Annotated in this window: 45 protein-coding genes (1 of these 45 running past the window's edge); 29 read left to right on the top strand and 16 right to left on the bottom strand. The window is 54.5% G+C overall.

Annotation, left to right across the window (positions count from 1 at the left end; translation table 11 throughout):
* Nucleotides 1–142 carry the 3' end of an S-formylglutathione hydrolase gene (gene fghA / locus HX773_RS16150; RefSeq protein ID WP_176972359.1) on the top strand. The gene continues 701 nt to the left of window position 1, outside the view, so 142 of the gene's 843 nt are visible here — the last part of the coding sequence; its start codon lies beyond the left edge, outside the window; its stop codon occupies nt 140–142.
* 182 nt (nt 143–324) lie between these two features.
* On the opposite strand, the gene HX773_RS16145 is transcribed toward fghA, so the two are convergent.
* From HX773_RS16145 to yieE, 4 genes are all read right to left on the bottom strand, one after another.
* On the bottom strand, nt 325–1,110 hold the full coding sequence (locus HX773_RS16145; RefSeq protein ID WP_176972358.1) for an ABC transporter ATP-binding protein: 786 nt from the start codon (nt 1,108–1,110) through the stop codon (nt 325–327).
* Nucleotides 1,110–2,189, bottom strand: coding sequence for an iron ABC transporter permease (locus HX773_RS16140; RefSeq protein ID WP_176972357.1), 1,080 nt, complete (start codon nt 2,187–2,189; stop codon nt 1,110–1,112). Before HX773_RS16140 ends, HX773_RS16145 begins: the two co-directional genes overlap by 1 nt.
* Nucleotides 2,190–2,358: 169 nt before the next feature.
* Nucleotides 2,359–3,825 (bottom strand): amino acid permease, encoded by a 1,467-nt coding sequence (locus HX773_RS16135; protein ID WP_176972356.1) that lies wholly within the window; start codon nt 3,823–3,825, stop codon nt 2,359–2,361.
* A gap of 136 nt (nt 3,826–3,961) precedes the next feature.
* Nucleotides 3,962–4,828, bottom strand: coding sequence for a DNA-binding transcriptional regulator YeiE (gene yieE / locus HX773_RS16130; protein ID WP_101763706.1), 867 nt, complete (start codon nt 4,826–4,828; stop codon nt 3,962–3,964).
* 234 nt (nt 4,829–5,062) lie between these two features.
* Here yieE and HX773_RS16125 point away from each other — a divergent pair, with 234 nt between their 5' ends.
* Together HX773_RS16125 and nfo are read left to right on the top strand one after the other, a co-directional pair.
* Nucleotides 5,063–6,109, top strand: a complete 1,047-nt coding sequence (locus HX773_RS16125) for a YeiH family putative sulfate export transporter (protein WP_176972355.1) — start codon at nt 5,063–5,065, stop codon at nt 6,107–6,109.
* 57 nt (nt 6,110–6,166) lie between these two features.
* Nucleotides 6,167–7,012: a deoxyribonuclease IV gene (nfo, locus tag HX773_RS16120; protein WP_176972354.1), complete on the top strand. Its 846-nt coding sequence runs from the start codon at nt 6,167–6,169 to the stop codon at nt 7,010–7,012.
* 58 nt (nt 7,013–7,070) lie between these two features.
* On the opposite strand, the gene fruA is transcribed toward nfo, so the two are convergent.
* The 4 genes from fruA to HX773_RS16100 all read right to left on the bottom strand — a co-directional run bounded on the left by fruA (nt 7,071) and on the right by HX773_RS16100 (nt 11,384).
* Nucleotides 7,071–8,768 (bottom strand): PTS fructose transporter subunit IIBC, encoded by a 1,698-nt coding sequence (gene fruA, locus HX773_RS16115; protein ID WP_176972353.1) that lies wholly within the window; start codon nt 8,766–8,768, stop codon nt 7,071–7,073.
* 16 nt (nt 8,769–8,784) lie between these two features.
* Nucleotides 8,785–9,723, bottom strand: a complete 939-nt coding sequence (gene fruK, locus HX773_RS16110) for a 1-phosphofructokinase (RefSeq protein ID WP_176972352.1) — start codon at nt 9,721–9,723, stop codon at nt 8,785–8,787.
* Nucleotides 9,720–10,850: a fused PTS fructose transporter subunit IIA/HPr protein gene (fruB, locus tag HX773_RS16105; protein ID WP_176972351.1), complete on the bottom strand. Its 1,131-nt coding sequence runs from the start codon at nt 10,848–10,850 to the stop codon at nt 9,720–9,722. The genes fruK and fruB overlap by 4 nt, the downstream gene beginning before the upstream one ends.
* 279 nt (nt 10,851–11,129) lie before the next feature.
* Nucleotides 11,130–11,384 carry a YkgJ family cysteine cluster protein gene (locus HX773_RS16100; RefSeq protein WP_101763700.1) on the bottom strand — a complete coding sequence of 85 codons (255 nt, stop codon included), beginning with the start codon at nt 11,382–11,384 and terminating at the stop codon, nt 11,130–11,132.
* Nucleotides 11,385–11,536: 152 nt separating this feature from the next.
* Between HX773_RS16100 and yeiP the strand changes: the two genes are divergently transcribed.
* From yeiP to yejF, 9 genes are all read left to right on the top strand, one after another.
* Nucleotides 11,537–12,112, top strand: a complete 576-nt coding sequence (gene yeiP, locus HX773_RS16095; protein ID WP_176972350.1) for an elongation factor P-like protein YeiP — start codon at nt 11,537–11,539, stop codon at nt 12,110–12,112.
* Between the two features lie 106 nt (nt 12,113–12,218).
* Nucleotides 12,219–13,193, top strand: a complete 975-nt coding sequence (locus HX773_RS16090) for a GTP-binding protein (RefSeq protein ID WP_176972349.1) — start codon at nt 12,219–12,221, stop codon at nt 13,191–13,193.
* 44 nt (nt 13,194–13,237) lie between these two features.
* Nucleotides 13,238–13,945 carry a phosphatase PAP2 family protein gene (locus HX773_RS16085; protein ID WP_176972348.1) on the top strand — a complete coding sequence of 236 codons (708 nt, stop codon included), beginning with the start codon at nt 13,238–13,240 and terminating at the stop codon, nt 13,943–13,945.
* 514 nt (nt 13,946–14,459) lie between these two features.
* The gene (gene mepS / locus HX773_RS16080) at nt 14,460–15,035 is read left to right on the top strand and encodes a bifunctional murein DD-endopeptidase/murein LD-carboxypeptidase (protein WP_008105015.1); all 576 of its coding nucleotides are present in this window, start codon (nt 14,460–14,462) and stop codon (nt 15,033–15,035) included.
* A 281-nt stretch (nt 15,036–15,316) separates the two neighbouring features.
* Nucleotides 15,317–16,882: a cyclic di-GMP phosphodiesterase gene (locus HX773_RS16075; RefSeq protein WP_176972347.1), complete on the top strand. Its 1,566-nt coding sequence runs from the start codon at nt 15,317–15,319 to the stop codon at nt 16,880–16,882.
* Between the two features lie 65 nt (nt 16,883–16,947).
* Entirely contained in the window at nt 16,948–18,756 is a 1,809-nt protein-coding gene (locus HX773_RS16070) for an extracellular solute-binding protein (RefSeq protein WP_176972346.1), read from the top strand.
* A 10-nt stretch (nt 18,757–18,766) separates the two neighbouring features.
* On the top strand, nt 18,767–19,858 hold the full coding sequence (locus tag HX773_RS16065; protein WP_176972345.1) for a microcin C ABC transporter permease YejB: 1,092 nt from the start codon (nt 18,767–18,769) through the stop codon (nt 19,856–19,858).
* Nucleotides 19,858–20,880, top strand: coding sequence for an ABC transporter permease (locus HX773_RS16060; RefSeq protein WP_176972344.1), 1,023 nt, complete (start codon nt 19,858–19,860; stop codon nt 20,878–20,880). Before HX773_RS16065 ends, HX773_RS16060 begins: the two co-directional genes overlap by 1 nt.
* Nucleotides 20,881–22,470, top strand: coding sequence for a microcin C ABC transporter ATP-binding protein YejF (gene yejF, locus HX773_RS16055; RefSeq protein ID WP_176972343.1), 1,590 nt, complete (start codon nt 20,881–20,883; stop codon nt 22,468–22,470).
* Here yejF and HX773_RS16050 read toward each other — a convergent pair.
* Together HX773_RS16050 and HX773_RS16045 are read right to left on the bottom strand one after the other, a co-directional pair.
* Nucleotides 22,464–22,790 carry a hypothetical protein gene (locus tag HX773_RS16050; protein ID WP_176972342.1) on the bottom strand — a complete coding sequence of 109 codons (327 nt, stop codon included), beginning with the start codon at nt 22,788–22,790 and terminating at the stop codon, nt 22,464–22,466. The two genes, yejF and HX773_RS16050, sit on opposite strands and share 7 nt — an antisense overlap.
* Nucleotides 22,791–23,274: 484 nt before the next feature.
* On the bottom strand, nt 23,275–24,189 hold the full coding sequence (locus tag HX773_RS16045) for an alpha/beta fold hydrolase (protein WP_176972341.1): 915 nt from the start codon (nt 24,187–24,189) through the stop codon (nt 23,275–23,277).
* 168 nt (nt 24,190–24,357) lie between these two features.
* Between HX773_RS16045 and HX773_RS16040 the strand changes: the two genes are divergently transcribed.
* On the top strand, nt 24,358–25,275 hold the full coding sequence (locus tag HX773_RS16040; protein WP_176972340.1) for a DMT family transporter: 918 nt from the start codon (nt 24,358–24,360) through the stop codon (nt 25,273–25,275).
* A 151-nt stretch (nt 25,276–25,426) separates the two neighbouring features.
* Here the strand turns inward: HX773_RS16040 and HX773_RS16035 are convergent, their stop codons facing one another.
* A complete protein-coding gene (locus HX773_RS16035) occupies nt 25,427–26,314 on the bottom strand; it encodes a MurR/RpiR family transcriptional regulator (RefSeq protein WP_176972339.1) in 888 nt (295 codons plus the stop codon).
* A 197-nt stretch (nt 26,315–26,511) separates the two neighbouring features.
* Between HX773_RS16035 and HX773_RS16030 the strand changes: the two genes are divergently transcribed.
* From HX773_RS16030 to HX773_RS16015, 4 genes are all read left to right on the top strand, one after another.
* Entirely contained in the window at nt 26,512–28,641 is a 2,130-nt protein-coding gene (locus tag HX773_RS16030; RefSeq protein WP_176972338.1) for a TonB-dependent siderophore receptor, read from the top strand.
* Between the two features lie 49 nt (nt 28,642–28,690).
* Nucleotides 28,691–29,800 (top strand): ABC transporter substrate-binding protein, encoded by a 1,110-nt coding sequence (locus HX773_RS16025; protein ID WP_176972438.1) that lies wholly within the window; start codon nt 28,691–28,693, stop codon nt 29,798–29,800.
* Between the two features lie 117 nt (nt 29,801–29,917).
* The gene (locus HX773_RS16020; RefSeq protein ID WP_008110189.1) at nt 29,918–30,070 is read left to right on the top strand and encodes a KGG domain-containing protein; all 153 of its coding nucleotides are present in this window, start codon (nt 29,918–29,920) and stop codon (nt 30,068–30,070) included.
* 249 nt (nt 30,071–30,319) lie between these two features.
* The gene (locus HX773_RS16015) at nt 30,320–31,216 is read left to right on the top strand and encodes an SDR family oxidoreductase (RefSeq protein WP_176972337.1); all 897 of its coding nucleotides are present in this window, start codon (nt 30,320–30,322) and stop codon (nt 31,214–31,216) included.
* Nucleotides 31,217–31,277: 61 nt separating this feature from the next.
* On the opposite strand, the gene HX773_RS16010 is transcribed toward HX773_RS16015, so the two are convergent.
* Nucleotides 31,278–32,198: a LysR family transcriptional regulator gene (locus HX773_RS16010; protein ID WP_176972336.1), complete on the bottom strand. Its 921-nt coding sequence runs from the start codon at nt 32,196–32,198 to the stop codon at nt 31,278–31,280.
* Between the two features lie 147 nt (nt 32,199–32,345).
* Between HX773_RS16010 and HX773_RS16005 the strand changes: the two genes are divergently transcribed.
* The gene (locus tag HX773_RS16005) at nt 32,346–33,092 is read left to right on the top strand and encodes an SDR family NAD(P)-dependent oxidoreductase (protein ID WP_176972335.1); all 747 of its coding nucleotides are present in this window, start codon (nt 32,346–32,348) and stop codon (nt 33,090–33,092) included.
* 38 nt (nt 33,093–33,130) lie between these two features.
* Here the strand turns inward: HX773_RS16005 and HX773_RS16000 are convergent, their stop codons facing one another.
* Nucleotides 33,131–34,303 carry an ROK family protein gene (locus tag HX773_RS16000; protein WP_176972334.1) on the bottom strand — a complete coding sequence of 391 codons (1,173 nt, stop codon included), beginning with the start codon at nt 34,301–34,303 and terminating at the stop codon, nt 33,131–33,133.
* A gap of 152 nt (nt 34,304–34,455) precedes the next feature.
* Between HX773_RS16000 and HX773_RS15995 the strand changes: the two genes are divergently transcribed.
* Genes HX773_RS15995 through HX773_RS15980 form a run of 4 tightly spaced genes read left to right on the top strand, consistent with a single transcriptional unit; the run spans nt 34,456 to nt 39,290 of the window.
* Nucleotides 34,456–35,775, top strand: a complete 1,320-nt coding sequence (locus HX773_RS15995) for an MFS transporter (RefSeq protein WP_176972333.1) — start codon at nt 34,456–34,458, stop codon at nt 35,773–35,775.
* 10 nt (nt 35,776–35,785) lie between these two features.
* On the top strand, nt 35,786–37,429 hold the full coding sequence (locus HX773_RS15990; RefSeq protein ID WP_176972332.1) for a GMC family oxidoreductase: 1,644 nt from the start codon (nt 35,786–35,788) through the stop codon (nt 37,427–37,429).
* Nucleotides 37,422–38,501, top strand: coding sequence for a Xaa-Pro peptidase family protein (locus HX773_RS15985; protein WP_176972331.1), 1,080 nt, complete (start codon nt 37,422–37,424; stop codon nt 38,499–38,501). Before HX773_RS15990 ends, HX773_RS15985 begins: the two co-directional genes overlap by 8 nt.
* A gap of 9 nt (nt 38,502–38,510) precedes the next feature.
* A complete protein-coding gene (locus tag HX773_RS15980) occupies nt 38,511–39,290 on the top strand; it encodes an SDR family oxidoreductase (RefSeq protein ID WP_176972330.1) in 780 nt (259 codons plus the stop codon).
* A 193-nt stretch (nt 39,291–39,483) separates the two neighbouring features.
* Here the strand turns inward: HX773_RS15980 and HX773_RS15975 are convergent, their stop codons facing one another.
* Nucleotides 39,484–39,843, bottom strand: coding sequence for an NUDIX hydrolase (locus tag HX773_RS15975; protein ID WP_176972329.1), 360 nt, complete (start codon nt 39,841–39,843; stop codon nt 39,484–39,486).
* Between the two features lie 129 nt (nt 39,844–39,972).
* On the opposite strand from HX773_RS15975, the gene HX773_RS15970 reads away from it, so the two are divergent.
* The 7 genes from HX773_RS15970 (at nt 39,973) to HX773_RS15940 (ending at nt 51,911) form a co-directional block, all read left to right on the top strand.
* Entirely contained in the window at nt 39,973–40,722 is a 750-nt protein-coding gene (locus HX773_RS15970; protein WP_176972437.1) for a DeoR/GlpR family DNA-binding transcription regulator, read from the top strand.
* A gap of 142 nt (nt 40,723–40,864) precedes the next feature.
* Nucleotides 40,865–41,755: an oxidoreductase gene (locus tag HX773_RS15965; RefSeq protein WP_176972328.1), complete on the top strand. Its 891-nt coding sequence runs from the start codon at nt 40,865–40,867 to the stop codon at nt 41,753–41,755.
* A 204-nt stretch (nt 41,756–41,959) separates the two neighbouring features.
* Nucleotides 41,960–43,399, top strand: coding sequence for a glycine betaine/L-proline transporter ProP (gene proP / locus HX773_RS15960; protein WP_176972327.1), 1,440 nt, complete (start codon nt 41,960–41,962; stop codon nt 43,397–43,399).
* 251 nt (nt 43,400–43,650) lie between these two features.
* Entirely contained in the window at nt 43,651–45,435 is a 1,785-nt protein-coding gene (treZ, locus tag HX773_RS15955) for a malto-oligosyltrehalose trehalohydrolase (protein WP_176972326.1), read from the top strand.
* Complete coding sequence (gene treY / locus HX773_RS15950) at nt 45,432–47,918, top strand: malto-oligosyltrehalose synthase (protein ID WP_176972325.1); 2,487 nt, start codon at nt 45,432–45,434, stop codon at nt 47,916–47,918. Before treZ ends, treY begins: the two co-directional genes overlap by 4 nt.
* 35 nt (nt 47,919–47,953) lie before the next feature.
* Nucleotides 47,954–50,026, top strand: coding sequence for a glycogen debranching protein GlgX (gene glgX, locus HX773_RS15945; RefSeq protein ID WP_176972324.1), 2,073 nt, complete (start codon nt 47,954–47,956; stop codon nt 50,024–50,026).
* 241 nt (nt 50,027–50,267) lie between these two features.
* Nucleotides 50,268–51,911 carry a methyl-accepting chemotaxis protein gene (locus HX773_RS15940; RefSeq protein WP_176972323.1) on the top strand — a complete coding sequence of 548 codons (1,644 nt, stop codon included), beginning with the start codon at nt 50,268–50,270 and terminating at the stop codon, nt 51,909–51,911.
* 115 nt (nt 51,912–52,026) lie between these two features.
* Here the strand turns inward: HX773_RS15940 and HX773_RS15935 are convergent, their stop codons facing one another.
* Entirely contained in the window at nt 52,027–55,482 is a 3,456-nt protein-coding gene (locus HX773_RS15935; RefSeq protein WP_176972322.1) for an Ig-like domain-containing protein, read from the bottom strand.
* Between the two features lie 309 nt (nt 55,483–55,791).
* Nucleotides 55,792–57,671 (bottom strand): Ig-like domain-containing protein (locus HX773_RS15930; RefSeq protein WP_176972321.1); only part of this gene is annotated, 1,880 nt, incomplete at its 5' end.

Here is a 57,671-nt window from a genome sequence, read left to right as displayed (position 1 = left end):
AGAGCGACTGGAAGCGGTGGCGCGTGAGCAAGGTTTCCCGCTGGAGCTACGCATTCAGCCGGGCTATGACCATAGCTACTTCTTTATCGCCAGCTTTGTGGAAGATCATCTGCGTTTCCACGCGAAGCATTTGTTGGTGTGATTGTGCTGGCTGTCGTGCTCGCTGTCCCCCATCCCGGCCTTCCCCCGTAAACGGGGGAAGGAGACGCTGCCACATGCAGCTTCAATACTCACATATGGCAGCATCTTCCTCCCCCATTAATGGGGGAGGACCGAGGAGGGGGACAGCGTGCACCATATGGGGGACAGCGTGCACCTAACTCACTAAATCAACGTCTCCGCCAGCCCGTCGATCATCACTTGCGGCATGCCGCGTGAGCAGTGCTCGATACGGCCGCGCACGCCATACACCTGCGCCAGCGTCTCGGGCGTAATCACCTGCGACGGCTCGCCGTCCGCCAGCAGATTGCCATCCTTCAGCATCAGCGCGTGATCCGCATGACGCAGCGCGATGTTGATATCGTGCACCACCACCACCGTCACAATATTGCGCAGCCGGGTTTCACGACGCACCAGATCCATCACGTGAAACTGGTAGTTAAGGTCCAGCGCGCTGAGCGGTTCATCCAGCAGCAGCAGCTCTGGACGGCGAATCAGCGATTGCGCCAGACCCACCAACTGCTTCTGGCCGCCCGACAGCTGATCGAGATAGCGCATGGCTAAGTGCGCGATGCCGAGCTGCTCGAGCAAATGCATGATCTCCGCTTCGCTTGAGGCGCTATGCAAGCCACCCGACGCGCGCTGCGCCACAATAATCGACTCCAGCACGTGCAGATGCACGCCCGCCGGCAGACTTTGCGGCAGATAAACCACACGCTGCGCCCGACGCGCAAACGGCTGGCTCATCAGCTCCTCACCGTTCAGCCACAGCTCGCCCTGCCCTTTGCCCAAGCCGGCCAGCGCGCGCAACAGCGTCGATTTGCCGCAGCCGTTGGGGCCGAGCAACACGGTGATTTTGCCCTGCGGCAGTTCCGGCACGTTGAGATCGTCAATCACCTTGCGCTTCGGATAACCGGCGGAGAAATGCTTCAGACGTAATCCCTGCTCCATTACACCGTCCCCCGATGACGCAGAATAATACTGAGGAAGAACGGCACGCCGACCAGCGACGTCACAATTCCCACCGGGATGATCACGCCGGGAATCAGGTTTTTCGACGCCACCGAAGCCAGCGACAGCACCAGCGCACCGACCAGTGCGCTGGCTGGCAGGTAATAGCGGTGATCTTCACCAAACATCATGCGCGCAATGTGCGGCGCGACCAGACCGATAAAGCCGATCGGGCCGACAAACGCCACCGCCAGCGCGGAGAGAATACTGATGCGCAGCAGCGTCGCCAGGCGCAGACGACGCACGTCGATACCAAAGCTCACCGCACGATCTTCGCCGAGGCGCAGCGCGGTCAGCTTCCAGCTGCTGAGCATGGAGAACGGAATCAGAATGGCAAAGGCAGCGGTTAATACGCCGAGCTTTTCCCACGAGGCGCGCGCGAGGCTGCCCATGGTCCAGAACACCAAACCCTGCAAGGTATCTTCGCTGGCGATGAACTGCATCATGGAGACTAATGCGTTGAAGGTGAACACCAGCGCGATACCAAATAGCACCACGCCAGAGGTCGAAACTTTGGTCCAGCGCGTCACGCCATCCAGCATTAAGGCGGCAAACAGCGCAAACACAAACGCGTTGGCGGAGATAAACCACTGATCCGGCACGCCGGGAATGCCGATACCGAGGACAATTGCCAGCGCGGCGCCAAAGGCCGCCGCCGACGAGACGCCGAGCGTAAACGGGCTGGCAAGCGGGTTATTCAGGATGGTTTGCATCTCTGCACCGGCGAGGCCGAGCGAGAAGCCCACCACCACCGCCATCAATGCGTACGGTAAACGGATATCCCAGACAATCACGCGCGTGCCCGCATCGACCGCATCGGGATGCGTCAGCGTTTGCCATAAGGTGTCGAGGGAGAGCCCAGCCGGGCCGAGCGTGAAATCAAGAATCACTGACGCCAGTATCGCCAGCACCAGCACGCCAATTAACATCAGTCGCTGGCGCAGTACCTGACGATAACGCGTCATGGTATCGGTTTCGAGGCCGTTTTCCGCCAGCAGCGTGGCGTCCGTGGTACGCATTGTTCTACCCGTTTCTTGTCGAAATAATAACGGCAGCCACAATAGTGCAGGTGATAATAATTATCAATTCAATCTGAGTAACAAAATCCAAAACAACGCGCAATAAATTGCGCCGCTACTATACGTGCACCTTATTCGTAGCGGCGCGATTTATCGCGCAAGGGTATGACTACTCTTTAAACGTCGGGAATTCCATCTCGCTGTATTTCACGAAGCGCGAGCCGCGTGTCAGCTTGTAGCCCAACCAAATAATCAGGAACAGCGGCAGACCAATATAGGTTGCGGCCACGCCATACCAGTCAATGCGGTCAGCGAGGAACGCCTGATAGTTCTGCCCCAGCGTAATGATCAGACACAAAATGAAAGCGAAGATCGGTCCCAGCGGGAAGAAGCCCGAACGGTACGGCAAATCGGACAGGCTGTGACCCTGCGCGATATAGCCGCGACGGAAACGGTAATGGCTGATGGCGATACCCAACCAGGCGATAAAGCCGGTCATGCCTGAAGTGTTCAGCAGCCACAGGTAAACTTCCTGGTTACCAAATTTCGAGCTCAGGAAGCACAATCCCGCCACCACGGTAGTAGCAATCAGCGCGTTGCGCGGCACGCCACCTTTCGACAGCTTGCCGAAAATGCGTGGCGCTTTGCCTTCGCGTGCCAGGTTGAACAGCATACGCGTTGAGGCGTACATGCCCGAGTTACCCGCCGACAGCACCGCCGTCAGAATCACCGCGTTCATTACCGCTGCCGCCGAGAGCAGACCGGCATTCTGGAACACCAGCGTGAATGGGCTGATGGCGATATCGGTGACATCGTTATGCAGCAATTTCGGATCGGTGTACGGCAGAATCAGGCTGATGATCAGAATGGCGAAGATATAGAACAGCAGAATTCGCCAGAATACCTGACGCACCGCGCGCGGAATGTTCTTCGCCGGATCCTGGGATTCCCCGGCTGCGATACCGATCAGTTCGGTGCCCTGGAAGGAGAAGCCGACGATCATCGCCACGCCAATCATCGCGGCAAAACCACCGGCAAACGGCGCTTCGCCCACGGTCCAGTTGTGCCAGCCAGCGTTTTCCGCGCCACGCAGAATGCCGGTGATCATCAGTACGCCAACCACAATGAAGATGATGACGGTGGTCACTTTGATCAGCGAGAACCAGTATTCCGCTTCGCCGAAGCCTTTGACTGAGATGTAGTTGAGCAGGAACATCAGGCCGAGGAACAGTGCGCTCCAGATCCAGCCGGGCGTGTCCGGGAACCAGTAGTTCATGACGAGCTGCGAGGCGACGAGGTCAACGGCGATGGTCACCGCCCAGTTGTACCAATAGTTCCAGCCCAGCGCGAAGCCGAAGCCTTCTTCAACATATTTCGAACCGTAGGTTGAGAAGGAGCCAGAAACCGGCATAAATGCCGCGAGTTCGCCAAGGCTGGTCATCAGGAAGTAAACCATCAGGCCGATTAGCGCATAGGAGAGCAGCGCGCCGCCAGGTCCGGCCTGAGAAATGGTGGCACCCGAAGCGACAAACAGGCCGGTACCGATGGAACCACCAATGGCGATCATGGTGAGATGACGCGCTTTTAATTCACGGCGCAATCCAGGTTGTTGTGTTGTTTTTGAGTCATTATGCATGTGTAAACGCTATGCTGGATAAAAATGAGGCGAGATTGTAGCAGCTAGCCCCAAGCTGTATAGCATTCACGTCGGGTTATTAGTTACCTTCATGATCGGCCAGGAATTATTAGCCACAGCGTGTTCAGCGCTGTGATTATTCACGGCAATACGACAGGAAACGGCTCAAAGCTTTGGACACATGCTTCTGTCGATGATGGATGCGATACAGCGTACGCGTCAGGCGTGGCAATGGGATCGCTACTTCCACCAGCGTGCCGGCTTCCAGCAGATCTTCAATCACCCGCCGCGACAAACAGCTGATGCCCATGCCGTGACGCACCGCGTGTTTAATCGCCTCTGAATTGCCCAACTCCATGCCGAGTTGAAACTGCGGCAGATGCGACAGCAGCAGATAATCAACGATCTCGCGCGTGCCCGACCCGCGCTCGCGCAGGATCCACGGCGCGGCGGCGAGCGCTTCCAGCGTAATCGGCTGTTGCAGGATGGCAGCATCCGGCGCGGCAAACACCACCAGCTCATCTTCCAGCCACGGCTCGCTGATAATATCCAGCTCGTGACAAGGACCTTCGATCAAGCCGATATCGACACGGAAATCCGCCACCGCATTAATCGCATCCTGACTGTTGCCGACGCTCAGCTCCAGCGGCAGCGCGGGGAAGTCGCGGCGATAGGCGGCGATCATGCCTGGCAGCAGGTAATTACCGATGGTGCTGCTGGCGAACAGGCGAATTGCCCCGTTATCTTCTTTAAACAACTGTTCGATTTCACCCGCCTGCTCCATCAAACCCACGGCGCGCGGATAGAGTAAACGGCCATGCTCATTCACCACCAGTCGCTTGCCGACGCGATCAAATAGCTGCACGCCGAGTTGGTTTTCCAAATCCGCTAGCGCGGCGCTCACCGCCGACTGCGATAGCGCCAACACCTGCGAGGCTTGCGTCGTTGAGCCGCTCTTCAGCACTTCGGTAAACACTTCAATCTGGCGCAACGTGATGTGCATGCGGTTTCCCTTATATTACTTATTCTGGTTAATTATAAATATATTATCAATTTTACTTTTATACCAGCGCAGCGCACGCTTAGCGAAGAACAGCATGAGATAAGCACATGGCATAAATCATCGCACATTCCGTAGCGGCGCGATTTATCGCGCAATAAATTGCGCCGCTACGGAATGTGCGCTCTGTAATTTTGGTTTTCGTTCGAACAAATGCCGCCCAGCGAGGAGAAGAATATGGCTGAGTTAAGTGTCAATAAAACCCCGTTTCATCTGCATCACTGGCTGCCGGGTTTGCTGCTGACGGTGGCGATTGCCGGTACCGCGGCGTGGTTAAGCAATCAGCCGTGGTTGGCCGGCGCTGGATTCGGGGCGCTGACGTTAGCGATTATTTTGGGCATCGTGCTCGGCAACACACTGTATCCGCAGCTTGCCGGCGCCTGTGACAGCGGCGTAATGCTGGCGAAACAGCGCTTACTGCGCCTCGGCATCATCCTGTATGGCTTTCGTATTACCGTGCAGCAGATTGCCGATGTCGGTATCAGCGGCGTGCTGATCGATGCGCTGGTCCTCAGTTCCACTTTTCTGCTGACCTGTTATATCGGCATTCGTCTGTTGAAGATGGATCGCGAAACCGTGTGGCTGATTGGTGCAGGCAGCAGCATTTGCGGCGCGGCGGCGGTGCTGGCGAGTGAACCTGTCGTTAAAGCCGCGCCGTCAAAAGTGGCGGTGGCTGTTGCGACCGTGGTGCTGTTTGGCACCGTCGGCATTGTTCTCTATCCGCTGCTGTGGTCGCTGCTTCCAACGGTTAGCGCGGAACATTTCGGCATCTTCACCGGTTCAACGCTGCATGAAGTGGCGCAGGTTGTCGCTGCTGGGCATGCGATGGGCGCCGAGGCAGAAAACACCGCCGTCATTGCCAAAATGCTGCGAGTGATGATGCTGGCACCGTTTTTACTGATTCTCGGCAGCTGGCTGAAACGTCAGCGTAGCCAACGCGCAGAATCATCCTCCGCCGTGAGCTTCCCGTGGTTCGCGCTGCTGTTTATTGTGGTGGCGCTGTTTAACTCGCTGCATCTGCTGCCTGCCAATATTGTTGGCACGCTGAATCAGCTGGCGAATCTGCTGCTGGCGATGGCGATGGCCGCGCTGGGTTTAACCACTCGCTTCAGTGCCCTGAAACAGGCCGGTTGTAAACCGTTGCTGCTCGGATTGGTGATGTTTGGCTGGTTAATTCTCGGCGGCGGAGCACTCAATGTGCTGGTGCAACATTTCATGGCGTAACCGCATCCGCTATGATGGACAGCTTTGCAGCAGCAATCGCCCAATCAGGAGAGCGGCATGAAATATATCGGCGCACACGTCAGTGCATCAGGCGGCGTGGACCAGGCAGTTATCCGTGCCCACGAACTCGAAGCCACAGCCTTTGCGCTGTTCACCAAAAATCAGCGCCAGTGGAAAGCCGCACCGCTGTCAGGGGAAGTGATCGATGCGTTTAAAACCGCCTGCGATCGTTATAACTTCACCTCCGCGCAGATTCTGCCGCACGATAGCTATCTGATTAACCTCGGCCATCCGGTGATGGAAGCTTTGGAGAAATCGCGCGAGGCTTTCTTCGATGAGATGCAGCGTGCCGAGCAGTTGGGTTTGACCTTGCTGAACTTCCATCCGGGCAGCCATCTGAAGCAGATTGAAGAAGAAGCCTGCCTGAAGCGTATCGCCGAATCGATCAACATCGCGCTGGATAAAACCAGCAGCGTGGTGGCGGTGATCGAAAACACCGCCGGTCAGGGCAGCAACCTCGGTTTCCGCTTCGAGCACCTCGCCACCATTATTGAGCACGTGGAAGATAAGTCACGCGTTGGCGTGTGCATTGATACCTGCCACGCGTTTGCTGGCGGTTACGATCTGCGTACCGAAGAAGCCTGCGCCGAGACCTTCAGCGACTTTGAGCGCATCGTCGGTTTCCAGTATCTGCGTGGCATGCACCTGAATGATGCCAAGAGCACGCTGGGCAGTCGCGTCGACCGCCATCACAGTTTGGGTGAAGGCAATATCGGTAAAACCGCGTTTAGCTGGCTGATGAAGGATAAGCGTTTTGATGGCATTCCAATGATTCTGGAAACCATCAATCCGGATATCTGGAAGGATGAGATTGCGTGGTTGAAGTCGGAGCAGCAGGGTTAATTATCTGACAAAAAAACAAAAAGGGAGCCGAGGCTCCCTTTTTCACGTCTGGCGAAAATTACGCTGCTTTTACCAGCTCGTCTTCCGGACGTTTCAAGATGGCGTAGCCGAGACCCGCTACCGCAGTACCAATCACAATCGCCAGCAGATAACCCAATACTGGGGTAATCGCGCCTGGAATCAGCAGGACAAACAGACCACCGTGCGGTGCCATCAGTTTCGCGCCAATCGCCATGGAAATCGCACCGGTGACCGCGCCGCCAATGATACAGCACGGCAGCACACGCATTGGGTCACGCGCTGCAAACGGAATGGCACCTTCGGAGATGAAGCACAGACCGAGTACCAGCGCCGCTTTACCCCCTTCCTGCTGACCTTTGTTGAACTTACGACGCGCAACCAGCGTCGCCAGGCCCATCGCCAGCGGTGGCACCATACCGGCCGCCATAATGGCCGCCATCGGTGCGTAGGTTTGTGAACTCAGCAGACCAACACCAAACGCATAGGCCACTTTGTTCACCGGGCCGCCCATGTCGGTACACATCATGCCACCGAGAATCGCGCCCAGCAGTACCGCGTTCGCCGTACCCATGTTGGCCAGCCAGGTTGTCAGGCCAGTCATGATGCCCGCAACCGGCTTACCTACTACGTAAATCATCAGCAAACCGGTAATCAAACTCGCCACCAGCGGAATGATCAGAATCGGCTTCAGCGCTTCCATACTCTGCGGCAGTTTTACTTTGCTGCTGAGCATCTTCGCGGCGTAACCGGCAATGAAACCGGCGATAATGCCGCCAAGGAAACCGGCGTTAATGCTGGTCGCGATCATACCGCCAATCAAACCTGGCGTCAGACCCGGACGATCCGCAATTGAGAAGGCAATAAAGCCGGCTAATACAGGCACCATCAGCGCAAAGGCGCTGCCGCCGCCAATCTGCATCAGCGCCGCCGCTAAGGTGCCCGGCTCTTTAAATGCGGTGATACCAAAGGCGAATGACAGCGCGATGCTCAAACCACCGGCAACCACCATCGGCAGCATGTAGGACACACCGGTCAGCAGGTGACGATAGGCACCGGCTTTCTCTTTGCTATCGCCCTGCGCGCTGGCAGCCTGATTGCCGCTCGGCTGATAGGTTTTCGCTTCGGCCTGCGCTTTATCCAGCTCCTGCGCGGTTTTCTTCAGCGCCAGACTGGTTGAAGTGCGGTACATCGGCTTACCGGCAAATTTCGCCAGATCCACGTCGATATCGGCTGCGACGATCACCAGATCGGCCGCCGCCACTTCTTCTGGGGTAATCGCGTTGCCTGCACCCACAGAACCGCGGGTTTCTACTTTCACCCACCAGCCACGCTTCGTCGCTTCGGCCTGAATAGCTTCGGCGGCCATAAAGGTATGCGCCACGCCGGTTGGGCAGGCGGTTACCGCCACAATGCGTTTCTGAGCACCGCTCTGAGCAGCCACTGGCGCGGCAGCGGTTACAGCCGCAGGCTGCCAGGTTTTGGCACTCGCTTTGGCTTGATTGATTGCCGCCAGCGGATCGCGCAGCGCCTGCTGCACATCAACCAGCGCCAGCGATTTACCGGCCAGCTCTGCGTCGTTTGGCGCATTGTGGCCAGCAACCAGCACCAGTTCAGCTTCGGCGGCATTATCGATCAGCGTCAGTCCGGCTTGTGCCGCCGTCGCGCGTAAACGTTCCAGCGCCAGATGTCCTGAAGCCAGTCCCAGTGAAGAATCTTTTATCAGCAGCGTTTTCATTATCGCTCTCCTGCTGTTAGTTAACGGGTTGTAAGTCGACGCGCGCCATCATCGCGGCCAACTGGGTACGATCTTTAACGCCAACGTTGCTTTGGCTGACGGCCATCGCCGCCACTGCCGTCGCCAGACGCAGCGTGTGCTCGCTGGATTCACGCATCAGCAAGCCGTAAATCAGGCCGCCGACCATCGAATCGCCGGCACCCACGGTGCTGACCACTTCGCAAGCAGGCGGTTTGGCAATCCATTCGCCGGAGGCATTCACCCACAGCGCACCTTCCGCACCGAGAGAAATCACCACGTGCGCAATACCTTGCTCACGCAGTTCATGTGCAGCACCGATTACGTCTTGCAGCGCAGGCAGTTTGCGACCAGCCCAAATTTCCAGCTCGCGGCGGTTCGGTTTCACCAACCACGGCGCGGCTTTCAGGCCGGCGACCAGCGCTTCGCGACTGCTGTCGAAGATGATGCAAGGACACAGCGTGCGCAGATCGCTCATCCATTTGGTGAAGGCTTCTGGCGCCACGCCGGCTGGCAGGCTGCCGCTGACGCACACCATGTCGAACTGGCCAAGCCAGGTGAGAGAATCGGCCGTGAAGCGATCCCAATCCTGCGCGGTGACCTCAAAGCCAGAGAAATTCAGGTCGGTCACATCGCCGTCTTTTTCGGTCAGCTTAACGTTGATGCGCGTACGGCCCTGCACTACCTGAAAACGGTTGGCGATGCCGAGTTCGCTGAACAGCTGCTGAAAGCCGTCCTGATTCTCTTTGCCGAGGAAACCGCCGACGGTGACATCGATACCGAGATCCTTCAGCACTTTGGCAACGTTGATGCCTTTACCCGCCGCGTGCAGACCGGTGGTTTTCACCAGGTTAACTTCGCCGCGCTCGATTTCTGGCGTGTAACCGACCAGATCGTAAGCCGGGTTTAATGTAATTGTTGCGACACGACGACTCATGCTGCCCCCTCGCCTAAACCGGCGTTAATGGCTTCTTCAATCGCGTTCAGCGCCTGCTGTGCATCTTCGCCGCTGGCGGTAAAGCGCAGGCGATGGCCTTTTTTCACGCCCAGCGCGACAACTTTCATCAGGCTACGGCCGTTAGCGGGTTTACCGCTGCCGTCGAGATTGGTCACGGTGATGTCGCTGTTGAACTGTTTGATCACGGTCACCAGCGCCGTGCCCGGACGCGCATGCAGACCGTGTTCGTTGCGGATGGTGAATTCAGCGGTCAGCAGCTCAGCAGCTTCGTCGACTTCGCTGGTCAGCAGCGCCAGAATCCCGGCGGCATCGGCTTTCAGCAGACGTTCAGCTTTGTTGCTCAGCAGCAGGTTGCTGAGATAACCCAGCACCTCCAGCGGACGCTGATCGTTAGCCGCCACAGTCAGCAGCAGCGCGACGTTTTCGCCCTGATGCTGGAATGGCGCAGCGGCGCGGCTTACGGCCACTGCGCTGCCGAGATTGCCGTTGGCGCTGTCGCTAAGCCAGATGCCCTGACCGAGGCTCAGCGGTGCGCGGGAAATCACGTCAGCAATAAAGGACGCGTCCACCGCGCCTGCAGCCTGCAGACGACCGGCGTTCAGTGCCTGTAAAGTGATTAAATCGCTGGCCGCCACATCAACGGCAATCAGCGAGGTATCGAATTTGAATTCTGCTGCCTGGTTTTCGCCCATCAGCAGCGCACGCAGATCTTCCGCCGAGGCGGTTTTCAGCTGTTCAGCAATGCTGTCATCACTTAATACGTGAGTGAGCTGGCGCAGCAACGCGAGGTGTTCATCCGATTTAGCGGCAATACCGATCGCCACATACGCCGTTTGCCCTTCGCCCCAATCCACGCCCTGCGGGAACTGATAAACCTGGACACCGGTTTTCAGCACCAGGTCGCGGGTGTCGGTGGTGCCGTGCGGAATGGCGATGCCGTTACCCAGGAAAGTGGTGGTTTGCTGTTCGCGCGCCAGCATGCCGTTAACGTAGCCTTCGGCCACATTGCCTGCAGCGGTTAACGCAGCGGCAACCTGACGAATGGCCTCTTCTTTATTCTGTGCGCTAGCACCGGTATGAATGGCCTGAACTTCGAGCTGGAACATATCTCTCCTCGCTTGCTGTGTTGAATCGTTTCAGCTAGATGATGAAAAAAGATGCTATGCATCGCGGACTTAGCCGGAATGACAACGCTGAAACGTTTCAGGGAATATGGTACAGCCACGTACAGCAGGCAAGAAAATGCGCGATCTGAGTAGCAGATTTTTGACGTTCCGCACACTTCATGTTGGATTTAAGATTTTTACGTGCAGGCAGGCTGATGCTTTTGCTGTACAGAGCAACGGCATTAAGCCAAATTCTTCAGCTGTGCGTCAGCTAGCGCTTCAGGGCGCCGTCTCGGCTTCCAGTTTGAGCAGAAATGTCATGGCGCTATCACGGCTGCTGCCGCACATTTCCGCGCTGGGCTGTAAACCGGCACAAACCGCCGGGCGCAGCGGTGACCCAAAGATTTTGCAGCGCTGCTGCTCATCGAGCTGCACGCAACGCGTGTTGGCCGGCTTGCCGTGCGGCATGCCTGGAATCGGGGACGAGATTGAGGGGGCTGTGCAACAGGCACCGCACTGGTCACGACAAAACATCATGCGCTCCTGTAGACAATTCGCCGCGACAATAACAGTCCCAGACCGCGAATGCCATGCAGCGGCAACAATTTTACATTGGCTGACTTGCCAGTTTTTCGCCGCGCGAGTAACGTGACGCGCATTAACCTCCTGTCAGCGAGAAAAACACCATGCCAAAGGCAAATGAGATCAAAAAAGGGATGGCTGTCACCTGGAACGGCAAACTGTTGCTGGTGAAAGACATTGATGTACAGAGCCCAAGTGCTCGCGGTGCCGCGACGCTCTATAAGATGCGTTTTACCGATGTCCGCACCGGCCTGAAAGTGGAAGAGCGCTTCAAAGGCGACGATATTATTGACGCCATTTCGCTTAGCCGCCGTGCCGTCACCTTCTCTTATATAGATGGTGATGAGTATGTGTTTATGGATGACGAAGACTACACGCCGTACAACTTCAAAAAAGACCAAATTGAAGAAGAGCTGCTGTTTATTCCTGAAGGTGGCATTCCCGGCATTCAGGTGCTGACGATGGACGGCCAGGTATTGGCGCTTGAACTGCCACAAACCGTCGATATGGAAATTGTTGATACTTCGCCGGGCATCAAAGGTGCCTCCGCCAGCGCCCGCTCCAAACCCGCTGGCATGAGCACCGGCTTATCCATTCAGGTGCCGGAATACCTGAGCAATGGCGATCGCATCCGCATTCATATTGCGGAACGTCGTTATATGGGACGCGCTGACTCATAACGTGCTTCCGTCCGGCGGCCGGTGATTGTTATAGTATAACAAGGCCGTGCGCGCCGGATGTCTCTCATCCGCGCGCGATTTATTCTCTTTTTTTGGGAGCCCTTTTGTGACGCGCGTAAACCTCATCACCGGATTTCTCGGCAGCGGAAAAACCACCACTCTGCTGCATCTGTTAGCCAACAAACCCGCCGATGAAAACTGGGCGATTCTGGTCAACGAATTTGGCGAAATTGGCATCGACGGCGCACTACTGGCCGATCGCGGTGCCACGCTGAAAGAGATTCCCGGCGGCTGCATGTGCTGCGTTAACGGCTTGCCGCTGCAGGTTGGGCTGAACATGCTGCTGAAGCAGGCGAAACCCGATCGTCTGATTATTGAACCCACCGGCCTTGGCCATCCCAAACAGCTGCTGAACATGCTGCGTGCTGCCGTCTATCAACCCTGGATTCAGGTGGATGCCACCTTAACGCTGCTCGATCCGCGTCAGCTCGCCGATGCACGCGTGGTGGAGAATGAGAACTTCCGCGATCAGCTGGTGGCGGCCGATATCATCGTGGCGAACAAAAGCGATCGCTGGAGCGATGATGATCGTCAGCGTTTGCAGGATTGGCAGCAGCAATTTTTGGGCGAACGTCAGCTGGTGGAAGCGGCGTGGGGACACATCGATCCCGCGCTGTTGACTCAACCCGCCTTGGCGGATCGTGCGGTTCCCGATGCAGCACATCACCATCATAATTCACGCCCACAAGGCCTGGCCGCACTGAAACTGGATGGCCAGGCGCGCTGGCGTCGTGCGCTAAATGAAGGCCAGGGCTATGCTTCCTGTGGCTGGATTTTCGATGGTGAAACCGTGTTTGATACGATCAAGGCGCTAGAGTGGGCAAGGCATGCGCCGGTAGATCGCGTTAAAGGTGTGTTGCGCACTGCCGATGGTTTAGTGAATATCAATCGCCAGGGCGACGATCTGTTTATAGAAACCCGCCCTACCACACCGCCGGATAGCCGCATCGAATTGATTCATCATCAGCCTGCTGACTGGAACCTTTTGCAGACCGCTTTGTTGAAGATTCGTTTAAATTAGATGCGTTAGGTTGCCCCGTTGTTTTCACTTTGAGTCTATTTTCTATGCGCGCTTCTCGATTAATCACCATCCTGCTGCTGAATGCGCTGGGCGTGATGCTTTTCCTTTCATGGTACCTGCCGCCGGATCACGGGTTCTGGTTTGGTATCGATAAAGCCATCTTTTATGGCTTCAATGACCAGATGGTTGATCACCACGGTTTCGCGCTGTTAGTGGCCATCACTAATTTCCGCGGCTTCGATGTGGTTTCGCTGCTGGCCATGGGTTTGCTCTATTTAAGCTACTGGCGTCGCGAAACACCGCAAGGTCGTCGCCGTTTGCTGGCCATTGGCATCACGATGCTGCTCAGCGCTGTGGTACTCAACCAGCTCGGTCATCTGCTGCCGGTGCAACACTCCAGCCCAACGCTGTTCTTTGAAAATGTGCATCGCGTAAGCGAACTGACCGGCATCCCGGCCAAAGATGCGTCGAAAGATAGCTTCCCTGGCGACCACGGCATGATGCTGATGATCTTCACCTGCTTTATGTGGCGCTATTTCGGCTTCCGCGCGTTTCTGGTGGGTTTGATGATTACCGTGGTGTTTGCTCTGCCACGCGTGATGGCGGGTGCGCACTGGTTTACTGATATCGCTGTGGGTTCGTTGTCAGTGGTGCTGGTTGGCATGAGCTGGTGCCTGTTAACGCCATTCAGCGACAAGCTGGTGAATTGGCTGAACCGTTCGTTGCCAGGCAAATATAAGCCGCGCACGTAATTGTTAAGCGCGAGTGATCATAGAACAAAAAGTCGATCGCTCGCGCTTATTTAAAACCTGAATAAACTATTAGCAAACTAACATTATTCAGGTAAAAGAAAAGATTATGACGAAAAACGCGGAACAATAGCCTTAATCCTAAGCTGTCCAGCCCGAACCCTCTTAAAATCGGCCTTAGCGCCAGAATTACCCCCTTATTGCACCGCTGTTTGGCTATTAAATCGCTGCCAATTGTTGATAAACTCGCCATTGTGTTACAGATTGATTTCACATCGAAAAAACCTTTGAATATTTATATAAAAGCACTCGCCACGCGGTCTGTAATCGGTTAACCTCAAATCCGATTAGTAAGCAACAGCATAAAATGCGGTGCTTAAAGCTACAAAAATGTGTGCATTAACACATTTTAGTAATTAAGGATTTGTCTTAGACGGCCGTACTTATTAATCTCAACCCGTTTTGTCATCTGGCTGACGACATTCTGTCGTAAGGAAATCGAAGGAAAACACGTACAATGGTCAAGTCTCAACCAATACTGAGATACCTCAGGCGGATCATTCCCGCGGTAGCACTCGCAACACTTTTATCAGCATGTAGCAGCACCCATAACGGTCAGAACGCGAATAACGAGAATCATGAAGTTAACAACCAGAATGGTTTTTTACTTCAAGCGTCTCAGGACGAATTTGAACAGATGGTGCAGAACGTGGACGTTAAGTCCCGCATCATGGAACAGTACAGTGACTGGAAAGGTGTACGTTATCGCTTAGGCGGCGACACCAAACGTGGCATTGATTGTTCTGCTTTTGTTCAGCGCACCTTTCGCGAGCAGTTCGGTTTAGATTTGCCACGCTCAACGTCAGAACAGCAAGACACCGGCAAAGAAATTTCACGCAATAAATTGCGCGCAGGTGACTTAGTGCTGTTCCGCGCCGGTTCTACCGGTCGCCACGTGGGCATCTATCTTGGCAACGATAACTTTGTTCACGCGTCCACCAGCAGTGGCGTAATGATTTCCAACCTGAATGACAGTTATTGGAAAAATCGTTACCGCGAAGCGCGTCGGGTTCTTGCTAAAAACCCAAGCTAACGTATTTCTTTGATGATCCTCTCAGCCAGAGAATCAGAAAACGCTGCCCCGGCAGCGTTTTTTTTCGCCCGCAGTTTTTAACTCAAATCCAACCGATAAAAAGTAATTGAGAATCAAAAATATAACGAGACATTCTTCGCGCTCTCGTTATATTCTCGTTGACTTCCTGATACCCAGATATTGCGCTGCAGACACCGTTATCACCGTGGCTGCGGTCTGAAGTGGGTAGTGACCAAACGATAAACATAATAAAAAATGGCAAGACAAGGGGAATGCACTCCATGCCACTGTCAGGGACATTAAAACACCACAGCAGTTATTCACGCCGTATCGCCTGGCATAGCGCGATTATCGGCGCGGGATTCTTTCTGCTTTTTGTCACCGTGCTATTAGCACTCACCTGGCAAAAACGCGTACAACAACACGAACAGCTTCTGGCACACAGCCGCGACGATTTACAACAGGTGATTGCAAGCCTGGTCGAGACACTTTATCCCTTACAGCAATACACCCAGTTAGCCTGCAACAACGTCAGTCGTGAGCTCACTTCACGCGCCGCCTTTGCCGGTAATATTCGCGCCATCCTGCTGGTGCGTGACGGCAACGCTTACTGCTCTTCGGCCACCGGCGCTTTTCTCATGCCGGCCAACGATATTTCTCCTGAGTCTGAACTGGAACGCGATCGCGATATGCGCTTGCTGGAAGGCACGCCATTGCTGCCGACAAAACCGGCGCTGGCGCTGTGGGTGAAAAATCCAGGTTCGGCAGAGACCGGCATTCTCGCCACCATGAACATCAGCCTCACGCCTTATCAGCTGCTGGCCTCTTATCATCCCGAAATCACCGGCATGGCGCTGGTGGTCGGCAACAAAGCGCTGCTGAGCGGCAGCAACAACGTGGTACGCGCCAGTGATTTACCGGCATCGCTGCATCAAATAGCCTTTAATAACAGCGATCTGCACTTCGTGCTGTTTGGTACCACCTTAGCGCCACGCGATTACTCACTGACGTTGCTGACCGGCATACTCTTCTCACTATTGGTTTCCGCCATAAGCTGGTTGTTACTGACGCGACATCAGCGGCCGGGCAAAGAGATCATGCAGGGAATTAAACGCGGTCAGTTTCATGTTGAATACCAGCCGCTGGTCACCGCGCATGATGGGCAACCTTACGGCGTGGAAGCGCTGCTGCGCTGGACGCATCCCACTGAAGGCATGATTCCGCCGGATGCCTTTATCAGCTACGCCGAAGCGCAAAACCTGATTATTCCGCTCACTCAGCATCTGTTTACGCTGGTGGCGCGTGATGCCCAGTTTCTCTGTAAACAGCTGCCGCGCGGCACGCGCCTGAGCCTCAATCTCTCGCCGCTGCATCTCGCCTCAGAGAGTTTCCGGCGTGATGTCCAGGCATGGATTAGCATCATGCCCGCCGATCACTTCAACTATGTGTTTGAAATTACCGAACGCACCATGGTCGGTGAAAAAAGCGCGGGAGAAATCTTCGCCTGGCTGCATGACAACAATTTCAAAATTGCGATTGATGATTTCGGTACCGGGCATAGCGCGCTGATCTATCTGGAAAAATACCCGTTCGATTACCTGAAAATCGATCGCGGCTTTGTGCAAAGCATTGGTACAGAAACCGTTACCTCGCCGGTTCTCGATGCGGTGCTGCTGCTGGCGAAAAAGCTCAATCTCAAAACCGTGGCTGAAGGGGTTGAAACGGGCGATCAGGCGGCGTGGCTGGTGAATCGCGGCGTGACGCATTTGCAGGGCTATCTGTTTAGTCGACCGCTGCGACCTGAAAACCTCGTCAGCTATTATCAACGTCAGCGCGCGCTGAGTTAACATCACGCGAACCCCATGAAACTGCTACCATAAAGTGCGGAACACCACAGGAGATCGCCCCACTTATGCTGCTGCGTCTTGTCACAGCGTTGTTCATTTGTAGCGCCATTGCGCCGCTGCATGCCGCCACCATCAACGAAAGCTATGCCTTCGCTAAGCTGGGCGAGCCGAAATATGCGGTGAATTTCACTCACTATGATTACGCCAATCCCGCCGCGCCTAAAGGCGGCAAAATCACGCTGGCGGTGGTCGGTACCTACGACAACTTCAATCGCTTCGCCTCGCGCGGCAATCCCGGCATTGGCACCGATACGCTGTACGACGGCCTGTTTACTACCTCTGATGATGAACCTGGCAGCTACTATCCGCTGATCGCGGAATCAGCGCGCTATCCCGACGACTATCGCTGGATGGAAGTGTCAATCAATCCTCATGCGCAGTTTCAGGACGGAACACCGATTACCGCGCAGGATGTGGCTTTTACCTTTCAGAAATTCATGACGGAAGGTGTGCCGCAGTTCCGCGTGGCGTTTCGCGACGTTCAAGTCAACGCGCTTAACCGCCTCACCGTGCGCATCGATATGCCGAAGCCGGACAAAGATCGGATTCTCAGCTGGCTGACGCTGCCGGTGATCCCGGAAAAATTCTGGCAAAACAAAAAGTTTAATGAGCCGATTGGCTATCCGCCGCTGGCCAGCGGGCCATATCGCGTCACTTCCTATAAATCGGGTCAGTTTATCCAGTACAGCCGGGTGAAAGATTACTGGGCCGCCAATCTGCCGGTGAATCGCGGGCGCTTTAATTTCGACACCCTGCGTTATGACTATTATCTTGATGACAACGTGGCGTTTGAGGCCTTTAAAGCCGGCGCTTACGATTTGCGCGAAGAGAGTTCCGCCAAGAAATGGGCGACGCAGTATCGCGGCCGCAACTTTGACAGTCACGCCATCGTCAAATCGACCATTCCCAACACCGTTTCCACCGACACGCGCTGGCTGGCGTTTAATAATGAAAAACCGCTGTTCGCCGATCGCCGCGTACGCGAAGCCATCACGCTGGCGTTCGATTTTGAGTGGATGAACAAAGCCTTGTTCTACGGCGCATATAAACGCACGCGCAGCTATTTCCAGAACACTGAATATGCTGCGCTTGGCTATCCCAAAGCCGAGCAGTTGATCCTGCTGGCTCCCTACAAAGCACAGTTGCCGCCGGAAGTGTTCAACAATGAGTATGCTCCGCCACGTTCTGACGGTAGCGGTTTCGACCGCGGCAACCTATTGAAAGCCATGAACTTGCTGAAAGCCGCGGGCTGGGAGATTAAAAATCAGCAGCTGGTGAACGTGAAAACTGGCCAGCCGTTCCGTTTCGAACTGCTGATGCGCAGCGGCACGCAAAACGACTGGGCGCTGCCGTTCCAGCACAGCCTTCAGCGTCTGGGCATACAAGTCTCGCTGCGCCAGATTGACAGTTCGCAATATTTACGGCGTTTACGCGAAGGTGACTACGACATGATTCCGTCACTCTATTATGCGATGCCGTGGCCCTCCACCAGCTTGCGCACCATCTGGCAGTCTGAGTTCATTAACTCCTCATGGAATACGCCGCGCGTGAAAGATCCGATCGTCGACCATTTTGTGCAGCAGATCGTTGAGCATCAGGGCGATGAGAAAGCGCTGCTGCCGCTTGGCCAGGCGCTGGATCGCATCCTGCTGTGGAATGCCTATATGATTCCGATGTGGTACAGCGCTGAAGATCGTATGGCGTACTGGGACAAGTTTTCCCATCCCGAGATTAAACCCGCGTTTGCTACCGGTCTGGAAAACTGGTGGTACGATGTGAACAAAGCCGGGCGATTGCCGGCCGATCGACGCTGAGGAGTCTGGTTTGGCAGCCTATTTTCTACGCAGGTTACTGCTGATCATCCCCACGCTGTGGGCGATCATCACCCTGAACTTCTTTATTGTGCAGATTGCGCCGGGCGGCCCGGTGGATCAGGCATTAGCCAACGTGCAGTTTGGTCATAGCACCGGCATTCCAGGCTCAGGCGGCGGCGACAGCGGCGCGCGCGGTGCGCTGATGCGTGACAATCCCGGCGATAGCCAATATCGCGGCGCGCGCGGCCTCGATCCGGAAGTGATCGCGGAGATTAAGCATCGCTATGGCTTCGATAAACCGCTGCTGCAGCGTTACGGTGAAATGCTGTGGAACTACATTCGTTTTGATTTTGGCGACAGCCTGTTCCGCAGCGCATCGGTGCTGCAGCTGATCAAAGAGAGTTTGCCGGTCTCCGTCAGTTTGGGATTGTGGAGCACCTTGATCATTTATCTGGTGTCGATTCCGCTGGGCATCAAAAAAGCGGTGCGTAACGGCAGCGCTTTCGATATCTGGAGCAGCACCTTTATCATCATTGGCTATTCGATCCCGGCATTCCTGTTCGGCATCATGCTGATTGTGCTGTTCGCCGGCGGCAGCTATTTCGACTGGTTCCCGCTGCGCGGCCTGACGTCACCGCAGTTTGATGCGCTGCCGTGGTACAGCAAAATCAGCGATTACCTGTGGCACATCACGCTGCCGGTGCTGGCCACGGTGATTGGCGGTTTCGCCACGCTGACCATGCTGACTAAAAACTCCTTCCTTGATGAGATCCGCAAACAATATGTGGTCACCGCGCGCGCCAAAGGGCTGGATGAGAAGCGCGTGCTGTACGGCCACGTGTTCCGCAACGCCATGCTGCTGGTGATCGCCGGTTTTCCTGCCACCTTTATCAGCATGTTTTTCACCAGCTCGGTGTTAATTGAAGTGATGTTCTCGCTCAATGGTTTGGGCCTGCTCGGCTATGACGCCACTATTCAGCGCGACTATCCGGTGATGTTTGGCACGCTCTACATCTTCACTCTGATTGGCCTGCTGATGAATATTCTCAGCGATCTGACCTATACGCTGGTCGATCCGCGCATTGATTTTGAGGGACGCTGATGCGCTTATCTCCGGTTAACCAGCAGCGCTGGCAGCGTTTTCGCCATAACCGACGTGGTTACTGGTCGCTGTGGATTTTCCTGATCATTTTTGTCCTGTCGCTAGGCGCTGAGCTGCTGGCTAACGACAAACCGCTGCTGGTGCATTATCAGCAACGCTGGTACGTGCCGCTGCTGTTCAACTACAGCGAAAGTGATTACGGCGGCGATTTTTCCACACCCGCTGATTATCAGGATCCCTGGCTGAAGCAGCGCATCGAACAACAAGGTTGGGCGATCTGGGCACCGATTCGCTTCAGCGACAGCACCATCAACTTCGCCACCGATGTGCCCTTCCCTTCGCCGCCTTCGGCACAAAACTGGCTCGGCACCGATGCTAACGGTGGCGATGTGCTGGCACGCTTGCTGTATGGCACGCGCATCTCATTACTGTTTGGCATCATGCTGACGCTGTTCTCCAGCGTGATTGGCATCGTGGTCGGCGCGGTGCAAGGTTACTTTGGCGGCCGCATCGATTTGGTGGGTCAACGCCTGATTGAGGTGTGGTCCGGCATGCCGTCGCTGTTCCTGCTGATTCTGCTCTCCAGCGTGATTCAACCCGGCTTCTGGTGGCTGCTGCTGGTCACGGTGGTGTTTGGCTGGATGAGCCTGGTGAGCGTGGTGCGCGCCGAATTCCTGCGCGCACGTAACTACGATTACATCCGTGCGGCGCGCGCGCTCGGCGTCAGCGACAGACGCATTATGCTGCGCCACATGCTGCCCAACGCCATGGTCGCCACGCTGACGTTTTTGCCGTTTATCCTGTGCGGCTCCATCACCACGCTAACTTCGCTGGACTTCCTGGGTTTTGGTTTGCCAGTGGGATCGCCCTCGCTTGGCGAGCTGCTGCTACAGGGCAAAAACAATTTACAGGCGCCGTGGCTGGGACTGGCGGGCTTCTTTGCCCTCGCCCTGCTGCTGTCGTTACTGATCTTTATCGGCGAAGCGGTACGCGATGCCTTTGACCCGAGCCGAGGACGCTAAATGAGCCTGTTAACGGTGAATCATCTGGCGGTGGCCTTTCAGGATCGCCGCGTGGTGGAAGACATTTCGCTGCAGATTGATGCCGGCGAAACGCTGGCGCTGGTGGGCGAATCCGGTTCCGGTAAAAGCGTGACTGCGCTGTCGATCATGCGCTTATTGCCGCAGCCGCCGGTCAACTATCCGCAAGGCGAAATCCTGTTTAACGGCCAGAATATTTTGCAGGCCAGCGAACGCACCTTGCGCGGGCTGCGTGGCAACCAGATGGCGATGATTTTTCAGGAGCCGATGGTGTCGCTCAATCCGCTGCATAACGTGGAGAAGCAGCTGTATGAAGTGCTGTCGGTGCATCGCGGCATGCGGCGCGAAGCCGCACGTGGCGAAATGCTGAGCTGCCTGGATCGCGTCGGCATTCGCCATGCGGCATCGCGTTTGCAGGATTTTCCGCACCAGCTTTCCGGTGGTGAGCGCCAACGCGTGATGATCGCCATGGCGCTGCTAACCCAGCCGAAGCTGCTGATCGCCGATGAACCCACCACCGCGCTGGATGTGACGGTTCAGGCGCAGATTCTGCAACTGCTTCGCGAACTGCAGCGTGAACTCAATATGGGCATGTTGTTCATCACCCATAACCTTAATATCGTGCGTCAGCTGGCGCACAGCGTCACGGTGATGCGCAATGGCCGCGCTGTGGAACACAATCGCTGCGATATGCTGTTCAGCCAGCCGCAGCAGCCCTATACGCGCGAACTGATCGCCGCCGAGCCGGATGGCGAACCGGTGCCGCTGCTGGATGCGCAACCGCTGTTGCAGGTGAAAAACCTGCAGGTTGGTTTCCCGATCCGGCGGGGATTGCTGCGTCGCACCGTGGCAGAGAAGATGGCGCTGAAGGATCTTAGCTTTACCCTGCGGCGTGGCGAAAGCCTCGGACTGGTGGGCGAATCGGGTTCGGGCAAGAGTACAACGGGCCTGGCGCTGCTGCGTTTAATTAGCGCGCGCGGTGAAATCTGGTTTGACGATCAGCCGCTGCATCAGCTGTCGCCAAAGCAGTTATTGCCGCTGCGCCAGCGCATTCAGGTGGTGTTTCAGGATCCCAATTCGTCACTCAATCCGCGCATGACGGTGCAACAGGTGATTGCGGAAGGTTTAGCGGTGCATCGCCCGGAACTGAGCAGTGCGGAGCAGGAAGCCAAAGTGATTGCGGTGATGCAGGAAGTGGGACTCGATGCCGACAGCCGTTCACGCTATCCGGCGGAGTTTTCAGGCGGTCAGCGCCAGCGCATCGCGATCGCCCGCGCGTTGATCCTTGAGCCGCAGCTGATTGTGCTGGATGAACCTACCTCGTCACTGGACCGCTCGGTGCAGAAGCAAATTCTCACCTTACTGCGCCGTTTGCAGCAGCAGCATCAGCTCGCCTATCTGTTTATCAGCCATGATTTGCAGGTGGTGCGCGCGCTCTGTCATCAGCTGATTGTCCTGCGTCAGGGCGAAGTGGTGGAGCAAGGTGATTGCGAAGCGCTGTTTAACGCACCAGCAGCCGATTACACGCGGCAGCTGCTGGCGTCTGCGCAGGGAAAAGATTTGAGTCAGTGACCATCAAAGGTTTCGGCGATAGCGACACCCTGATTTTTCAGGCAACAGTTGGTCGCGCTTTCGTCATCACGTTGAATCAGCAGGCAAGGCTGCCCTTCGCACTCGGCGATTTTGCACTCGACCTGAATCTGCGCCAGCGTGTCTTTCAGCTGGTGCAGAATCTCCAGCGCCGGATGACCATCGTGACTCAGCAAGCGCAGCACCACTAAATCTTCGGCATGCACGCCATTCGCCGCTTCCTGACGCTCAATTTCACCCGCATGTTCCAGCGACCAGCGATAATGTTGTGGCAAGCGATGCACAACGGAAAGTTGCAGCATAGTTATACGGCCCCCAGAGACGTTAACTTTATTCACGACGACGGCACAACGTGGTGAATCCCAACCTGGTTAGCTCAGAATACCAATTCAATCTGCCTTCTCGTTTTAAGCACAAAGCGTGTAGCCAATTTATAATTTGCGAGGCTTCTCACATTTATGCCTATGTTTACCGTGTTCGGCTGCGGTTAACAATCATTTTAGACGCATTATCGTTACTTTTTTATCTCTAAATTTTCACATAATGGAAACATTAAGCATAACGAATGAATGGGGATTAGCGAGTGAGGGAAGAGATTTAATCGATGCCAGGTCGCCATTCATGGCGTAATGCTCGTCAGTTAAGACATAAAAAAACCCTAATTACCGAGAGCACACATTGTAGCGGCGCAATTCATTGCGCGATAAATCGCGCCGCTACGGAAGGTGCGGTGATTTGATACGGCGCTTAACTGATCGGCATTACGCCATAAATGGCGACCCTAGGTTAATTAAAAAACTCACGCAACGCATCTGCCAGCGCCTGCGGTTGCTCATCTGGGATGAAGTGACCGCAGTGCGCGATTTTAATTCCCGTCACATCCGCTGCGAACTCGCGCAACGGCAATGCCATATCCGGAATCGAACCCTGATCGGCGCTGATCGCCACTAACGGCAAGGCTAATTTGCCGCGCTCTTTTAGCAACGCACGGTTTTGAGCCGCCGAAACCGTCACTTCACGATAAGTCGCCATTCCCGCGCGTATCGCGCCCTTCTGCTGGAGCAAACGGGTATATTCCGCCATATCTTCATCGCCAAACACCATTGGGCTGGCCGCTTTGCGTTTCAGGAACCATTCAAGATAGATCGCTTCGCGCCCTTCTATCAGCGCCTCCGGTAAATCCGGTAATAAATGAAACGCGAAGTGCCAGGTTTTCCAGGCTTTATCCGGCGTCGCGGGCAGCGATTCCGGTAAAGTGACGCCAGGAATACCGGCATCGAGCAGCGCCAGCTTTTTCACCTGATCGCTAAACAGCGTGGCATACGGCCAGGCAACCCACGCGCCGACATCGTGCGCGGCGAGGTAATAGCTTTCATGACCTAACTGCTGCATCAAGCCCTGCACTTTCTGCGCCAGCGCTGTGGTGTCGTAGCCGCTGAGCGGTTTGTCTGAATCGCCCTGGCCGGGTAAATCTGGCGCGATAATAAAATAGCGATCGCCCAGCAGCGCCATCACCTGACGCCAGGCGAACCAGCTTTGCGGAAATCCCGCCAGCAGCAGCAAAGTTTCCCCATTTGGATTGCCGCCGCTGACGTAGTGCAAACGCACGCCGTCCACCGTGGCGTAATGATGGGAAAATCCGTCTAACTGGTTGAATGGCTGGGTCGAGCCCGGCGCGTACTTGATAACTGATGCTGACATTTTCGCTCTCCATATATTTAGGAAATGATCAATTCCTAAATACTACATGATGATCACAATAGAAGAAAAAGTTTTTGCAAAGCGACATTGGTCGCCATTAATGGCGGCCCGAGTGCACGAGTTGTTTGCTATTCTGAGCGCGACTCTTTCTTAACAATTGTGAAACTTATGCGAACATCGGATTTGTTGCGGCTGCTGTTTTTAGCGGCGATTTGGGGTGCCAGTTTTCTGTTTATGCGCATTGCGGTACCGGCGCTGGGCGTGGTGAACACCGCGTTTTTACGCGTGTTTTGCGGCATGTTGGGTTTACTGATCATCATGGCGGTGATGCGCATTCCACGCCGCTTTGAGGGCAAACTAGGTTGGGCAATGCTGCTGGGCGTTATCAACTCAGCGATTCCGTTCCTGATGTATTGTCTGGCGGCGCGCGTGCTGCCTGCGGGCTATTCGGCGATTCTCAACGCCACCACACCGTTAATGGGCGTGATCATTGGCGCGGCGTTTTTCGATGACCGACTGACGATCAACAAAGTTCTCGGCATGATCGCCGGATTTAGCGGCATCATTGTCATCAGCACCACCGGCGAAGCGCATCTGAGCAGCACCTTAATCGGAGGGATTTTGGCTTGCCTGGTCGCCACCGCCTGTTATGGATTTGCCGGTTTCCTGACCAAGCGCTGGATTGGGGCACGCGGCGGACTGGATGCCACCAAAGTTGCTTTTGGCAGTCAACTCGGCGCATCGCTGTTTTTACTGCCGGTTTTTGCCTTTAGCGCACCGCAAACGCCCGCCAGCAGCTGGCAAATCCCGGAAGTGTGGGCTTCTATTTTGGCGATTGGCTTTATCTGTACCGCGCTGGCCTACATTATTTATTTCCGGCTGCTGGCGGATATTGGCCCGCTGCGCACGCTGACCGTCACCTTTATGATCCCGCCATTTGGGATTTTATGGGGCTGGTTAGTGCTGGGCGAGCAGATCAATCAAGGCTTTATCGGCGGTTCGTTGCTGATTGTCTGCGCGGTGTGGCTGGTGACCAGCAACGGCTTCGGCAAACGCGCCGCTATAAACAGCAGCGCCAGCAAATAGCGTTTAATGCCGATCAGTTAAGCACTGAATCACATCACGGCACATTTCGTAGCGGCGCGATTTATCGCGCAATGAATTGCGCCGCTACGATTTGTGCGCGCAGTAATTTATGTGTTTATCTCTCAACGGACAAACATTACTGCAACTAACGTTACTTTTTACCGGATGGCTTCAGCGATCGATTGAGATCCTGAATACGCTTCATGGTTTTTACCGTACGCGATGAGGTCGCGGAAGCCACCGACAAAATCAACATCTCCAGACACACCAACACCGTTCCGTGCAGCGGCATGCGACCATTCTCGCCGCCGCGCGGCACGTTGATAATCACATCCGCCTGTTTAGCGAAAGCCGAATCCAGAGCGTTGGTGAGTAAAACCACCGGCATGCCGAGACGCTTCGCCTCTTTCAGTGCGGTGATGCCTTCCCGATGCGCCGATTTCTGCGCCATCATAATCAGCACATCGCCGCGTTGCAGCGTGATCAACTGTTCCGCCAGCGCGATGCCAGAGCGATTGAGCGTCACCGCCGGAATACCAATGCGCGTGAACAGACGCGCGCTGTAATCCGCCAAAATCCCGGACGCATTGATGCCAAACAGCGCCACCTGACGCGCGTCAATCAAGTGCGTCACCGCTTTGGCGACGGCTTCACGATTGTGCGATTCGGACAGCGCATCGCAGGCACGTTTATGGCCGCTCAACACAAAATCGATGCCCGAATTGATATCGCACGACAGTTCGCTGACGGTGGCGCTCATCTTCTCTTCAGAGTTCATCGCCGGGCCAAACCAGGCGTTCAACGTGGTTTTCAAATCCCTTAAACCGGCAAAACCTAACGCCTGCACCGCGCGCACCACGGTGGCATCCGAGGTGTTAGTGGCGTCAGCAATTTCCAGCGCCGTAGCATCCAACACCACCTCGCGATGCTCATGGATGTAGCGCGCCACCGCTTGCAGACTGGATGATAATGTCGGCGCGCGTGACCGATAACGTTCTCCCAGAACATCCACACGACTTTTAATGCTATTTCGACTCATCTGCTGATTGCTCTTTAAAGAGTGAGAGTATTACTAAAGGTTTGTAGTGAATGACCCACTTACTACTTAGCTTATAAGCTGTAACCCAATGAATTTATATTAATAAAAATGTAACGGATTCGTAATCATTTCCATTTACTACTACATTACATCATGGTTGAATGATTCTCAATTGCATTGCACCAGGTTAATGATCAATGAATAACAACAAGCCGTCTGCTTTTAAAACTCAACGCCATCCCGCCATTCTGGCTGCGATTTACGGCGTCAGCATCTTTGGTTCCGCCAGCAGTTTTGCCGCTGAGGAGAGCAACACGCTCACCGTCTCGGCGCAGGAAGATAACGCACAAGGTTACAACGTCACCAATAGTTCGGTCGGCGGTAAAACCTCCACGCCGCGAATTAACCAGGCGCAGTCGGTCAGCGTGGTTACGCAGCAGCAGCTGGAGGATTATCAGGCATCGAGCCTTGCCGATGCGATGCGCTTTGTCAGCGGCGTCACGGAAGGCAACACGCTGGCCGGCACCGAAGATGGCTTCTTGCGTCGCGGCTTTGGCAGCAATTCGGATGGATCGATCTATCGCGACGGCGTGCGCAGCAGCCAGGGTTTGAACTTTGATGCCACCACCGAGCGTGTTGAGGTGCTGAAAGGCTCCGCATCGTTGCTGTACGGCATCCAGAATCCGGGTGGCATAATCAATGTGATAAGCAAAAAGCCGCAGTATGAGTGGCACAGCAAAGTCAGCGGCCGAACCTCGAGTGAAGGCGGCGGCGCGGGCACCGTGGATGTCACCGGACCGCTCGGCAACGGCTTCGCCTTCCGCCTGATCGCGGAAAAACAGAATCAGGATTACTGGCGCAATTTTGGCAGTGAAAAGCACACGCTGATCGCGCCCTCGCTGCAGTGGTTTGGTGAGCAAGCCAGCTTCCTGATTAGCTATTCAGATTATCAGTACGACATTCCTTACGATCGCGGCACCGCATTCATCAACGGTAAACCGCTGGATATTGGCTACAAAGATCGTCTGGATGACAAAGCCAACCACGCGTGGGGCCACAACAAAACCCTCAACGCCCATTATGACTGGCAGTTTAATGATGACTGGAGCACGCGCGTCACGCTCGGCTGGAACCAGCGTCAATACGATAACAATGAAGTGCGCGTCACGGCGGTCAATCCCACCAGCGGCGTGGTGACGCGTCGCGCCGATGCTAATCGCGGTTTCAACCACAAAACCAAATACGTTTCCTGGGACGTGATCGGCTCACAGCACGTGTTGGGAATGACGCACGATCTGGTGCTGGGCACCGATTATGAGATGATCCAAACCTATCGCGCGCATCAGTATCAGGGCAAAGCCAACAACGGTTTCAACTTCACCGATCCGCAGTACGATATTTTGTCGCCGATTACCAATAGCAGCACTGAAAACAGTGCCAACGCCAACAACCTTAACCGTACGCACAGCCGTTCAATTTATGCCAAAGACAGCATCAGCCTGACGGAAAACTGGATTGCGGTGCTCGGCGGACGCTATCAGCATTACGAGCAGCGCGCCTCGAAAGGCTTCGATCCGGTGGTGCAAACGCTGGACAGCGAAGGCAACAAATTCCTGCCGCAGGCCGGTTTGATCTACAAAGTGACGCCGGACGTTTCGCTCTACACCAGCGTCAGTAAATCCTTCACGCCATCGACCGATGTTGATGATGATGGCAACGTCGGTAAACCGGAGCAAGGCACCACATGGGAAGTGGGCAGCAAGTGGCAGATTTCACCGAAGCTGTTTGCCAGCGTCGCGCTGTATCGCATCAACGAGCGCGATATGTCGCTAAGCATTAACGGCACCACGCGCGCCATCAATAAAGCGCGCTCCAGCGGCGCGGAATTTGAGTTGAATGGCGAAGTGCTGCCGGGCTGGGATCTCAGCGCCAACTACAGCTATGACAAAGCTGAGATCGTGGATGACGGCGTGAACGCGTCTAATAACGGCAATCGACTGCAAAATGCGCCGCGCCACGCTGGCGCACTTTATCTGAGCCATAATCTGGCGATCTCCGGCATTCCGGGCGATTTCCGCGTGGGCGGCGGCGCGCGCTATGTGGGAACGCGCGCCGGCGATCCGGAAAACAGCTTTACCCTGCCCGATTATGTGGTGGCGGACAGCTTTATCGCCTGGAACAATCAGCTGTTTGGCGAGAAAACCCAGTTAAAGCTCAACCTGAATAACCTGTTCAACAAACACTATTACACCTCCAGCGGCGGCAATCTGCGCGTGCGTGAAGGAGAAACCCGCAACCTGATGCTCGAGGCCAGCGTTGAATTCTGATTCGATATTTGATCAAGGCGCACCACGTGCGCCTTCCCTGCTCGGCCCGATGTTGGTGGTACTGGCCTGTTTTCTGCTGGTGCTCAGCAGCGCGGCGTGGGCGAAAATCATCACCGATATCGACGGCAATCGTGTTGAGATCCCCGATCGTCCGCAGCGTATCGTGCTGGGTGAAAGCCGCATGCTGTATACGCTAGCATTGCTGGTGCCGGGCGATCCGTTTCAGCATATTGTGGCGTGGCCGCAGGATCTGAAGAAGTACGACAGCCAAACCTGGAACAGTTTTGCCCGTCAGTTTCCCCAGATGCTGAAAATCCCGTCGCTCGGTGCCGGCGGCCCGAACGCCATCAATCCCGAGCAGATTCTGGCGCTGAAACCGGACGTGGTGATTCTGCCGAGCCTGGCGCGCTACGATGATGCCGACCTGCGCTTAGTCACCATGCTGAAAGCGGCGCATATTCCAGTGGTGAAGATCGATCTGCGCGTGCATCTGCTGAAAAACACCCGCCGCAGCGTGGAGATATTTGGCGAAGTGCTGAATCAGCAAGCGCGGGCAGAAGCGTTTAATCGTTTCTACCAGCAGCATATGCAGGTGATTCATGACCGGTTAGCCAGCTATCAGGGCGCAAAACCGTCGGTGCTGCTGCAACTGCATCTCGGACGTCGTAACGAATGCTGCGTGACGGCGATCAACGGCAGCCTCGGCGAATTACTCAACGCGGCGGGCGGCGACAATATCGCCAATAAAACCCAGCGCGGCGTGTTTGGTCGCCTGAGTGAAGAGAGCGTGATCGCCGCGCAGCCGCAGTACTATTTCGCTACCGGATTTGGCGATAACGCCTCGCAGGGCTTACTGAAATTAGGGCCAGACGTGGCACCCGAAACCGTGCTGACTAGTTTCAAACAGCTCACCGCGCAGCAAAACGGTTTACGTGAATTATCGGCATTGAAAAATGGTCACTCGGCGGTGATCTGGATGAACTTCTACCTCAGCCCGTGGCACATTGCGGCAACAGAATTTATGGCTAAGACACTCTATCCACAGCTGTTTGCGGATCTGCAACCTGAGCAGACCTTGCAGCAGATTTTCCATGATTTCTTACCGATTCCCTACAGCGGCACTTATTTTATTAACATCCCGCCAGTGAGCGATAAATAATCACTTCCGCTCCGCTTGTGATTAATCTGAACCTCGCTAATCTTAAATTTGCAGCACGGGCATGGCGTTGAAGCATTTATTTCCGCCATGCAACAACAACTCACGAGAGGATGTTTTATGGCTGAGCATAGAGGCGGTTCCGGTAATTTTGCTGACGATAAAAAGAAAGCATCAGATGCCGGTAAAAAAGGCGGAGAAAAAAGCGGCGGTAGTTTCAAAGACGACCCCGCAAAAGCCTCAGAAGCAGGTAAGAAAGGCGGTAAGAAGTAGTTAACCACGCTGTAAATAGCACACAGCACCTTGGAAACCCGCCAGGGCACGGACGCCCTAAACATTATCCCCCTCCCGCATTATCATCCTGAAAAAACCTGTTAATTACCTTACGTAACTGCCGGCCAATTTTAAGCCCTTCTGTTTACCGTTTCGTCTTAATAAATCTGATTGCTCACTTTCTAACGTGACAAATATCACATTTATGCCAGGCTTAATTTATTCACCTCATGCGACAAGGAGATATATATGACGACGCAAACCACCAATAAAACCCTAATTACTGAAACGTATCCGGTTCCGCCTTTTAAAAAGCAGACGCAACCGATGCCGGGTTTGGCGAGCAAAATGGATCCCCGTCCCGATCATGGTGAAACCAGCTATCGTGGCACCGGCAGATTGACCGGTCGTAAAGCCCTGATTACCGGCGGCGATTCCGGTATTGGCCGCGCCGTTGCCATCGCTTATGCCCGCGAAGGTGCTGATGTGGCGATCAACTTCCTGCCGGAAGAAGAAGCCGATGCGGCAGAAGTGGTGAAACTGATTGAAGCCGAAGGCCGCAAAGCGGTGGCGATTCCGGGTGATATTCGTTCGGAAGAGTTCTGTCAGAAGCTGGTGGATCAGGCCGCTGAACAGTTAGGCGGATTGGATATTCTGGTGAATAACGCCGGACGTCAGCAGTTTAATGAATCCATCCTGACACTTTCCACTGAAGACTTTGACGCCACCTTTAAGACCAACGTTTATGCGATGTTCTGGATTACCAAAGCGGCACTGAAATATCTGCCCGCTGGTTCGTCCATCATCAACACCTCTTCAGTTCAAGCGTACCAGCCGAGTGCGATTCTGCTGGATTATGCGCAGACCAAAGCTTCGATTGTCGCGTTCACCAAAGCGCTGGCGAAACAGCTGGGTGAAAAGCAGATTCGCGTCAATGCGGTAGCGCCCGGCCCATACTGGACCGCGCTGCAGGTGAGCGGCGGACAACCGCAAGAGAAAGTGGAGAAGTTCGGTGAATCGGCACCGCTGGGCCGTCCGGGACAACCGGCAGAAATCGCCCCGCTGTACGTGACTTTCGCCGATGTGAAAAACAGCTTCACCTCCGGCCAGGTGTGGTGCTCTGACGGCGGTACCGGCACACTGTAATCGTACGGTCGGTCGCCATAAATGGCGACCCTACGGTGATTTGTAGATGTAGGGTCGCCATTCATGGCGACCTTTTTACCCCGTTCAATCGCCCCGGAAACACGTCCCTCAACCACTCAATAAACACTCGCAACCGCTGCGTCAGATGGCGATTCTGCGGATACACCACATGAAACGGATAATTCCCCGGACGCCACGCCGCCAAAATCTCGACCAACTTCCCCGCCTGTAAATCTGCCGCCGCTGCGTAGCGGAAGGTCTGAATAATCCCTAATCCGGCAACCGCTGCCGCCAGATGCGCGTTGCTCTCATTGACGCCAATCCGATGCTCACTCTTAATCTCAAGCTGCTCCTCGCCCTGGGTAAAACGAAACGGAAATGCCCTGCCGCTCTGCGGTGATAAATAGCTCACCATGCGATGACCATTTTTCAGCTCCTGCGGATAAGCCGGCACGCCATAGGTTTTCAGATATCCCGGCGCGGCGCAGGTAATCATCTCCGCATCCCCCAAATGACGCGCCACCAGCGAAGAATCGCTGAGCGGGCCGCCGCGAATCACGCAATCCACGTTACCACTGATCAAATCCACCGCGCGATCGGCAACGCCAAGATCGATACGAATGTCAGGATAGTGGGCAATGAAATCGGGCAGCGCCGGAATTAACACATCGCGTGCGGTTGAGCCGCCAATATCAATACGTAGATAGCCGCCAGGTTTGGCGCTCTCCGCATTGAACGAGCGATCGATATCTTCCAAATCACGCACGATGCGCAACGCTTTTTCATAATAATCGCGCCCTTCCGGCGTCACCGTGACGCGCCGCGTGGTGCGTTGCAGCAAGCGGATGCCGAGATGCGCTTCCAGTTCCTGCACCAGTTTGCTCAGCGTGGCGTTGGGCATATCGAGCGAATCCGCCGCACGCGTAAAGTTGCCCGCTTCGACAACGCGCGCAAAGGCCTTTATCGCCATTAACTGATCCATACTGTGTTCCGCCGCCTTTAATTATACACACACAGGAATAGTCATTTCGATTTTACACCATTTATCAGCAAAGACCGTGACGATAGATTGCTTCTCATGCACTGCAACGCAGTCATCAAAACCTCATCACACATTGGAGAAGCAAACATGAACGCACTCAACGGTAAAATCGCATTGGTAACCGGCGGCACAACTGGCATTGGCCTGGCATCCGCGCAGGAGTTGGCGGCACAAGGCGCTCGGGTGTTTATCACCGGTCGTCGTCAGGCGGAACTTGATGCGGCAGTCGCCAGCATCGGTGCCAGCGCTAGCGGCATTCGCGCTGACGCTTCGGTGCTGAGCGACCTCGACAACGTTTACGCAGAGATCGCCAAACAAGCGGGCCGCCTCGATATCCTGTTCGCTAACGCCGGTGGCGGCGACATGCTGCCGCTCGGTGCCATCACCGAAGAGCATTTTGACCGCATCTTTGGCACCAACGTGCGCGGCGTGCTGTTCACCGTGCAGAAAGCGCTGCCACTGCTCAGTGACAACGCCTCGGTGATCCTCACCTCGTCCACCACATCAGTTCAGGGCACCGCCGGATTCAGCGTGTATAGCGCCAGTAAAGCCGCGGTACGTAACTTTGCCCGCTCGTGGGCGCTGGATGTAAAAGATCGCGGTATTCGCGTCAACGTGGTGAGTCCCGGCCCGGTGCGCACGCCAGGTTTAGGCGATTTAGTACCAGAAGATCAGCGTCAGGGATTGTTTGATGCGCTGGCGGCGCAGGTGCCGTTAGGTCGTCTTGGCGAACCCGGCGAGATTGGCAAAGTGGTGGCGTTTTTAGCGTCCGATGCATCCAGCTTTATCAATGCCGCCGAACTGTTTGTGGATGGCGGTATGGCGCAGGTCTGATAGCTATTTCGTAGGGTCGCCATTTATGGCGACCACTCTCAGCCCGCACCAGGATCCGCCTCCACATACAAATAACCAATCCCCAGCACCTGCCGCGCCCGATCCAACTGACCAAAATGCACATTAGTGCCTTTGCTTTTCAACGCATCACGCGGATCGAACGGATTGAAATCGATCTGCCGCACAATGGTCTGCAACCAACTGTCACCAAAGGTACAGCTGCGACCATACAACCAAATCTGATTGATATTCAGCGTGTTGAGGAAATTATACAAGCTCATACCAATCGCTTCGGCGGCGCGCTGTGCCCACGCTACGATCCAGGGTTCGCCCGCTTGCCACGATCGCAGTAATTGCTTGCTGCTGGGCTGTAGCGCATCGGGATCGCGCTGATGAGCCACCTGTTTTAAGGTGCTAAGTGAGGCCACTGTTTCCAGACAACCCTGGCGCCCGCAACTGCAACGCTGGCCGTTGGGCTCAATGATGGTGTGACCGATTTGGCCGCTGCCGTACAGATTGCCGCGAAAAATCTCACCGTTAATCACAAATGATGAGCCGATGCCATAATCCACGTTGATTACGCAAAATTCGCTGAGTGCATTTTGATTCAACCACTTCTCGGCCAGCGCCAGCATTACGCAGTCGTTGTCCACGCGCACTTCCACGCCGAGCTTCTCCTCCAGTAGAAATTTCAACTGCAACGGCGTTTTCCACGCGGCCTGCGGCATATGCTGTGATACACCGGTTACCGGATCGACCTGACCGTGTACTGCCAGCGCCAGATTGATGCGTCGCTTCGGCCACTGTTTGCAGGTTTGCCGCCACACCGACTCAATCTCGCTGAGCAATGCTTCCGGCGTTTGCGCTTTGACGGCGACTTGCTGAAATTCTCCCTGCGCCACCAGCTGCGCATCGGCCAGTTGTTGTTCAATGCTGGTCGGCTTGACACATAAACACAGCGTCCAGGCACCGTTGGATGGCAGCTGAAAACTGCCGTAGCTGTTACCGCGTGCGCTCATCAGCGCCTCTGAGTGTTGCAGTTTTCCTTCATCCAGCAGCGCCTGCAAAATTTTACTGGTGGCTGGAATGGTTAAGCCGCTGAGGTGTGCCAATTGAGATTTACTGAGTTGTTTATGCCGCCACATCAGCGACATAAACAACGCCTTATTATGTTTTCGCACCTGCAAATTGTTCAAACCAACCGGCTTCATTTTCTCTCCATCACAACAAATTCGCGTCATTTACTAAACAGAGTTTACTGTCTTTTGTGATGGTCTCGCCATCCTCTTCACAACCCTTGCTCTAAAGTTCGTGCTCATCCCAATAACAAAAAAATCTCCTCACCTCTCAAGAGACATTGAACATGACAACATCACCTGCAAACCATCCGTGGCTGATTCGCCTCGGCATTCCACCCGCGCTGGCATGGGGCTACGTCGCTGTATTGCTGTTTATGATTGGCGATGGCGTGGAGTCGAACTATCTCGCGCCTTATCTGCATGAAAATGGTTTCTCACTCAATATCGCGGCGGCGGTGATCGCCTTCTACGGCGTCACCGTTACGCTCGGTTCGTGGCTGGCCGGTTCACTCTCCACACTAATTGGCCCACGCAAAGTGATGCTGGCAGGCGGTGTGATCTGGATTGTGTTTGAAGTGCTGTTCCTCGCCATCGCCTTACCTTCCCATAGCGTGGCCTTGCTGGCGTTAACTTACGGCTTGCGCGGCGTCGCCTATCCAATGTTTGCCTACGCTTTTCTGGTGTGGATTCAGGCCGCAGCGCCCGCCGATATGCGCGGTTCAGCAACCGGTTGGTTCTGGCTGGCGTTTACCGGCGGCTTGCCCACGCTGGGATCGCTGGTGGCGATCTTCTCAATACAGTTAATTGGTGAATATGCCACGTTCTGGCTTTCGCTTGGGCTGGTTGTGTTGGGGTTGCTGGTCATGGTGGTTGCGCTGAAAGAACGCAGCGGCTATCAGTCGTTGCTCGATGAGCAACACCGTCAGCAGAGCGTTGCGCGCACGCTGATGGGCGGCATCGATATTGTGTGGCGTGAACCGCGCATCGCCGCCGCTGCCGTGGTTCGCATCATCAACACCACGCCTTACTTCGGCTTCTTTATTTTTCTGCCGGGCTTTTTCACCGAGCAGATCGGATTTACGCAAACCGAATATCTCAGCCTGATCACCATCATGGGCTTAGTGGGCATGAGTTTTAATCCGATTGTCGGCAAGCTCAGCGACCGTATCGGCTGGCGCAAAGTGCTGACGGTATTTGGTGGACTTGGCTCCGGCATCTCAATGTTGCTGATGTACTTCGTGCCGCAGTGGAGCCACGGTAGTTTTGTCCTCAGCGTCATCTGTGCCTGTTTATATGGCATCACCTTGTGTGGCTATGTTCCCGCTGCCGCGTTGTTCTCTTCCCTGTGCCAGCCGAAAGATAAAGGCAACGCGATGGCGATTTACTGCTTTGCTGCCGGGCTTTCCACTTTCTTTGGCCCTGCGCTGTACGCCGCCTTCAACGCGCTGTTTGGCACCTCGGGCGTAGTATGGGGTTACGCCGCGTTGTACCTGATCAGCGCCATCGTTTCCTGGTGCTTCCTGCTCAGCCCGCTTGATCCCGGCGAGCAGCATAATCCCGAGGCGCAGCGCCTGCGCCGTTTAGATTCTGTCGTTTCAGAGTAAAGAGAGAACCATGAAAGAGTTTGATTACATTGTGGTGGGCGGCGGCAGCGCCGGTTGTATCGTCGCCGCCAGGTTAGTCACGGAAGGCAATGCGCGCGTGCTGCTGCTGGAAGCCGGGCGCGATGAGTATCATCCGGTGTTAAAAATGCCAGCGGGTTATATGAAGTTTCTCGCCAGCGACAAATTCCTCACCATGCACCAGACCGAGCCGCAGCCACAGCTCAACGGACGCGGCGTGATTGTGCCGCAGGCGAAAGTGTTGGGCGGCGGTTCGACGGTCAATGCGATGGTGTATATGCGCGGCCATCGTCAGGATTACGCCGACTGGAACAGCGCGCTCGGCAATCAGGGCATCGACTGGTCGTGGGATGCGCTGCTGCCACACTTTACCGCCATCGAAGATAACGATCATCTTGGTGCGCCCTATCACGGCGTCGGCGGGCCAATGAAAGTGTCGCATCTCGGCCACTTCAGCCCACTTAGCCGCGCCTATGTGAAAACCCTGCAGGAATTGGGCATTCCTTACACGCCGGATTTCAATACCGGCAACCCGTTTGGCGTGGGCTTTATGCAGCACACCATTAACGGACAGACGCGCCAGCGCTGCAGCGTAGTAGATGCCTTTATCACGCCGCTACGCAAGGACGCGCGCTTGACCATCGTCACCGGCGCGCAGGTGGAGGAGATTCTGTTCGAGGGCACAAATGCCAGAGGCGTGAGCTACACACAGGATGGCCATCCGCAACGTGCCAGCGCGCGTAAAGAGGTGATCCTTGCTGCCGGTGCCTATCAAACGCCGAAGCTGCTGATGCTCTCCGGCATCGGTCCACAAGCCCAGCTGAAACAGCATGGCATCACGCTGCGTCAGCATTTGCCGGGTGTCGGCAAGAATTTGCAGGATCACTATGAAGTGCCGGTGGTTGCCAGCACCAACGGTGCCTTTGGCTATTACGGCCAGGATCGTGGCTGGTCGATGGTCAAAGCCGGCTTGCAATATATGTTGTTCAAAACCGGTCCGGTTACCACCACCGGCGTGGAAACCTGCGCTTTCTTTGACCCGCTCGATTTCGGCGCCACGCCAACTATTCAGATGTTCTGCGTGCCCACGGTGTATCTCGACCGCGACGTTATGGGCGCCGATCCTGGCCACGGCGTCACCGTCAATTCGCTGCTGCTGCGGCCCAAAGCCACCGGCGAAGTCACGCTGCGTGACGGCAACGCCAGCAGCTTGCCGATTATCGACACGCAAATTTTTGGTCATCCCGAAGATTTGGCGTGCACCATCGCCAGTTTCCGTTTTGCGCGTCAGGTCATTGCCGCCACGCCCATCGGCGCGATGGTGCAGCAGGAGATCTTCCCCGGCGCAGAGATCACGTCCGATGAAACTATCGCCGAACACTGCAAACGTATGGTGAAAACCGGCTATCACCCGGTCGGTACTTGCCGCATGGGCCACGATAACGATCCGCTGGCGGTGTTACATGACGATCTGCGCGTGCGCGGCGTTAACCGCCTGCGCGTGGTCGATGCCTCAATGATGCCCAACATTATCAGCGGCAACACCAATGCCATTGTGATGGCGGTGGCTCACCGTGCTGCTGAATTGCTATTGCAGACGCAGCAGAGCGAGAACAAGGAGCCCGCTTATGAGTGAAAAATTATCCCGCCTGCAGCGCGTACTCGCCTCCTGGCAGCTCGATGGTGTGCTGCTTACCCGGCGCGATAACATCGCCTGGCTGACCGACGGTGCCAGTTTTTACGTGGTGGAACGCGCTGAAATCGGTGTGGCGAGCCTTCTCATCACGCAGGACAAGGTTTTGCTGATCGCCCCTGAAAATGAGATGCCGCGTATCCTCGCTGAAGAACCGCAGCCGTTTGCCTGTGAAACGCTGAGTTATCCGTGGTTTCAATCGTTAAATACTTTGTTGCCTGTAGGCAAATTCGGCAGCGATACGCCGCAAAACGGCATGTCTGATATTCAGCCACAGATGGTCGTGCTGCGTCAGGGCCTGAACAGCAACGAGCAGCAGCGATTCAAAGCGTTGGGGCGCGAAGCCGCGCAAATTGTCGAAGGCGTGGCGCGCCAGTTACAAGCGGGCGTGACGGAATGGCAAGTGGAGTCCGAGATTGTCGCAGCCTGTCTGGCACGCGGTATTCGTCCGATGTGCACCTTAGTGGCGGCCGATGAGCGCATTGCGGCGTTTAAACATCCGGTGCCCACGCAGAAGAAGCTGCAACAACAAATGTTGATCACGCTCGGTGCCGAGCGTCACGGGCTGCACGTCAGTCTGACGCGGTTAGTGCATATCGGCGAACCTGGACCCGCATTACGCCAGCACCTCAACACGTTGTGTCAAATCCACGCCGATATTCTCTATGCAACACAGCCGGACCAAAGCTGGTCAACGCTATTTCAGGCAATTAAAGATGCCTATCAGCGGCACGGACATGGCGATGCGTGGCGCGATCATCATCAGGGAGGCCCGGCTGGTTATGGTTGCCGCGACGTGATCGTAACGCCAGAAACGCGCGGCGATATTCACCCTGATAGTGCCGTGGCGTGGAATCCCACGCTCAGCGGCGTAAAAAGCGAAGATACCTTTTTGCTCACTGCTGACGGCTGCGAAGCCTTAACGCGCAGTAGTGAATGGCCAATGATTACCGTGCAGCGCGGTGAGCATACGCTGCATTTCCCGGACTGGCTGGCGTTACCGGCATCTTCATAAGGAAGCGATATGTCATTACGATTACCCAATAAAAACGCGATTATCACCGGCGCTGGCAGCGGCATAGGCAGCGCGATCGCTACACTTTTTGCGCAACAAGGTGCACGCATGGCGCTGTTCGATCTCGACGGCGAAACCACCGAGGCGCTGGCGACAGAGTTGCAGCAGCAAAGTGGCCAACACTGTATTGCCTGTAGCGCAGATGTCACACACCCCGATGAGGTGCAACGGGCGGTGAACAAAGCGCAGCAAGCACTGGGCCCGATTGATATTCTGATCAACTGCGCGGGCGTGAATGTGTTTCGCGATCCACTGGCGCTGGAAGATGACGACTGGCAGCGCTGTATGGAGGTCAATTTGAAAGGACCCTACAACCTGATCCGCAGCGTGCTGCCGGGCATGCTGGCGCGGCAGTATGGCAATATCGTTAACGTCGCGTCGGTACACGGGCACAAAATCATTCCCGGCGCGTTTCCCTATCCAGTCGCCAAGCACGGTTTGATTGGCCTAACGCGCTCGCTGGGAGTGGAATATGCCAGTCAGGGCATTCGCATAAATAGCATTTCGCCGGGTTTGATCATGACGCCTGCGGCTGAAGCCTGGTTGGCAAGCTGCCCCGATCCACAAGCCGAGCGTGAACGGCAGGCCGCTTTGCTACCGTGCAAACGTATTGGTGAACCGCAGGAAGTGGCATATACCGCGCTGTTTCTCGCCTCGGACGAAGCGCGCTTCATCAACGCCACCGATATACTGGTTGATGGCGGACGCAGCCAGGTTTATCACGAGTAATGAATGATAATTGTAGGGTCGCCATTTATGGCGTAATGCTCGTCAGTTAAGCATCTTTCGGTCACCATAAATGGCGACCCTACAAAGGATTGGCGCGTTTTTCGTAGGGTGCGCATTCATGCGCACCTGCATACATATGGATAATAATGCTTAACTGAGCGGCATTAAGCCATTCATGGCGACCAATCCTTATTTATCCCTCAACCACTGGAATCTCATCCAGCCGAGTAAAGATCGCCATCCCCCGCTCCTTGCCAATCCGCACATCGTTATCAGCCCCCTGCGACGCGCCCGGAATACGTAAAATAGCGTCGCAACAGTGAATCAAACGATGCGCTACCGGATAGAGAAAAGATTCACTGATTTCATCGCCGATCTTCTGCGAACCGGCCGCGCTCGCCAGCGGCAACGCCAGCCATTCACCAATCACCGGCGTATGTCCGCGCTGGTAGACCTGCAGGGCAATTTGGTCTAATTTCTTAATGTTTTCATGAATTAACACTTCATTGCCGTTGGTGCCGCTGCGTACGGGTCCTGCGATTAGAATCAACATTGTGTTTCTCCAAAGGTTCAATTGTGTGGGCAAGCGTTTTTTTGCACGTTTTGCCCGGCGATGGGTGACAAAATCTACGCTAACATGCATAATCGTGCAGATACAAGCAAAAACATGAATGAGAAAATAATGCTCTCCAGCCAACGTAAACAGCAAATCCTCGCGATTTTGGGTGAGGAAAAACAGGTGATGTCGAGCGAGCTCAGCCAGCGCTTTGCGGTGTCCGAAGACTCAATCCGCCGCGATCTGCGTGAGTTAGCCGCCGAAGGATTATTGCAACGCGTACACGGCGGTGCGCTGCCGGTTTCTGCGGCTATCGCGCCGTTTGAAACACGCAAAAGCGTGCAAATTAGCTCCAAGCGTCTTATCGCGCAGAAAGCGGTCCAGCTGATTCAGCCGGGACAAGTGGTGATTATTGATGGTGGCACCACCACCGCCGAGATGGTGAAGCTGCTGCCGCCGGATCTGGCATTTACCGTGGTGACGCACAGCCCAAGCATCGCCGTGGCGCTGGTGGATTATCCGCTGGTTGAAGTGATCATGATTGGCGGCCTGCTCTATCGCCATTCGGTGGTCGCGGTAGGTGCGGCGGTGCTGGAAGGCATTGCGCGGATTAATGCCGATCTGTTCTTCATGGGCGTGACCGGCGTGCACAAAACGGCGGGATTAACCACCGGCAACTACGAAGAGGCCAGCGTGAAACGTGCACTTTCCGCCCGCGCGGCGGAAACGGTGGTGATGGTGTCGAATGAGAAGCTGAATTCCGCTTCGGCGTTTGCCATCGGCGAGTTATCACTGGCGAGTACGTTGATCGTTGATGCTCAACCCGATGACGAAATGTGCCAACTGCTGCGGAAAAAGCACATAACTGTGCTGTAAACGGCTATTCTTCGCTGCTGAACAATTAAGGTCATCGCACGCTTTCCAATCAAAGCCTATTCCGTAGCGGCGCGATTTATCGCGCAATGAATTGCGCCGCTACGATCCCTGCAAGCATTTTGATAATCAGGAGCTTAATAAGATGTCTGAGAATCCCACCATCGCCCTTATTGGACCGGGCGCGATTGGCACCACCATCGCGGCGGCGCTGCATGAAGTTGGACGCACGCCAACGATTTGCGGACGTACCGCGCATCCGCAGCTGGAGCTGCGTCACGACAGCGGCAAAATTATTGTTCCCGGCCCGGTGCTCACCAATCCCACCGAAATCGCGCAGCCTTTCGATCTGGTATTTGTGGCGGTGAAAACCACCCAGGTTGAGGACACCGCGCCGTGGCTCGCAGCGCTGTGCAATGAAAATACCGTGGTGTGCGCGCTGCAGAATGGCGTTGAGCAGAAAACCCAACTCGCGCCTTACGTCAATGGCGCAACCGTGCTGCCGTCGGTGGTGTGGTTCCCAGCCCAGCGCGAACCGGATGCCTCCGTGTGGCTGCGTGAAAAGCCGCGTCTGACGCTGCCAGAAACGCCGCACTCTGAGTTGGTGGTTGCGGCACTGCGCGACACGCGCTGCGCGGTTGATCTCTCCGCCGATTTCCTTACCATCGCCTGGCGCAAGCTGCTGCAAAATGCGGTTGCCGGTTTGATGGTGCTGTCGAATCGTCGTGCGGGCATGTTCCAGCGCAACGACATCAGTGCGCTGGCGCTGGCCTATTTGCAGGAGTGCCTGACGGTAGCGCGCGCCGAAGGTGCCGCGTTAAAAGATGAAGTGCCGCAGGAGATTGTGGAACGCTTCCACCGCGCACCGAGCGATTTAGGCACCTCGATCCTTGCCGATCGCCAGGCCGATCGTCCGCTGGAGTGGGATATCCGCAACGGCGTGGTGCAGCGTTATGGCCGGGCGCGCGGCATTCCCACCCCGATCAGCGATGTGATTGTGCCGCTGCTGGCGGCCGGTAGCGAAGGTCCGGGCTGAATCAACCTACACGTTTAAGGTCGCCATTCATGGCGACCACTCTCAACCGTCCTGCCTGCCAGTGTTTTATCCCGCCAACTTGCGAGATGTTGAAATCTTTACTAGGGTTTGCGCTTCTTCTGCCTCTTATAGCTTTCTTTTCCATTCAAGAAATTACGGCTGCGAAAGCTATAAGATCGCGCCATTTTCTCAATTGGGGAATTTATGAGCACAGGAACGGATACAACTCATTCAGCCACAGCCAGTGGCTTAACCGTTGATGACATCACCGTCATCGATAACAAATTGCTGAAACGCGCGGTCGCTGCCGCCGCGTTGGGTAATGCGATGGAGTGGTTTGATTTCGGCGTATACAGCTATCTCGCCGTGATCATTGGCCAGGTCTTCTTCGCCGATGCCAGCGCTGCCGCGCAGCTGATCGCTTCGTTTGGTACCTTCGCCGCAGCGTTTTTAGTGCGTCCGATTGGCGGCATGGTGTTTGGCCCGCTCGGCGACCGCATTGGTCGTCAGAAGGTGTTGGCGTTAACCATGATCATGATGTCGATTGGTACGTTCTGTATCGGTCTGATTCCGAGCTACGCCAGCATTGGTATCGCCGCGCCAATTCTGCTGCTGCTGGCGCGCTTGCTGCAGGGCTTCTCCACCGGCGGTGAATATGGCGGTGCCGCGACCTTTATCGCCGAGTACTCCACCGATAAGCGTCGTGGCTTTATGGGCAGTTTCCTTGAGTTCGGTACGCTGGGTGGATATCTGCTGGGTGCCAGCCTGGTCACCGCCATGATCGCTTTCTTACCGCATCAAACCATGATGGATTGGGGCTGGCGTGTGCCGTTCTTCCTCGCCGCGCCGTTGGGTCTGTTCGGTTTGTACATCCGATTAAAACTGGAAGAGACGCCAGCGTTTAAAGATCACATGGATAAGCGCGAAGAGATGGAGCACAACAAACCGCGTATGAGCGTGTGGCAGATGCTGCGCGATCAGCGTAAACCGCTGCTGAAATGTATTGGTCTGGTGCTGTTGTTCAATGTCTCCAATTATATGTTGACCGCCTATATGCCGAGCTATTTAACCGGCGTATTGGGAATGAGTGAATTATCCGGCCTGATGTTGGTGATGGTGATTATGTTTATCATGATGCCGCTGACATTAATGTGGGGACATTTAACCGATCGCATTGGCCGCCGTCCGGTGATTGGATTGGGTGCGTTGGGCTTGATTTTGCTGGCGATCCCGAGCTATATGCTGATTGGTTCCGGCAATATGCTGCTGGTATTCGCCGGATTAGCAATTCTTGGCTTATTACATACCTGCTTCAGCGGCACCATGCCCGCAACGTTACCGGCGCTGTTTGTTACCGATATTCGTTATAGCGCGCTGGCAATTGGTTTTAACTTATCGGTATCGCTGTTTGGTGGCACCACGCCGTTGATTACCGCCTGGTTGGTGGATAGCACGCACAACAATCTGATGCCGGCGTATTACATGATCGGTGCCGGCGTTATTGGTTTGCTGACGGTGTTGACCTTGAGCGAAACGGCGCGTAAACCGCTGAAAGGTTCATCGCCTGCGGTAGCGACAGAAGCCGAAGCGCATCGTTTGATCGATAAATTGCGTAAACGCAAGGTTAAGCATAAACCGGCGTAGACCGCAGGCCGCATCAATAGAGGTCGCCATGAATGGCGACCTCATCTAACCGAAGCGTAAAAATCCCCCTCTTGTTCGATAATTTCCGAAACCCGCCTGTAATCCATCGTCATGCGCCAGAAAAGGCCAAAATATCGACTATGATTTGTTGTCCGACCCAAGATTAATCCCGTTTTATTTATCGTTTTCAGCCAGTAGCGAATCGCTTGATGTCGTCCATTGCCCCTGCGTGGGCTAAACGAGGCAATTGAATGGAATTCAGATCATTTGAAAAATCCTGGGGCGCAGAGATTCTTGCTGATGACAGCGTCCGTTTTCGTGTTTGGGCACCTGGGCAGCAGCACATCACCTTAAGAGTTGCCGATAACGACGCAGCCATGCTCGACGCGGGCGACGGTTGGTTTGAGCTGCAAGTCAGCGGCGTTGCGCCCGGCGCAGAGTATAACTTTGTGCTGGCGGATGGCACGATTGTGCCAGACCCCGCTGCGCGCGCGCAAAAGGCTGCAGTTAACGGTCCTTCACTGGTGATCGATCCGCAAAACTATCGCTGGCAACATACCGCGTGGCAAGGTCGTCCGTGGCACGAAACCGTGGTCTACGAACTGCATATCGGCACTTTTACCCCAGAAGGCACTTTCCAGGCCGCTATCGCTAAACTGCCGTGGCTGGCCGAGTTGGGCATCACGCAACTTGAAGTGCTGCCGGTGTCGCAGTTTGGCGGCAATCGCGGTTGGGGCTATGACGGCGTGCTGCTCTACGCCCCGCATGCGGCTTACGGTTCACCGGATGATTTCAAAGCCTTTATCGATGCCGCGCATGCGCACGGTATCTCGGTGGTGCTGGATATCGTGCTCAACCACTTTGGCCCGGAAGGCAATTATCTGCCGCTGCTGGCGCCGGAATTTTTCCACCAGGAACGCATGACGCCATGGGGCGCAGGCATTGCTTATGATGTCGATGCGGTGCGGCGCTATATCGTGGAAGCCCCGCTCTACTGGCTGCAGGAGTTTAATCTGGATGGTCTGCGCTTCGATGCCATCGACCAGATTGAAGACAGTTCCAGCAAGCATGCACTGATTGAGATTGCCGAACGCATCCGTCAGGAAATTCCCCATCGCCCTATTCATCTCACCACCGAAGATTGCCGCAACGTTATCTTCCTGCATCCGCGCGATAAACACGGTAACGCGCCGCTGTTTAGCGGCGAATGGAACGATGATTTTCATAACGCGGTGCATGTATTCGCCACTGGCGAAACCCACGCCTACTACCAGGATTTCGCCGACGTGCCGGAGAAGTTAGTCGCGCGTGTGCTGACTGAAGGCTTTGCTTATCAGGGCGAACTGTCGCCGCAGAGTGGGCAGCGGCGCGGCGTGCCTAGCGCCAGCCAGCCGCCGGTGGCGTTTGTTGATTTCATTCAGAACCACGATCAGGTCGGTAACCGCGCGCAGGGCGATCGTTTGATCAGCCTGGCGGGCAGCGATCGCACCAAAGTGCTGCTGGCGACGCTGCTGCTGTCGCCGCACATTCCGCTGCTGTTTATGGGCGAAGAGTACGGCGAAACCAATCCGTTCCTGTTTTTTACCGATTTCCACGGCGATTTGGCCAAAGCGGTGCGTGAGGGTCGCGCGAAAGAGTTCACCGGCCACGCCGGGCATGACGAAGAGGTGCCGGATCCCAACGCCGAGCAGACCTTTACCCGCTCAAAGCTTGACTGGAATAAGTTACAAACGCCTGAAGGCCAGAGCTGGCTGGCGTTAACGCGCGAGCTGCTGGCGCTGCGTCAGCACTATATCGTGCCGCTGCTGGCCGATGCCGGCGGCAACAGCGGCAAAGTGCTCGCCACCGCTGAAGGCTTCGTTGCCGTCAGCTGGCATTTCCCACAGGGCGAACTGTCGCTGGCGCTGAATATTGGCAAGCAGACGCAACCTTTACCCGCCATGCCGGGCCGCACGATTTTCGCCTGGCCGCAAGAAACTGAAGCATTGCCACAACACGCCATCGTGGTGCGTTTGGATCAGGGAGCAACAACATGAGTATTCCAACTGCGACGTACCGCATTCAGTTCCGCAACGGCATGACTTTTGATCGCGCCGCTGCGCTGGTGCCTTATCTGCAACGCCTCGGCATCAGCCATCTTTATGCGTCGCCGATTTTCAGCGCCACCGCCGAATCCACCCACGGTTACGACGTGATCGATGCCAATGAGATCGAGCCCACAATTGGCGGCCGCGACGGCTTTAATCGTCTGGTTGAGGCGTTGCAGGACGCGGATATCGGCTTGATTATCGACATCGTACCGAACCATATGGCGGCCTCGCTGGAGAACGCCTGGTGGCGCGATGTGATTGAGTATGGCGAGAGCAGCCGCTATGCCAATCACTTTGATATCGACTGGACGCGCCGCCTGACGCTGCCGTTTCTCGGCGACAGCTTCGAGAACGTGCTGGAAAACGGTGAGCTGAGCATTAAAGCGCATCCGCAAACCGGCCATCCGGCGCTGGCGTATTACGACAGCTTTTACCCGCTGACGCCCGCCAGCTGGCAGGATCGCGCCGACGAGGTGCTGGCGATTACTGAAGCCAAAGCGATTGCAGAACTGCATGAGCAGCAGCCGTGGCGCTTGATCAGCTGGCGCGATGCACGCAGCGAGCTCTCCTATCGCCGCTTCTTTGAGATCACCGGGCTGGTCGGCGTGCGCGTGGAGGATGAAGCGGTGTTTGCCGATTCCCACCAGCTGATTCTTGAGCTGGTGCGATCTGGCGCGGTCAGCGGCCTGCGCGTCGATCACGTCGATGGGCTGGCCGATCCGCAAGGCTATTTGCGTCAGCTGCGCCAGGCCACCGGCCCGGATTGTTACATCACGGTGGAAAAAATCCTCGCCGAAGGGGAACAGATTCCTGCCGACTGGCCGATTTCCGGTACCACCGGCTACGAGTTTATTGCCGCGCTGTCGCACGCGCTGGTCGATGATTCGCAGATCGATACGCTGCATCTGGCGTATGAAGCCACCACCGGACAACGCAACGACGTTGAGGGCGGGCTGCGCGTAGCACGCGAATTGATGGTCGATCGTAATTTCGCCGGTGAGTTTGCGCGTTTACTCAAGCTGGCAACGCAGATTGCCGGTTCAGAACAGCGCAATCTCGGCGAAGCAGAACTGCACGTCGCGCTGCGGGAAATCCTCATCGCCTTCCCGGTGTATCGCACTTATGGCCAGCAGGATGGCATGCCGCTCGAAGGTGAAGAGCTGCTGCAACAGGTGCTGGAAATGGTGAAAAACAGCGCATCGCCAACGGTACTGAGTTTGCTGCAGGCGATTCTGCTGGGCGCGGTATCCGAAGAGAGCGAACAGGTCGCGCATGAATTCCGCGTGCGCTTCCAGCAGCTGACCGGACCGCTGATGGCGAAGTCGGTGGAAGACACGCTGTTCTTCCGCAATCACGTCGCATTAGCGATCAATGAAGTGGGCGCAGAACCGCTGCCGCACCCCTTCTCACTGGCGCATTTCCACAGCGAGATGCAAACGCGGCTGCAACAGCAGCCCGATGGCATCTCTTCCACCTCAACCCACGACACCAAGCGTGGCGAAGATGCGCGTGCGCGGCTGTATACGCTGAGCGAAGCCCCTGCACTGTGGGCGGAACACGTAGCGCGCTGGCGGCAGATTAATCAGGCGCAGGTGGTGGAGCTGGACGATGGCGCCGCGCCGGAGCCGGCAGTGGAATGGATGCTGTATCAGGCGTTAGCCGGTGTTTGGCCGACCACGTTGCAGCCGCAGGATGCCAGCCAACTCGAAGCACGCTTTATTCCCTTTGTGGAGAAAGCATTACGCGAAGCCAAACTGCGCACCGATTGGGCAGAGAGCAATGAAGCCTACGAAAAAGCGGTGCTGGATTACGCGCGTCATCTGCTTTCACCAACCAATCAGCTGTTCCTCAGCGATTTCAGCCACGCGTTGCAGCCGTTTATTCAGGCGGGATTGATCAACAGCCTGACGCAAACGGTGATCAAACTCACTGCGCCGGGCGTGCCGGATATCTATCAGGGCAGCGAAGCGCTGGATTTCAGCCTGGTCGATCCCGATAACCGCCGCACCCCGAACTTTGCGCTGCTGGAGCAGCAGCTGGAAGAGTCCGCTTCGCCCGACTTCAACGATGCGCAAAACTGGCTGAGCGGCAAACTGAAACAGCAGGTAATTGCGCGCTTGCTGCATCTGCGCCGTGATTATCCGCAGCTGTTCCGCGTCGGCGATTATCAGCCGCTGGACGTTAGCGGCGAACATCAGGAGAAAGTCATCGCCTTTGCCCGTCAGGACAGCGACCACGCGCTGCTGGTGATTCTGCCGCGCCTGAGTTTCGACAACGCGCAGTGGACGCAAACCGAAGTGGTGCTGACCGAGTCACTCGCCCATCGCCACTATCGCAACTTATGGAGTGGTGAAACCGTGACGATTGGCGATTACATTGCGCTGGATGAGGCGGCCTCAAGTGCGCCGTTAGTGCTGCTGAGCAGCTGATGCATCACCCGATTAATCTGTATGGAGAATAATTGATGACAAGTAAGCCTCTAGAAATTACAGCAGGTTCGGGACAAGTACTTGGCGCTAACTTTGATGGTCAAGGCGTGAATTTTGCGCTGTTTTCCGCCTGCGCTGAGCGTGTGGAGCTGTGTTTGTACGATGAGAGCGGCGAAAACGAAATCGCCCGCTTCGATATGCCGGAATATACCCACGAAGTGTGGCACGGTTACATTCCCGGCTTGCAACCCGGCGCGCTCTATGGTTATCGCGTGCATGGCCCTTACGAGCCGGAGCATGGACATCGCTTTAACCCCAACAAGCTGTTGCTGGATCCTTACGCACGCGAACTGGCGGGCGAACTGCAGTGGGATGAGTCGCACTTCGCGTATGATCTGCTGCATGAAGACAAGGATTTGAGTTTTGATACCCGTGACAGTGCGCCGTTTACGCCGAAATGCGTGGTCATCGATCCCAATGAATTTGACTGGCAGGATGCCAATCGGCCAAATATTCCGTGGTCGCAAACGGTGATTTATGAAGCCCACGTTAAAGGCTTCAGCCAGCTTAATCCGGCGGTGCCCGAAGAGATGCGCGGCACTTACGACGGTTTAAGCAATCAGGCTTCGATTGATTACATCAAAAGTCTGGGCGTGACCACCGTTGAGCTGCTGCCGGTACATGGTTTCCCGGACGATCAGCATCTCTTGGATCGCGGCCTGAAGAATTTCTGGGGTTACAACACGCTGGCGTTTTTCGCACCGGCCACGCGCTACTTTGGTCCGCGCGGCATTCAGGGCTTCCGCGATATGGTACGCGCCTTCCACGATGCCGGTCTCGAAGTGATCCTCGACGTGGTTTACAACCACACCGCCGAAGGCAATGAACTCGGCCCAACCTTGTCGTTTAAGGGCATCGATAACTACTCCTATTACCGCACGCTACCCGATCAGCATCGCTATTACATCAACGATACCGGCACCGGCAACACCGTAAACACCTCGCATCCACGCGTGCTGCAGATGATTCTGGATTCACTGCGCTATTGGGCCGAATCGATGCACGTTGATGGCTTCCGCTTCGATCTCGGCACCGTGCTGGGCCGTGAGCCAGAAGGCTTTGACGAACGTAGTGGCTTCTTCGATGCCATTATGCAAGATCCGGTGCTGTCCAAACTGAAGCTGATTGGTGAGCCGTGGGATATCGGGCCGGGCGGCTATCAGGTTGGCGGCTTCCCGCCGGGCTGGGCGGAGTGGAACGATAAGTATCGCGATACGGTGCGCGAATACTGGAAAGGTGACATGGTCACTAATGACTTTGCCGCGCGCCTGCTGGGTTCCGGCGATCTCTACGATCAGCGTGGCCGTCGTCCGTGGTCCAGCATCAACTTCCTAACCGCACACGATGGCTTCACGCTAAACGATTTGGTTTCGTACAACGAGAAACACAACGAAGCCAACGGCGAAGACAACAACGACGGACACAATGATAACCGCTCGTACAATTACGGCGCCGAAGGCCCGACTGACGATGAAGGCATCAACGCGGTGCGTGAGCGGCAGAAACGCAACTTCCTCGCCACGCTGCTGTTCTCGCACGGCACGCCGATGTTGCTGGCGGGCGATGAGTTTGGCCGTAGCCAGCTTGGCAACAATAACGGCTACTGCCAGGACAGCGAGATTTCCTGGCTGCATTGGGAAAACCTGCCGCCTTCCGCCGATGCCCTGCGCGACTTTACCCGGCATATTTTGGCGTTAAGGGCCAGGCAGCCGCTGCTGCGCCGTGAAAGCTGGCGTGATGGTATGGAAATCAAATGGTTTAACGCCGGTGGCGGTTTCCAGCAGGCCGACCAATGGGATGATGGCACCACGCTCGGGGTGTATCTCGGCCGTCCGGATTTACAACCCGAAGAAGGCATCTGGCATGACGTACTGATGCTGTTTAATCCGTACGAAGGCAACGTGCCGTTCCGCATCCCGCAGTTTGGCGAAGGCGGATGGGTGCTCGAACTCTCCACCTCTGATGGCGTTGAAAAAGGATTAGTGATTACCAAAGAGAAGGATTTCGAGCTGGAAGGCCGCAGCATGGCGCTGTTCCGCAGGCCGTAACCCTTCTTTTTCTCGATGCGCAATAAATTGCGCCGCTACCAAGTGAGTGCACGTATCTGTAGCGGCGCGATTTATCGCGCTCTGTTGCAATCCTCCCCGCTAACCCCCCTGTCTCTGCAACGATATGAGTTACCGGTTTTAAAAATAAATTAACTAAATTCCTTAATCTGCCGATGGTTATTAATCTGCCCTCTTCCCTACACGGCTTTTGCCGGGACGCTTTAAGATTAAGGATAATAAAATGAACATCTCCCAACGTCTGTTTGCCACCTTTTCCATACTGTTTGGCGCCATCATCCTACAAGCGATACTCGCCATTTCCTTACTCTCTGGTTTTCAGGATCGCTTTGAATATGTACAGGCCAATGCGATTCCTTCGATCAAAGATCTGGGAAAACTGATTGATGGCAGTAACCAGCTGGCGCTGACGCTCTACAAACACAAAAGCCAGACCGACGACAGCAAAATGCCTGCTATTGAGGATGAGATTCAGAAACAGCTGGCGGATTTGAAAGCGCAGACCGATTACTACATGGCGCACGATATCTCCAGCGATGAAGATAAGCGCTTAACCGAAGTCGCTTATGCCAATATTCAGCACGTCACCGCCGCACTGGCGCCGTTTATAACCGCTTCGCGTGCGCATCAAAATGATATCAGCCTCGGTCTGATTGATGGGCAAACCGGCATCGGAGCCGCCATTCGCCAGTTGATTAGTGATTATCAAAAACAGCTGCAGCTGAATATCACCATCGGCGATGAACTGCGCGCCACCAACCGCAGCACGTTCCACTCCGTGTTATGGACCACCATCACCGGCGTTATTGCCACCGTGCTGATTTTTGGTGTGCTGTCGCTGTTCACCGTCTTGCGTATTCGTCGTAGCTTGTCTGCGGCAGGCAACGTCATGATGGCCGCCAGCGAAAACCTCGACCTGACGTTGAAAGCAGATGAGAGCCGTCGCGATGAGGTTGGTAATATGGCGCACTCGTTCAATATTCTGATGGATCGAGTGTCAGACGCCCTCGCATCGGTGCGTCAGGCGTCGCAATCGGTCAGCAGCGCGTCGGTGCAGATTTCGGCAGGCAATGAAGATCTCTCATCACGCACTGAGCAACAGGCGGCATCGCTAGAGCAGACAGCTGCCAGCATGACCGAACTGAGTGAAACCGTGCGTCAGACCGCCGATAACACGCGCCAGGCAAGCCAGCTCGCCGCTAACGCCAGCGGATTGTCGGAGAAGAGCAGCACATCACTGACCACCATGCTTTCAACCATGGATAACATTCGTGGCAGCTCGCGCAAGGTGACGGAGATCGTTTCAATCATTGAAGGCATCGCTTTCCAGACCAACATTTTGGCACTCAACGCCGCGGTTGAAGCGGCACGCGCTGGGGAACACGGCAGAGGTTTTGCGGTAGTCGCCGGTGAAGTACGCAATTTATCGCAGCGCTCCACCACCGCCGCGCGGGAAATTAAGACGCTGATCGAAGAGTCGCATCGTTTGACCGAAGCGGGTGCCGAGCAAGCGAGCGATGTTGGCCACAATATGAGCGTGATGAACGATGCTATTCATCAGGTAAGTCAGTTGGTTGAAGAGATTGCCGCTGCTGCCGTTGAGCAGAGCCAGGGCATTTTGCAGGTACAGCAAGCGGTGAATCAGATGGATGATGTTACACAGCAGAACGCCGCGCTGGTGGAAGAAGCGTCTGCCGCTTCGCAGTCGCTACAGGAACAGGCTGGGAATCTCAACCAGCTAGTGGGTAAATTCCATGTCGCGGTTGCTGGCGAGATGCGCCAGACGCAGGCTGTGGTGCGTACGGCTTCGTTCGTGAAACCTTCGCGCGTTGCGGTGGTGAATGACGCCGATTGGCAGAGTTTTTAAAAAGTCAGTCCATACGTGATGGTGATGTACTGATCATTTGTCATGCCTTACTTAACACTGAGGCTGCAAAATGCAGCCTCAGTGGTGTTACTTATGTTTCAAAGCCATTTCGCTATCAATATTGATAGTTAAATTGCTCTTCAAACTCGGTAATACCCTTATTTTCGCTGACAGATGTGACATTTTGATCCGATTTTTGTCCCGAAATGAGGGTATCAATGTGCATATGGCTTTCATCGATAGTCAATACCCATGTCTGCTCATCAAACTGTATGTCTTGGGCGAAAAGCAGAGAGCTCTCATCGCTTAATAACTGATCATACTGCAACGACATTAATGAGAAACTTTCAGTACTGTTTTCTGTATAAACCACTTCAAAGGCTGCGCTTCGTTCACCCATGACCACAATTTCTATGGTATTTAAACCCGGCGCCAGTACAGGATTAAAGCTCCACTCTCCTGAGAAGTTAGAGTAATCAGATAACATAAACTCCCCGTTAATCCACAACTGTACAGGTGTCAATGGCGGAACCTGGCCACCCGAAACCAACGGCGTACGATCGTTCGTCATACCGCCATTTTCAATAGCACCGATCTGACCTTCATCAGCCCAAACCTTATCAATTTCATAATGCGGCTTAATGCCAAGTGAAGGCTGAACATCGATGGTATAGGTTGCGCTAGTGATTCCATCAGCAGCGACGGTCAGTACATTAATTCCGTCATTTAATTGTGGACGGTAATTCCAATAACCACGGCTATCTGCCGTTACTGTCCCCACAATATTACCGTTACTGTATATCGTCACCAGACTTCCGGCAGTTGCAGTGCCCGAAATAAGTGGGGTCGCATCATCAGTTTGTTCATAATTTCTCACTAACCCCATAGCGCCGTCATCGTCGAATACGCTCAGGATTGCGACTTTATAAGCCTCTTTGGAGACAGTGACATTCACTGCTTCACTCGAGCGGCTGCCGTTTTTAACCACTAGGCTGTAGTCCCCGTCTTTAAGCGATGTACGATAGCCCCAATTACCCTGGCCGTCTGCGTAAACACCCGTAAGGTATTGACCGTTTGCCCATATGGCGACGAAAGAATTAGGCGGCGCAATTCCTTGCAATAATGGACGGCCATCGGTAAGTCCACTGCCGCCATTTAATGCTTCAACTTCTCCACGCATAGACTGGACAGAGAGGATGGCGCGCTCTGGCATTGGTTCCGGCTCTGGCTCTGGCTCTGGCTGCGGCTCCGGTTCTGGCTCTGGCTCTGGTGTTGGCTCTGGTGTTGGTTCCGGAGTAGGTTCTGGTGTTGGTTCCGGCGATGTTGCTTCAGTCCGCAGCTGGATGAGGAATGGCTCACTGAACGCCCCATTATCTGAAACTACGCGGAACTGATGATCACCTTCAACCAGATCTAAAGCGAATTCCCATTGCCCATTGTCTCCAACTCTAGCGCTACCCAGTTGTCCGCTCTCATTGAAAATATAAACAAGCGTACCCGCAACGCCATTGCCACATAATGTTGGCGTAGCGTCTGCAATTGTGCCTCCGTTTGTATGATAGCCCCCCCACCAGCGGTTATCCGTGTATACGGCAAAAATGTTAGGCAATGCAGGCTCAGGAGTCGGTTCTGGTTCCGGTTCTGGTTCCGGTTCTGGTTCTGGTTCTGGTTCCGGTTCTGGCTCCGGTTCTGGCTCCGGTTCTGGCTCTGGTTCTGGCTCTGGTTCTGGTTCCGGTTCTGGTTCTGGCTCCGGTTCTGGTTCTGGTTCTGGTGTTGGTTCCGGAGTTGGCTCTGGCTCAGGAGTCGGTTCTGGCAATGCTGATGGTATTACTCCGATCACAAAATGCCCCGAACTCTGACCATCAACAACTACGTGGATATCGTTGTTTTCAGTTTTTAAATCTAATGGATAGGTCCAACGGCCAGTATTACTTGCCAGCGCCGTTCCTACTTCCTGAGTGTTCACATAAATATGGACCACACTACCCGGCATGGCTGTGCCAACCAGTTCAGGATTGGCGATTGGAAACGTCTCGCCAGAATGCGAAGTAGTTAAACCATCACCGTTAGCACGCAGAATTTCTGGTGCTTCAATACCGGGTGCTTTGACAAAGAATTCAGTAGGATAACTGCGCACACCATTGGCGGATACCATGATAATATTATGGCCCAAAGTTAGGCCTTGTGATGGTGTGAACTCCCATGAGCCATGAATAGACTGCGTGCTGCCGATTAATACTTTATTAGCATAAACGTGAATGATCGCGCCATGTTGCGCGCTGCCATACAGCGTAGGTCGGTCATCATCTGTTACTGAGGAAGATCCAATATAGCGATGCACGCCGACATCATCGTACATACTGCCAATTACCGGCGTTGGGCGATAAGGCGTATCTGCTAAAATAGTCACGGCTTGACTGGTAATATTGTCAGATACAACAGTAAGTGTATTTTGACCTTTGACTATAAAGACGTTGAGAGACCACTTACCTTCATCGTTTGTCATTTGGCTGCCGACTTCCAAGCCATCTGAATATATCCGAACTAACGTATTGGGTGGCGCTCGACCAACTAACAGCGGTGTATCATCGTGGATAATAAGATCGCTTTTCATTTCAATCAGGCCACTTGTATCGTCATAAACATGATCAATTGACGGTACAATCTCAGCCGACTCGCTAGCAACATTCACAACAAAAATGTCACTTATGCCACCATCTTCTGACATAATTTTTATTTCATTTCGCCCCGCGTTCAGAGACGAGTAATAACTCCACTCACCTAGATGGTTTGTGTAATCGCGAGAGACAAGAACATCATTAATATAAATCTTTACTGATGAATACGCTCTAAGTTTCCCACTAAAACTTATTGTATCACTAGAAATAGTATTGCCGCTTACCAAATTAACGTCTTGATTTCCATTTTCAAATATTTGGTTGATTATCGGTTTGCTTACATAGCTATCAGAAACCTTAACATCAAAGCCGCCATTAAACGTTCCATCTTTGCCAAGAAGAACAAGATAGTTGTCTCCGGAAAATAATACTGGAGACATTTTCCAACTACCGTCTTCACCGGCTTTAGCACTACCAATAAGTCTGCTATTAGAATACAGTCTTACCACTTCGTAAGGTTGTGCAGTGCCATAAATGTCGGGATTTTTATCATCGGTGGCAGTGCCTGAATGAACGAAACCCGCATTGCCGACATTGTCGTAAACGTGTGTTATTTGGGCTCCTGCCGAATGTTGCACCTGAACGTTAATAACAAATGATTCACTACGGCCTGTTTCTGAAACAACCCGAAAATTATGCTCTCCGTTGGCCAAGACCGGCGTAAAGCTCCAGTCACCATTATGGTCGGCGAGAAAATGTGCTATGACATTGTTGTTATCGACTAACTGAACCCATGAGAATGGTTCAGCCGTACCACGTAAGGTTGGCGTACGATCCTGAGTAATATCGCCTTGCTCAACTTGACCGGATGCTAATGCATCGGAATAGACAGAGGCAATACTGAGTCTCTCATCAAAAGCCGTTTGATTAAGATGTTCATTTTTTAACTTCATATTAAAAATTCCTTTTATAACAATGAAAGGTCACACAAGCGGGCCATTGCTATTATTTGTAGCCCTCCGGTCTTACAACAATAATTATAAATTTTAAAATTATCTCCAAGCCGGGTCTTGCAAGAAAAAATTCTTTTTTACGTGTTGAACCTTACAATGATGGACTTATTTATATTGACACATTATTAAATCCACTCTAATAGGAGATGATAAAGCGTCTATTTCATTACGGGATAAAAATTGCACATAAAAAAAGTCCGAAAACATGACGTTCCCGGACTTTTAAAATTGAAGGAATGACTAAAAGACTTACAGTGTGTTCAGATTGTATTCCTCTTCCAACTGCTGCGCCGACAGCATATCTTGTCCGATACTCTCAACGATGACACCGGTATCAAGCGTCGTAATTGCCATATCTTCTTCACTGATATTCAGTTCAACAATCTCTTGCTGTTCGTCATCTGATGGTTGGGCAGCAAAGATCATCATTGAAGCGTCAGCCAGTAACGATGACATCTCCGGTAACTGAGCATCATTCACAGGCACGATATTCAGCACAAAGACATCGCTTGATTTGCCTTTCTCATCTACAGCAACAAACGAATGCCTACCCGACTGCAGCGGCTCAACAATATCGATGGTCCACGCACCATTCCAACCGCTGGTTGCCGTTCCGAGCAGCTCACCTTCACCATTGAACAATGAAATCTGAGAGAAAGGTTGGGTGCTGCCATGGAAAGTAGGTGTGGTGTCATCCATTAATTCACCTGACCAGCGCAATCCTTGCAGATCACCCGTATCATCCCAGGCAAACATAAGCGGGGCCGGTTCTGGATCGCGCAGATTTAGCGTAAACGGGTTGCCGGAAAGGCCAAATTCGTTTTGTGCATAGAAATCATATTTGCCCGGTGCCAGTGGTTCGCTCGGTATAAACCGCCAATCACCACTGTTATCTGCCGTGGTACTGCCAATCACATTATTGTTGCCATCGACAATGGTCACAATTGAATTTGGACGGGCATACGTACCATAAATCTCAGGCTGCGCTACATCCGTCCAACCATTATTTTGTACCCATTGCAGGCTACCAACGCTATCGTGAACAATACCAATTAGCGGAATATAGTTGAGCATTTCTGCATCTTCAGGCAGCTCAGCAACTGGAATATAAGTGAAACTATAACCTTCGCTGTACTGCCCACCTGAAGTGACATAGAAGGAGTTTGTTCCATTAACATTCACAACGACTGGCACGCTCCAGTTACCGAATTGGTCTGCAGTGGTCCAAAGTGGCGTGCGTGAGCCCGTTTGGTCAATCGCTACTTGCGCATAAGGTTGCGCGGTGCCTTGCAATACAAAGCTTGTTCCATTTGAAGCCCCACCGTTCTCAATCAAGTCGCCATCGGCAAATAGACCGGTAATCGTAGGCGCAACTTCCAGGGTAATGTTGAACACTTCACTGGTGATGCCATTTTCCACGACAGAGATTTCATTAAGGCCCGGATTAATTGACGCATCAAAAATCCAGTTACCGTTAATATCTGCAGCCGCGCTACCGATATTTTGCGTGCCACGATAAATCTGAACGATGGCGTTAGGTGCGGCAGTTCCCTGCAGTTGTGGCGTAGCATCATCAGTTGCAGCGTTGTGATAAACGTAGGTTCTCACACCTTCATCATCATGAGCGAAGGAAATAGCTGGGGCAGGCGATCCCACCAACGTTACCGTTGTCGTTTCACTGACATCATTGCCATGGGCAATGCTTACGCGGTTTTCCCCATTAAACAGTGCGGTATAGAAGGACCAATCACCGTTGTCATTGACAATAATCGTTGCCACTGCCTGCTCGTTAATCAACAGTGTGATCATTGAACCCGCCGGCGCCTTACCAAACACGTTAGCCATGCGCTGATATGTCACATCACCGTCACTACCTAATGGATATACCGTCAACTCAGGTTCTACCGGTATCACAACCGGCGCAAAATCAATGTTGAACACGTCGCTGCTCACACCCTGTGAAACCACGGTAATACTATTCGCGCCCTCGCTCAGAGTCGGCGTGTAACGCCAATAGCCGAATTGATCTGCCATGATCGTGTCTACCCGGCCTTCGTTGATCCAGATTTCCACTACCGCATTATTGCCTGCACGCCCTTCAAGGCGAGGTGTGGCATCACTGGTGGTAC

Source organism: Pantoea sp. B9002 (genome assembly GCF_013385945.1).
Classification (GTDB): domain Bacteria; phylum Pseudomonadota; class Gammaproteobacteria; order Enterobacterales; family Enterobacteriaceae; genus Pantoea.
Note: the sequence above shows the minus strand (reverse complement) of the source record. Positions and strands in the feature narration are given on the sequence as shown.

What these genes read in the sequence shown, in the direction of transcription:
- HX773_RS16070 (WP_176972346.1), top strand. Translation starts at nt 16,948, where the DNA reads ATGCTGCTGCGTCTTGTCACAGCGTTGTTCATTTGTAGCGCCATTGCG.
- HX773_RS16100 (WP_101763700.1), bottom strand. Translation starts at nt 11,384, where the DNA reads ATGTTTTGTCGTGACCAGTGCGGTGCCTGTTGCACAGCCCCCTCAATC.
- HX773_RS16140 (WP_176972357.1), bottom strand. Translation starts at nt 2,189, where the DNA reads ATGCGTACCACGGACGCCACGCTGCTGGCGGAAAACGGCCTCGAAACC.
- HX773_RS15995 (WP_176972333.1), top strand. Translation starts at nt 34,456, where the DNA reads ATGACAACATCACCTGCAAACCATCCGTGGCTGATTCGCCTCGGCATT.
- HX773_RS16005 (WP_176972335.1), top strand. Translation starts at nt 32,346, where the DNA reads ATGAACGCACTCAACGGTAAAATCGCATTGGTAACCGGCGGCACAACT.
- proP (WP_176972327.1), top strand. Translation starts at nt 41,960, where the DNA reads ATGAGCACAGGAACGGATACAACTCATTCAGCCACAGCCAGTGGCTTA.
- HX773_RS16000 (WP_176972334.1), bottom strand. Translation starts at nt 34,303, where the DNA reads ATGAAGCCGGTTGGTTTGAACAATTTGCAGGTGCGAAAACATAATAAG.
- HX773_RS15975 (WP_176972329.1), bottom strand. Translation starts at nt 39,843, where the DNA reads ATGTTGATTCTAATCGCAGGACCCGTACGCAGCGGCACCAACGGCAAT.
- HX773_RS16085 (WP_176972348.1), top strand. Translation starts at nt 13,238, where the DNA reads ATGCGCGCTTCTCGATTAATCACCATCCTGCTGCTGAATGCGCTGGGC.
- HX773_RS16025 (WP_176972438.1), top strand. Translation starts at nt 28,691, where the DNA reads ATGTTGGTGGTACTGGCCTGTTTTCTGCTGGTGCTCAGCAGCGCGGCG.
- HX773_RS15935 (WP_176972322.1), bottom strand. Translation starts at nt 55,482, where the DNA reads ATGAAGTTAAAAAATGAACATCTTAATCAAACGGCTTTTGATGAGAGA.
- nfo (WP_176972354.1), top strand. Translation starts at nt 6,167, where the DNA reads ATGAAATATATCGGCGCACACGTCAGTGCATCAGGCGGCGTGGACCAG.
- HX773_RS16060 (WP_176972344.1), top strand. Translation starts at nt 19,858, where the DNA reads ATGCGCTTATCTCCGGTTAACCAGCAGCGCTGGCAGCGTTTTCGCCAT.
- yeiP (WP_176972350.1), top strand. Translation starts at nt 11,537, where the DNA reads ATGCCAAAGGCAAATGAGATCAAAAAAGGGATGGCTGTCACCTGGAAC.
- HX773_RS16145 (WP_176972358.1), bottom strand. Translation starts at nt 1,110, where the DNA reads ATGGAGCAGGGATTACGTCTGAAGCATTTCTCCGCCGGTTATCCGAAG.
- treZ (WP_176972326.1), top strand. Translation starts at nt 43,651, where the DNA reads ATGGAATTCAGATCATTTGAAAAATCCTGGGGCGCAGAGATTCTTGCT.
- HX773_RS16030 (WP_176972338.1), top strand. Translation starts at nt 26,512, where the DNA reads ATGAATAACAACAAGCCGTCTGCTTTTAAAACTCAACGCCATCCCGCC.
- HX773_RS15980 (WP_176972330.1), top strand. Translation starts at nt 38,511, where the DNA reads ATGTCATTACGATTACCCAATAAAAACGCGATTATCACCGGCGCTGGC.
- fruB (WP_176972351.1), bottom strand. Translation starts at nt 10,850, where the DNA reads ATGTTCCAGCTCGAAGTTCAGGCCATTCATACCGGTGCTAGCGCACAG.
- HX773_RS15940 (WP_176972323.1), top strand. Translation starts at nt 50,268, where the DNA reads ATGAACATCTCCCAACGTCTGTTTGCCACCTTTTCCATACTGTTTGGC.
- HX773_RS16045 (WP_176972341.1), bottom strand. Translation starts at nt 24,189, where the DNA reads ATGTCAGCATCAGTTATCAAGTACGCGCCGGGCTCGACCCAGCCATTC.
- HX773_RS16050 (WP_176972342.1), bottom strand. Translation starts at nt 22,790, where the DNA reads ATGCTGCAACTTTCCGTTGTGCATCGCTTGCCACAACATTATCGCTGG.
- HX773_RS16125 (WP_176972355.1), top strand. Translation starts at nt 5,063, where the DNA reads ATGGCTGAGTTAAGTGTCAATAAAACCCCGTTTCATCTGCATCACTGG.
- yieE (WP_101763706.1), bottom strand. Translation starts at nt 4,828, where the DNA reads ATGCACATCACGTTGCGCCAGATTGAAGTGTTTACCGAAGTGCTGAAG.
- HX773_RS15990 (WP_176972332.1), top strand. Translation starts at nt 35,786, where the DNA reads ATGAAAGAGTTTGATTACATTGTGGTGGGCGGCGGCAGCGCCGGTTGT.
- HX773_RS15970 (WP_176972437.1), top strand. Translation starts at nt 39,973, where the DNA reads ATGCTCTCCAGCCAACGTAAACAGCAAATCCTCGCGATTTTGGGTGAG.
- HX773_RS15965 (WP_176972328.1), top strand. Translation starts at nt 40,865, where the DNA reads ATGTCTGAGAATCCCACCATCGCCCTTATTGGACCGGGCGCGATTGGC.
- fruK (WP_176972352.1), bottom strand. Translation starts at nt 9,723, where the DNA reads ATGAGTCGTCGTGTCGCAACAATTACATTAAACCCGGCTTACGATCTG.
- HX773_RS16035 (WP_176972339.1), bottom strand. Translation starts at nt 26,314, where the DNA reads ATGAGTCGAAATAGCATTAAAAGTCGTGTGGATGTTCTGGGAGAACGT.
- fruA (WP_176972353.1), bottom strand. Translation starts at nt 8,768, where the DNA reads ATGAAAACGCTGCTGATAAAAGATTCTTCACTGGGACTGGCTTCAGGA.
- HX773_RS16020 (WP_008110189.1), top strand. Translation starts at nt 29,918, where the DNA reads ATGGCTGAGCATAGAGGCGGTTCCGGTAATTTTGCTGACGATAAAAAG.
- HX773_RS16040 (WP_176972340.1), top strand. Translation starts at nt 24,358, where the DNA reads ATGCGAACATCGGATTTGTTGCGGCTGCTGTTTTTAGCGGCGATTTGG.
- mepS (WP_008105015.1), top strand. Translation starts at nt 14,460, where the DNA reads ATGGTCAAGTCTCAACCAATACTGAGATACCTCAGGCGGATCATTCCC.
- HX773_RS16015 (WP_176972337.1), top strand. Translation starts at nt 30,320, where the DNA reads ATGACGACGCAAACCACCAATAAAACCCTAATTACTGAAACGTATCCG.
- yejF (WP_176972343.1), top strand. Translation starts at nt 20,881, where the DNA reads ATGAGCCTGTTAACGGTGAATCATCTGGCGGTGGCCTTTCAGGATCGC.
- HX773_RS15985 (WP_176972331.1), top strand. Translation starts at nt 37,422, where the DNA reads ATGAGTGAAAAATTATCCCGCCTGCAGCGCGTACTCGCCTCCTGGCAG.
- HX773_RS16010 (WP_176972336.1), bottom strand. Translation starts at nt 32,198, where the DNA reads ATGGATCAGTTAATGGCGATAAAGGCCTTTGCGCGCGTTGTCGAAGCG.
- HX773_RS16075 (WP_176972347.1), top strand. Translation starts at nt 15,317, where the DNA reads ATGCCACTGTCAGGGACATTAAAACACCACAGCAGTTATTCACGCCGT.
- treY (WP_176972325.1), top strand. Translation starts at nt 45,432, where the DNA reads ATGAGTATTCCAACTGCGACGTACCGCATTCAGTTCCGCAACGGCATG.
- HX773_RS16135 (WP_176972356.1), bottom strand. Translation starts at nt 3,825, where the DNA reads ATGCATAATGACTCAAAAACAACACAACAACCTGGATTGCGCCGTGAA.
- glgX (WP_176972324.1), top strand. Translation starts at nt 47,954, where the DNA reads ATGACAAGTAAGCCTCTAGAAATTACAGCAGGTTCGGGACAAGTACTT.